Source organism: Streptomyces sp. NPDC052101, from assembly GCF_040680235.1.
Taxonomy (GTDB): domain Bacteria; phylum Actinomycetota; class Actinomycetes; order Streptomycetales; family Streptomycetaceae; genus Streptomyces.
Genome location: NZ_JBFAWH010000004.1, coordinates 112666 through 169558, shown reverse-complemented (window position 1 = coordinate 169558; position 56893 = coordinate 112666). Strand labels below are relative to the sequence as shown.

The window sequence follows — 56893 nt, the reverse complement described above, 5'->3', positions numbered from 1 at the left end:
CAACATCGACCTGGCGGTCGAACTGGGCGCGAGGACGTACGTCGCCTGGGGCGGCCGTGAAGGAGCCGAGTCCGGCGCCGCCAAGGACGTACGCGCCGCCCTCGACCGCATGAAGGAGGCCTTCGACCTGCTCGGCGAGTACGTCACCTCCCAGGGCTACGACCTCCGCTTCGCCATCGAGCCCAAGCCGAACGAGCCGCGCGGCGACATCCTGCTGCCCACCGTCGGCCACGCGCTGGCCTTCATCGAGCGCCTGGAACGCCCCGAGCTGTACGGGGTCAATCCGGAGGTGGGCCACGAGCAGATGGCCGGCCTGAACTTCCCGCACGGCATCGCGCAGGCCCTCTGGGCGGGCAAGCTCTTCCACATCGACCTCAACGGCCAGTCCGGCATCAAGTACGACCAGGACCTGCGGTTCGGCGCCGGGGACCTGCGGGCGGCGTTCTGGCTGGTCGACCTTCTGGAGAGCGCCGGCTACGAAGGGCCGCGCCACTTCGACTTCAAGCCGCCGCGGACCGAGGATCTCGACGGCGTCTGGGCTTCGGCGGCCGGCTGCATGCGCAACTACCTCATCCTCAAGGAGCGTTCGGCGGCCTTCCGTGCCGACCCGGAGGTGCAGGAGGCGCTGCGCGCCTCGCGGCTGGACCAGCTGGCGCAGCCGACCGCGGCCGACGGCCTGCAGGCCCTGCTCGACGACCACGCCTCCTTCGAGGACTTCGACGCCGACGCGGCGGCCGCGCGCGGCATGGCGTTCGAGCGTCTCGACCAGCTCGCGATGGACCACCTGCTGGGGGCGCGGGGCTGAACGCGCGGAGAGCCGGGGTGCGGCGCCCGCCGCCGGCCCGGCCCTCCTTCAGTCCGCTTTCCGGACTGAAGAGTTCAGGGGCGTCACAGTCCCTCGGACAGCCGGACGTACGTGACGGTCGTCTTGATGCCGCTGTCGACAAGTCGGCCCTGCGCGTCGAACGCGCCCGCGCCGTCCGTCATCCCGAAGTCGTTGTCGTTGATGAGGGCGAGCGTGTCGTGGTTCACGCGCGCGATGCCCTCGATCTTCTGCTGCACCCCGTCGACCTTGTTGAGGTCGACCACGAGCCGCTTGGCCAGGACGGGCACGCCGGCGGCTGCCGGATCGTCCAGCTGCTCCAGGGACGGCGAGGTCGCATCGTCGTCCCAGGGGCCGCCCAGAATGCTCGACTCGCGCCCCAGACGGACCAGTTGCAGCCGGGCCGCCTTGTCCGTCCGCTCCTCGACGAGCAGCCGGTCACCGCCAACGGCCGTCACGGAGGAGATCTTCAGCTCGGACGTGTCGTCCTCGCCGGGGTCGACCACGTTCACCGGGTCGAACCGGTAGGCGTACTCGTCGGTGACGGCCTTCTCGCGCGGCGAGAAGCGCAGCAGCCGCGTGGTGCGCGAGGCGTTCCCGGCGTCCGTGTCCGGCAGCGACAGCGGGCTCTGCAGGGCTAGCACCAGGTCCCCGTCGGGAAGCTGTGCCAGCCCCTCGAAGCCCCGGTTGATCTTGCAGTGCAGGAAGATCGACGGCAGTGCCTCCACCACCGGGTAGTCGGCACCCGTCAGGCCGAGCCCCTTGGGCACGTACCGGGTGAGCACCTGCCCGCGCGCGGAGACGTGCACGAGTGACGGGCCGTACTCGTCGACCAGCCAGAAGGTCCCGTCCGCGGCCCGAACGATGCCCTCGGTGTCCAGGCCGTTCGGGTTGTACGACAGCGGCGTCTTCGCGTCGTAGGTGTACGGCGCCTCGTCGCGGCCCTTCTGGTCGGGCAGCCCGGTGACGGCCTTTCCGGACGAGGTGGTCAACGGGATCGCGTCGAGGACGTCGACCGTGTCCCCGGAGACCCGGATCTTCACGATCACGGGGTCGAAGCCCGGCACCGGGAACGTACGGCGCTTCGTGCCGTCCACCTTGATCTGCCCGTTGGGGCCGCGGTCGGACACCGTCCAGAACTCGCCCTTGCGACCCGCCGGATAGATGTCACTGCCGATACCGCCGAGCTTCACCTCGTGGTCGTCGTCGACGCTGCCGGGCAGCAGAGCGTTGCTGAACGCGCCGAGCGGGATGTCGCCGAGCGTCGCCGTGCGGATCACACGGGCGCCCTGGGACGGTGCCGCCGCGGCCGTGCCCGCGGCTACGAGGGCGGCGGCCAGGGCCAGCGGCAGGCCCGTCGCGACGCAACGGCGGACGCGGCGCCGGCCGGCGGAGTGCGGGGACATCGGTGCCTCCTGGGGGACAATTTCGTTGACAGCGGCCACATTTGGGTTCTAGGAGGAACACCGCACGACCGCGGGATGAACGGCCGGCGTCGGCCGTTCATCGGATCGCGGAGATGTCATGATGGCGGCACGTCAGAACTCCTCTGCGGCCTCCGAATCGGCGCAGGGCCGTGCCGCGGCCAGCGCTGTCGCCGGATCATGGCCGGGCCCGCCCGCGGGGACCCAGCGGCCGGCCTCGTCGCGATACGGCCACCACCGGCCGTCCCGGCCGAGGCGCAGCTGGACACCTTCGCCGGGGACGGTCCACCGGTTGCCGCTGTTGTGGAACGGCGGCCGCTCGTCCGCCTCCCAGGCCGCTTCGAGTGCGGCACGCGCGCGTGCGAGCACCAAACCCTCCACCGGCCACTCCTCGTCGAGCACGGCCAGCGCCGCCGTCCCTCCGGCACACCAGGCGCGCACAGCCGTCGCCAACCCGGTGCGGCCGCGGCCCGACTCCTCGGCGAGCCGCCCGGTGACGGCGTCGGAGGGCGCTCCACACGCGAGTCGCACGGAGTCCTGGGCGGCCGTGAGAGCAGCGCCGTGCCAGGGATCCGGCCATACAGCCTCCCGACCGGGGCGGAGCATCTCCGGCTTCGATCCGAGGGCCTCCGGACCCGGGCGGAGGATCTCCACAAGGAGCCGGTACGCCTCTGCGGCGGTGCGGCCCGCCAGGTGCTCCAGTGCCCAGGGATCGATGCCGGGCGCCGGTGCCGTCCCGGCGAAGGACGGCGGCGTGCCCTGCGCCTGGGGGAGTCCGGGCAGCTCCGGCAGCGGAGGCAGGATGTCCCCGGCCGCCCACACCTCTGCCGCGTCCACGCCCACGGCCTCGGATGCGGAGGGCGCCGTGCGGGACGTCGTACTGCGCAGATGCAGTTCCGCCAGGAACGCGTCCTTCGTGCGCCCGCGCAGCAGCAGAAGCAGAAACGGATCTTCATCCAGCAGTCGCGCCACCTGGTGGCACAGCGCGGCGGTGTGCCCGCAGTGGTCCCATGCTCCGCAGTCGCACTCGGGCTCCAGATCTCCGGGGCCCGGCAGAAGCGCGATACCGCCGACCGCGGCGTCCTCGATCAGATGCGGCGGCAGCTCCCCGTCGAGCAGCGCGGCCAGGTGCCCGGCCTGCTCCACGGTCACGTCCAGCAACCGTCCCCACTCCTCCGCGGACAGCTCCGGCACGAGGACGTCGGCCCGGTGGGCCGCGCCGCCGGGGCCGCGTACGACGGCGGTGACCCGGCCCGGCCGCACCGTCACCGCTCCCACACCTCCCGCGCGGGCGAGCCGGCGGCCCGCCCTGACCGCGGCACCGTCCAGCGCGGCGTCCTCCAGGGCCTGCAGCCATGCGCGACCCCACCAGCTCTGCGCGAACGCGCGCCCGCGCGCGGGTGGTGACGCGGCGAACGTGCGCTCCGCCGCACGGCCCTGCTCGTCGTCGTAATGGCTCATCGTGCCTCCCCGCGCAGTTCCACCAGCGCGGCCAGTTCCGCGTCCGTCAGTTCCGTCAGCGCTGCCTCGCTCGTCCCGAGCACCGCTTCCGCCAACTCCCGTTTGCGGCCGAGCAGGTCCGCGATACGGTCCTCCAGGGTGCCCTCGGCGATCAGCCGGTGCACCTGCACCGGGCGGGTCTGCCCGATGCGGTACGCACGATCGGTGGCCTGGGCCTCGACCGCCGGATTCCACCAGCGGTCGTAGTGCACGACATGCTCGGCCCGGGTGAGGTTCAGGCCCGTCCCTGCGGCCTTCAAGGACAGCAGGAACACCGGTGCCTCGCCGTCCTGGAAGCGCTGTACCAGGTCCTCGCGCACGGTGACCGGGGTCCCGCCGTGCAGCAGCAGCGAAGGCACCCCGCGTGCTGCCAGATGCCGTTCCAGCAGGCGGGCCATGCGCACGTACTGGGTGAACACGAGCACGCCTGAACCCTCGGCGAGGATCGTGCCGAGGAGTTCGTCGAGCAGCTCCAGCTTGCCCGAGCGTCCGATGAGCCGCGGCTCGTCCTCCTTGAGGAACTGAGCCGGGTGATTGCAGATCTGCTTCAGCCCGGTCAGCAACTGCACGATCAGGCCCCGGCGGGCCATGGCATCGGCTGCCGCGACCCGGCCCAGCGTCTCGCGGACCAGCGCCTCGTACAGTCCCGCCTGTTCGGACGTCAGGGACACCGGGCGATCGCTCTCGGTCTTCGGTGGCAGCTCGGGAGCGATACCGGGGTCCGACTTGCGCCGTCGCAGCAGGAACGGCCGGACGAGCCGTGCGAGCCGCTGTGCCGCGGCGGGGTCGAGGCCGCCCTCGACCGGCTGCGCGTAGCGCGCGCGGAAGGTGCCGAGCCGGCCCAGCAGGCCCGGAGTCGTCCAGTCGAGGATGGCCCACAGTTCGGTGAGGTTGTTCTCGACCGGGGTGCCGGTGAGCGCCACGCGCGCGCGTGCGCCGATGGAACGCAGCGCCCGCGCGGTCGCCGAGTAGGGGTTCTTCACATGCTGCGCCTCATCGGCGACGACCATGCCCCAGGGCTGTGCGGCGAGCCGCTCGGAGTCCAGGCGCATCGTGCCGTACGTCGTCAGGACGAACTCCCGCTCCCCGACGGACTCCAGAGCGCGCCCGGGTCCGTGGAACCTGCGCACCGGCACACCGGGAGCGAACCGCTCGATCTCGCGCTGCCAGTTGCCGAGCAGGGAGGCAGGGCAGACGACGAGTGTGGGACCGGCGGCCGAGGCGTCCGTCTGCCGGTGCAGATGCAGTGCGATCAGCGTGACCGTCTTGCCGAGGCCCATGTCGTCGGCCAGACAGCCGCCGAGGCCGAGGGAGGTCATGCGGGCCAGCCAGTCGAGGCCCTGGAGTTGATACTCGCGCAGGGTGGCGGCCAGCCCGGGTGGCTGCCCGACGGTGCGTGCCGTCCCGGTGTCCGTGAGCCGATCCCGGAGCCGGTCCAGCCACCCCGACGAACGTACGTCCACCTGGTGACCGTCGACCTCCGCCGAGCCCGTCAGGGCGGCGGCCAGCGCCTCGACGGGGGCGAGTGCGCGATCTTCACGGGTCCGGGCGCGATCGGCCTGCCGCGGGTCGACCAGCACCCATCCGTCGCGCAGCCGCACGAGGGGACGCTTGGCCTCCGCGACCCGGTCCAGCTCCGTCCGCGACAACTCCCGCCCGCCCAGCGCGAACCACCAGCTGAGGGCGACCGTGGCGTCCGAAGCAGGCAGTGACGAGGGTGCCGCGGCAGTCGTCGGGGCGACCGTACCGTCGTCCGGCGGGCCGACGGTCGCGTGTGTCGTGAGGCCGTGCGACAGATCCTTCGGCCAGTGCACGTCCACCCCCGCCGTGGCCAGAGCCCGAGTGCCCTCGCCCAGCAGGTCGGCGATCTCGTCGTCGGCCAGATCCACCGAGTCGGGTACGGCGGCGGAGAGCAGCGGTGTCAAGGGTGGCCAGGCGCGCGCGGAGCCGCGCAGCGCCAGCAACGCGTCGGCACGCGCGCGTGGACCGACCGTTTCGGGTGCGGCTCCGGTACCGGACCACAGGGCGGCGGCGTCGAGTACGTCCGGCCCCCCGCTCACGCCGTGGACCTGCAGCACCGCACGGAACCGGACGGGAGCGTCATCCTGCTGCGCGGCGTCGTCGAGCCCGCAGACCTCCACACGGAGCGACAGTCGCACACCGGCGTCCTGGCCGGCGGCGATGGCGTCGGCCCACGTCCGCAGGGCGGGCAACCGCTGCGGCTCGGGCGCCGCGTACGCGGGACCACCGGTCACCGACGGGGCCGCGGGGGAGCGCGGGAGTGCGTCGGCGACCGCGTCCAGGAAAGCGCGCAGCAGCCGCTCCGGGTCCGGCAGCCGAGGCGGCCCTTCGGTCATTAGGGGTATCGCGTGGGCCTCCGGGGGCATGGCGGCGGCGAGTTCGCGGACCAGCTCCGTGTCCCGAGCGGACAGCGGGTCCACCCGCCAGGCGTCGTGATGGTCGGGGGAGAGCCCCGGCAGCAGCAGGCCACGCGCCAGGAAGTGCAGGGCCAGTTGGCAGGCGGCGGCCCAGAAGGCGGCCGACCGGTGCCCCTGCCGCAGCGCACGCGCGCGGGTGAGCAACGGCAGAGCGCGGTGCACGGGCAGCAGCAGCGCGGGCGTACGGACCGGCTCGACGCCGCCGTCCGCGGCGGGCATCACGATGTCCAATTCCGCCGGTGATCCGTCGGCGACGGCGGGAGGGACCTCGCCGTCCGGGCGCCAGAACGCGATCTGGCCCGTACGCGGAGGGTCGGACGGCAGGAACACCATGCGGCAGAGGGAAAGTTCGGAGGGCTCGTAGGGCTCGGAGGGTGGCGCCGTCGTCAGGGTCTGCACAGCTCTGCCCGCACTCCTCAAATTTGACTACTTGGGTCGGAGTCGCCGAGGCTACAGCACCTCGTGAGCAACCCCGGCATACTGACCTCGTGATCCGGGCCACTTCACAATCTGTTCGACGGGGCGAGGGGAGAGCGCGACGGTCGCGCGGCTCCCGGAACCATGGGGACCGAAGGGGCGTTCTCAGAGCAGAGAGCGGCAGTGGCCGTGGAGGAGGCGAGTTCATGTCCATGAACGCGAAGATCGCCGTCGGGGGTGTGGCGGTCGGGCTGATCCTGTTGATCTGGCTGCCCTGGTGGGTGGCGTTCCTGGTGGTGGTCGGAGTTCCGGTCGCCGCGTATCTGGCGCTGGACCCCTCGCAGCGGCGCAGGTTGCGCAGGGCCACCCGCAAGGAACTCGGCCGCTGAGGGGAGGCCGGACGGCCCCCGAGGGGGCGCCGGACGCCCCACAAGGGGGCTGCGGAGGCTGCTGAGGGGCGGACCGGTCTCGGGGGCTGGTCCGGCCCTCTGGAGGCGCGCTTGGCCTGGGTGCGGGCTTGGCCTCGGGGCGGCAGGGCCTCCATGGCCGCACCGGTGACATGCAGCCTCAGATGGGGCGTACGGCCATCTTGTCGAGTGCCTCCAGCAGGCCCGGCAGCGCGGGGCCCCGGCCGACCGGCAGGACCTCGCCCGGCTCCTCGTCGAGCAGGACGAAGGCGATGTCGTCGGTGCGGGCCACGATCGACCAGCCGGGTCCGTCGGCGCGCAGCGTACGGGCGTCCCCCGGCGCGAACGCCGAGCGCACCCGGCCGAGCGGCGGCGGCGAGTCGACGTAGGCGCGCGCCTCGGCGAGCACTCGCCTGACTCCGCGGTGGCCGCTCTGCGGCGCGCCCTGCTCGCCCTCCGGCGACGACTGCTCGGCCTTATCCGGCCCCTCGGGCTTCTCCTCCCCGTCCGGAGTGGAGAATGCCTCGTCGTTGATCTGCTCCCGCCACGCCGCCCATTGCAGCGCTATCTCGTCGGCGCCCAGGCGGCGCTGGGCCGGCCCCCAGGAGCTGGTGTCCGGCGGGCTCAGCGCGGGCCGGTCCGCCACGTCGGGACCGGGATCGTGCGGCGCGGGGACGCCGGGAGCCGCGACGGCGACCGCCAGCGGCCAGCCCGGGAGGGCGGCCACGACCGCGCGCTCGTCCGGCGACAGCTCGTACTCCATGCCGCAGTCCCAGGACGCGATCGCCACGGCGACCAGCGAGACGTCGTCGATGACGACCGTCCAGCGTGCGCCGTCGCCGTCCTGGCCCAGCACCAGTCCATAGCCGTCGGCGAGGGGTGCGAGTCCCAGCGCCGCACACGCCTCCGGATAGTCGTCGCCCAGAACGCTCGGAAACTGCGCCGGCGTCAGCAGCACCGCCGTCAGCACATACAGCGCATCGTCCGCGGCGGCGACGGCCTCAGCGTCGGTTCCGGCCATCCCTGCCTCCCAGTGGTTCGTCCAACGGCGCGCACCCTAGTGCGAGCGGAAGCCGCTTGTCACGACTCCTCACACCACGCGGACCTGCAGGTTTCCGCCTGGACGGGGGCGAAACGACCACAGGTGGCGGGGTCTTTCCTCACTCCGTGGGCAGCCCGAGGAGATCGCGGGCCACCGTCGCGGGCGACTCGTCGCGCTCCCGGGCCAACGCGACGACGGCACGGCAGGCCAGTTCGCTCACCCCGAACGACAGCGCCTCGGGCGACACCCAGGACGTCGCCTCCTCGATCTGGTCCTGATCGTCCTCCGCGCGCGCCACGACATAGGTGGCCGCCGCTTCGAACAAATTGTGTGCACGCCTTTCCCGGGTCTGCGTCGGCTGCGTGTGCGTGGAGTCGCGGAGTCTGGCGGTGTACTTGCGTATCTGGCCGAACATACGGATCACCTTCCGTCGGGCGGTTCATCGTCGATCGCTTGTCTTCCGTCATTCAACGTAGAGTTGGGCGTTCCGCGGCAGAAGAGGCGCGGCGCGCGCGGACTCGCCTGCGTCGCGCCGGGCACGTCAGTGGCCGACTCCGTCGAGTCCCGCGAGCGTATCGCGCAGCCAGGCCAGTTCGGCCCGGCTCGTGGCACGCGCGATGATGAGGACACCACGCCGGAACGGGTCGTCCAGCTCCTCGGCGCGCAGCGGCCGGTCGCCGTCGTAGAAGAAGCTCGCCGGTTCCTCCAGGAAGGCCAGCCGGCGTCGCAGTACGGCCGCCTGGGCGGCGGGGTCGTCCAGGTGCCGTAGGAACGCGAGCAGCGTGAACCAGCTGTTCTCATCGGTGATTTCGCGCTGCGCGGGCAGAGCCAGCCGGCGCTTCAGCTCGGCGCCGCCCTCGTCGGTCAGCCTCAGCATGTGGCGCGGCGCCGCCACCGCGCCCGGCTCGGTGTTCCGGACCAGCAGGCCCGCCTTCTCCAGCCGTTTGATCGCCGGGTACAGCGTGCTTTCGGCGACAGGGTGCACATGCCCGGTGAGGGCCGCGATGTGCCGGCGCAGGACGTACCCGTGCAGCGGGGAGTCGTAGAGGAAACCGAGGATGGCGAGTTCGAGCACGAGGGCATTCTCGCTCAGGGCGCTGCACCTCGGCACCTTCGTATATCCATCGCGTCATACATCGGTACCGATGTATGGTCCTGCAGTCGTCGTAGGACGCGAGGGAGGGGCAGCCGTGAAGCAGGCCGTGTTCGACAGCGAGGGAAGCCGGATCCGCTGGACCGAGGTGCCGGGGGCGGAGCCCGCGCGGGTGTATCTGCACGGACTCGGCTCGATGTCCGCGGTGTACCACGCGCACATCGCGTCCCAGCCCGAACTGGCGGGCTGGCGCAGCCTGTTCGTGGACCTGCCGGGGCACGGCATCAGCGACCGGCCCGGCGCGTTCGGATACACACTGGAGGAGCACGCCGACGCGGTGGCGGCCGCGCTGGACGAATCCGGCGTGCGCGGCGCCGAGTTGATCGCGCACAGCATGGGCGGCGCCGTGGCCATCGTGCTCGCCCACCGGCGACCCGACCTCGCCTCCCGGCTGGTCCTCACGGAGGCCAACCTCGATGCCTTCCCGCCGCTCACGGCCGCCAGCAGCGGAATCGCCGCATACGAAGAGGACGATTTCGTCGACGAGCAGCACGCGCGCGTGCTGGAAGCCGTCGGCCCGCTCTGGGCGGCCACCATGCGCCTGGCCGACCCCCGCGCCCTGCACCGCAGCGCCGTCGGGCTGCGTCGGGGCTCGGATCCGGTGATGCGTACGATCCTCGAAGAGTTGCCCGTCGAGCGGGTCTATCTGCAGGGCCGACTCAGTGGTGAGCTGAAGGGCCAGGAAGCCCTGGAAGCCGCCGGGGTACGCGTGGTGACAGTGCCCGGCGCCGGGCACAACGTCATGTTCGACAACCCCGACGCCTTCGCGGCGGCCGTGGCCGGAACGGACTGACCCGTCCGGCCCGACGCCGCACGACGCCTCAGTCCGCGCACACGGCAAGCGTGAGAAAACGGCTGTCCTCGTCGACGTACGACGTCATGCTCCATCCCGAACGCGCCAGCAACGGAGCGAGATTGGCCTCGGCGCGCAGATCGCCGGGTGTGATCTGCCGTCCCTGACGTGCCGCCAGGGCCGCGCGCCCGATGGGGTGGAACAGCGCGAGCGTGCCGCCGACGCGCACCACGCGGGCCAGCTCCCGCAAGTTCTTCTCCGGATGCGGCAGATGGGCGATCAGGCCGGCCGCGAACACGGCGTCCAGGGACCCGGACATGAGCGGCAGCGCGGCGACGTCCGCGAGCAGCAGCCGGCCGTCCCGGTCCCGGCCCGCCCGCGCGGCGGCCTCGAGCATCGCCGGGGTCAGGTCGGCGCCCACCACGACCCCGGACGGGCCCACGGCGGCCCGCAGCGGCGGCAGGGCGCGCCCGGTGCCGCAGCCCGCGTCCAGGACGCGGTCGCCCGGCCGCAGTTCGAGATCGGCGACGGCTGCCGCGTAGGAGGGACCGTCGTCCGGGAACCGGCTGTCCCAGTCAGCGGCACGGGCGGTGAAGAAATCCTGCACATGTGTGTGGTCATCGTTCATGCTCGGCATGATTCCTCACCGTCACGGGGGATGCGTAGGCGCACACGTTCGAGCCGGACCCGATCGTTCCGTCGCATCTGTGTGTCATATTCCAACAGCTTTCGAAATGGGCCCCCTCCGTGCGCCCATACCCCCCTAGCGTCCCTTGGCCATGGGACACCTGGACCACGCCGCCTTCGGCTGGCTGACCCCCGTACTGTCGTATCTGATGGCCTGTATAGGCGCCGCGCTCGGACTGCGCTGCACCGTCCGCGCGCTCGCCACCACGGGCCGCTCGCGCCGCAACTGGCTCGTCACCGCGGCCTCCGCGATCGGGACGGGCATCTGGACCATGCACTTCGTGGCCATGCTCGGCTTCCGCGTCAGCGGCACCGACATCCGCTACGACGTGCCGCTGACCATCCTCAGCCTTCTCGTCGCCATGGTCGTCGTCTGCGCCGGTGTCTTCGTCGTCGGCTACAGCCGGGACCGCAACCGTGCGCTCCTCCTCGGCGGCCTCACCACCGGACTGGGCGTCGCCAGCATGCACTACCTGGGCATGGCGGCGGTCCGGCTGCACGGCGACATCAGCTACGACCCCGTCCTCGTCGGAGTGTCGGTGCTGATCGCGGTCGTCGCGGCGACCGCGGCCCTCTGGGCGGGCCTCAACATCAAGTCGCCCCGCGCGGTCACCGTCGCCTCCCTCGTCATGGGAGCGGCCGTCAGCAGCATGCACTACACCGGGATGTTCGCGGTGAGCGTGCGTGTGGACCCTTCTGGCGACACCCTGCCCGGGGCTACGGCGATGCAGTTCATCTTCCCCCTCGCCGTCGGCCTCGGGTCCTATCTGTTCATCACCTCGGCCTTCGTCGCCCTCTCACCCACCGCCGACGAGCGCGAGGCCTCCGCCTCCGCCCAGCGGCCCGTCGAGAGCATCGCCCGCTAGCGGGAGCCCGGCCCGAGTGCCCCGACCCACGTCCCGAGCGAGGAGGCCATGCGCCCACCCCGTACCACCCCGAAAGCCGGCACCCCGCCGCGCGGCCGTCGTGCCCACGCCGGACCGCCCGCCGAGGAGGGCACCGACCGCCCGCTCGGCATGCCACCGGCCGCGCCACGCGCGCGTGGAAGACGCAGGCCCCTGCGCCCTCGCACCGTACGCGCCAAGGTGGTCAGCCTGTTGATGGTGCCGGTCGTCTCACTGCTCGCCCTGTGGGCGTACGCCACCGTCACCACCGCCCAGGACGTCGCGCGGCTGCGGCAGTCCCAGCGGATCGACGCCGAACTGCGCTCCCCGGTGGCCGCGGCCGTCGCCGCCCTGCAGGACGAGCGCACCGCAGCCGTGCGCTACGCCACCGCGCCGGGCGCGGGCGACGGCAGTGACGTCCAGGACCTGGCCGCCCGCACCGACCGGGCCGTGGCCAGGCTGCGGCTCGGCGGCGACAACACCGTCGCCGACACCGAGGAACTCCCCGCCGGGGTCTCCGGGCGCCTCGACGCCTTCGTCACCGGCGCCGAGCACCTGCGCGCGCTGCGTACGGCCGTACTCGACCACAAGGCCGGCTGGGACACGGTGTACGCGCAGTACACGAAGACCATCGGCGCGGCCTTCGCCGTGGACGGCGCCCTCACCGGCATCCAGCAGGCCGACGTCGGCTCCGACGCGCGCGTGCTGCTCGAATTCAGCCGGGCCGCCGAGGCACTGGCCCAGGAGGACACCGTCCTCGGCGGCGCGCCGACCGCCGGGCAGCTGCAGGGCGAGCGGCTACGGCTGTTCGGCGCCGCCGTCGCCGCCCGCCGTACCCTCACCGAGGCTGCCGTCGCCGATCTGCCCAACGCCCAGCGCTCCGCCTGGCGGCACCTGGCCGACAGCGACTCCTACACCGCCCTCGGCGCCTCCGAGGACAAGATCCTCGCCGCCGGGCCGGGCGCCAGGCCGGCCGGCACGGCACCACAGGCAGCTTGGAGTACCGCCCACGCGCGCGTGCAGGACGGCATGCGGGACATCGCGACGGACACCGGCCGCGCCGTCGCCGGCCGCGCCGACCCGGTCACGCGCGGCCTGCTCAGCCCCGCGGGCGCCGCTGTGCTCCTCGGCCTCGCCGCCGTCGCCGCCTCGCTCGTCATCTCCGTGCGCATCGGACGCGCTCTCGTCGTCGAGCTCGTGAGCCTGCGCAACGACGCCTTGGAGATCGCGCGCCGCAAACTCCCCGAAGCAATGCGCAGACTGCGGGCGGGCGAGGAGATCGACATCCAGGCGGAGGCGCCCGCCGGACCACCCGCCGAGGACGAGACCGGTCAGGTCTCGGAAGCCCTCGCCACAGTCCACCGCGCCGCCCTGCACGCCGCCGTGGAACGCGCCGAACTCGCCAGCGGCATCTCCGGCGTCTTCGTCAACCTGGCCCGTCGCAGCCAGGTACTGGTCCACCGTCAGCTCAGCCTGCTGGACAGCATGGAACGCCGCTCGGACGACCCCGATGAACTGAGCGACCTGTTCCGCCTGGACCACCTCACGACGCGCATGCGGCGGCACGCCGAGAGCCTGATCATCCTCTCCGGCGCCGCACCCGGCCGGGCCTGGAGCGTGCCGGTGTCCCTGACGAACGTCGTGCGGGCCGCTGTATCCGAAGTCGAGGACTACGCGCGCGTGGAGGTACGCCAGCTTCCCGAGGCCCATGTCATCGGCGCCGCCGTCGCCGACCTCACCCATCTGCTCGCCGAACTCGTCGAGAACGCCGCCCAGTTCTCACCGCCCCACACACGCGTGCGCGTCACCGGCGAACCCGTCGGCAACGGCTACGCCCTGGAGATCGAGGACCGGGGACTCGGCATGGGCGACGAGACCCTCGCGGAGGCCAATCGCCGCATCGAACAGTCCGAGGCCCTCGATCTGTTCGACAGCGACCGGCTCGGACTCTTCGTGGTCAGCCGGCTCGCCGCCCGGCACGACGTCAAGGTGCATCTGCGGACCTCCCCCTACGGAGGCACCACCGCCGTCGTCCTGCTGCCCACCGCCCTGCTCCACGGCGGTGCGGCGGAGCGCACCTCCCACCAAGGCGAGCAGGCGCGCCACGAGCAGCAACGCGCGTACGCGCGCGTGCCCGACACGAGTGCGCGCCAGGAGGCCGTCTCCGCCCGGTCGGACCGGCCCGCCCTCGCGGCCACCGCTCCTGCCCCGCACAGTGCCGCCGAGGACTCGGGCCGGCACGCGACCGTCGACGAAACCCCGCCCCCCGGAGTCACGGCCTTGAGGCTGCACCGAACGCCCCAGGACTCCGAGGCCTCGGACGACCTCCCACGCCGGGTGCGCCAGGCGAGCCTCGCTCCCCAGCTCCGGCAGCAGCGCCCCGAAACGCCCGCACCGGAGACCGCACGGCACGTCGACGAACGACGCACCCCCGAACTGGTACGGGACCGCATGGCGGCCTACCGCGACGGCTGGGCCCGCGGCGGCGGCAGACAACCCGGCCGCGGCGCCGCCCCGCAACCCGAAACGGGCAGTGACAGCATCGAAGGAGACCCGGCATGATCCAGGACCCGAACCCGAGGGACGGCCAGCGCTCCGGCGAACTGGACTGGTTGCTCGACGACCTGGTGATGCGCGTGAGCGAAGTGCGGCACGCCGTCGTGCTCTCCAACGACGGACTGGCCGTCGGCGCCTCCTCCGGCCTCGCCCGGGAGGACGCCGAACACCTCGCCGCCGTCGCTTCCGGCTTCAACAGCCTCGCCAAGGGCGCGGGACGGCACTTCGGTGCGGGCGGCGTGCGGCAGACCATGGTCGAGATGGACGACGCGTTCCTTTTCGTGGCCGCTGCCGGCGACGGCTCCTGTCTCGCCGTGCTCACCGCCGTCACCGCCGACATCGGACTGGTCGCCTACGAGATGGCGCGCCTGGTCAAGCGGGTCGGTGAGCACCTGTACGCCGCACCGCGTGTCGCCGCTCAGCCACCAGTGGCCGGATGACCCCGAAAAGGCGGTACCGATGACCCAGAACAGGACCGGGGGCCCGGGGGATCCGGGCAGCCAGTGGTACGACGGCGAGGCCGGACCACTGGTCCGCCCCTACGCGATGACGGGCGGGCGCACTCAGTCGGGGCCCACCGGGGTGCGTTTCGATCTGATCGCCCTCGTCACCCTCGACCCCGCGGCACCGGCGCTCGACGACGACACCGCGTTCGGCCCCGAACACCGGACCCTGATCGACCTGTGCCGAACGGAGACCCAGTCCGTCGCGGAACTCGCGGCGGACGCGGACCTCCCCGTCGGCGTGATCAGGGTGCTGCTCGGCGACCTCCTGGAACTGGGCTGTGTGGTCATCAGCCGTCCCGTGCCCCCGGCGCACCTGCCCGACGAACGGATTCTGCGCGAGGTCATCGCGGGATTGCGAGCGCTGTAGATGAACGTTCCAAACCCGGCGCGCACCGCGCTGCATCCCGAGTCGTACGCGTCGCATCCCGAGCCGTACGCGTTCCATCCCGATCCGCACATGTTGCGCCACCGGCCGGGCGCAGGACGGTCACATCAGGTGCGTTTCAGTCCAACTGCCCCAAGGTGCGGCCTCGTTGTCATGATGCTGACTTCACCTCCGCGCCAGGCGGACGCCGACCGCAGCCGATCCTCCCGAGAGAAGTGATCATGGGAACCGAGCACTCCGACGCCGTCGGCGACACCACCGCCCTCGCACTGAAGATACTGGTCGCCGGCGGGTTCGGCGTCGGCAAGACGACCCTGGTCGGGGCCGTCAGCGAGATCCGGCCGCTGCGCACCGAGGAACTCCTCAGTGAGGCAGGACAGCTGGTGGACGACACCGACGGCGTGGACCAGAAGGTCACCACCACCGTGGCCATGGACTTCGGGCGCATCACCATCCGCTCCGGCCTGTCCCTGTACCTCTTCGGTACTCCGGGACAGGACCGCTTCTGGTTCCTGTGGGACGAGTTGTCCCAGGGTGCCCTCGGAGCCGTCGTCCTCGCGGACACCCGCCGTCTGGAGGACTGCTTCCCCGCGGTCGACTACTTCGAGCACCGCCGCATCCCGTTCGTGGTGGCCGTCAACTGCTTCGCGGGCGCCCGCGCCCACGGCGCCCACGATGTCTCCCGCGCGCTCGACCTCGACCGTGGCACACCCGTGGTGCTGTGCGACGCGCGCGACCGGGACTCCGGCAAGGAAGTGCTGATCCGGCTCGTCGAGTACGCCGGGCGGATGCACACCGCCCGGCTCCTGGACTCCGTCGGCTGAGCCGTAGACTCAGGCCGCCAGATCCTTCACGGCCACCACGTGGTCGACCGTGACCCGGACCAGCAGCTCACCCGGAACGCCATTGCGGGCGCCGTACTCATCGGCGAGGTCCTCGCCCATGTACCGGGCGGCGATCCGGGTGGCCCAGTGACGCACCTGGTCCAGATCCTCCGACAGCCGTGCCTGACCGTTCAGCACCACGAAGTGGAACGGCGGCCGATCGTCGTCCACGCACAGGGCGATCCGTCCATCACGGGCGAGATTGCGCCCTTTCACGGTGTCCTTACCGGTATTGAAGACCAGTTCGTCCCCGTCCAGCAGAAACCAGATCGGGGCCACATGAGGGCTCCCATCGGCGCGAACGGTGGACAGTTTGCCGGTCCGGGTGCCGTTCGAGACGAACGCCCGCCATTCCTCGTCGGTCATCTTCTGTGCCATGTGCCCATCTTGCTTGCCCGGACGCCGGTCGTGGGGAAGGCTGGCGCAGGGTTCCTCCAGCCAGGGGGAGATCACACGGGGAGATGGAGATGGGGCAGAACCAGGGACTCGGCTGGCTCCTGGACGATCTGACCGAGCGTGTGGACCATGTGCGGCATGCGCTGGTCCTGTCCAACGACGGACTGGTGACGGGGGCGAGTACGGGCCTACGCCGAGAGGACGCCGAGCATCTGGCCGCCGTGGCGTCCGGGCTGTACAGCCTGGCCAAGGGGTCGGGACGCCACTTCGGCGCGGGCAGAGTACGCCAGACGATGATCGAGTACGACGACGCCGTGCTGTTCGTGACCGCGGCCGGCACCGGCAGCTGCCTGTGCGTGCTCAGCGGAGCGGAGGCCGACATCGGCCAGATCGCCTACGAGATGACCCTGCTCGTCAATCGCGTCGGCGAACACCTCGGCGTGGACCCGAGGCAGCCCGAGCGCACCCCCACCACAGAAGCCTGACCTGCGAGTTTTCCGATCTCCGTGGAGTTATCCACAGGCTCACCGCGGCCAACGCCGAATTGGCTACGGTGTGTGCACGGCGAACGCACAGGGCGTCAGCCAAGGACTCCACGGGGGAGTACGACCATGTCGGCAAGCACCGCCAGCCCACCCCGGCCCGCGACCTGCACTCCTAGCCATGCCGCTCGCGAACTGGGGCTCAAACGCGGCGAGTTCGACCTCGCCGTGCACCTCGGCCACATCCGGACCGTGCCCGACGAGGGAGGGGGAGGAGGCCGGAGGGTGGAGCGCGCGGAGATCGACCGCCTACGCGCGCAGGAGGACTACCCGGAAACCCTGCTCGATCGCGTCCGGGTGGTGGGTACGACGGAGGGCGCCGCGCTCATGGAGATCCCGGCCGGGCGCTTCACCCGCCTCGCCCGACTGGGCCTGCTCGTGCCGGTGAAGTGGTATCTGAACCGCTACAGGGCCATGGTCTGGCTCTATCTGGCGGAAGACCTGCGTGCTTTCGCCTCGGATGCCAAGAACACCCGCCTGCTCAAGGGGCGTACACCCGACAGCCTGCGCGGCCAACTGGACGCCGGGGTGGACCTGCGCGCCCGCAACTGGCGGGGACGCCACCTCGGGTTTCTGCTGCGCCAGGTCGACGAGCCGTGGGCCCGGGCCGGAGCCGTGGCCGCCTTCCTCCCGCCCGTCGAGATCGCCGATGTCGTCAACGATCCGTACGAGCGCGCCTATCTGAACCGGTTCCGGCCCGCGCCACCCGGTCAGGGCGCTCCCGGATCGCCCGCCGCGCACCTCGCCGAGCGGGCCACGACGGCGCAGGACGCGGACGAGATCGAGTGGCTGCGCAGCGAGCTGGCCCATCTGCTCGAGGAGGCTCGCGCCTTCTCACCGGCACCTTGCCCGGCCTTCCGCCGTGCCGCACCGATCCCGCGAGCGGCCGCACAGCCCATCCCGCCCATGGCCCGCACGGTCACACGAGTCACCGAGCCGACGGCACCGGCATGGTCAGCGCCCGGCGAAGAGCCGCCCGGAGCGCGGGCGCCCGAGCCGCCGCCGGGAGGGCCGGACCCGGAAACGGACCTGGAGACGGGGTCGGTGCCGGAGGTGTCCGGCCCGGACTGGGGGCCACGGCCGGGGCCGTCCGAGCCGAGGAACGAGCCCAAGACCCGGGCGTTCGAGTGGCATGGCCCGCCGGTGATGCCGTCGGCCGCGCCGCCCCCGGTGCGCCGAGGGCGGCGACGGGACGCGTCGGCCCCGCCTCAGCCCCGCCGCGGCCTGCGTGCCTGGCTGCGGCTGAGAAACCCTCGGCCCGCGCGGGTGTGACCAACCCGGCCGAGGCCCCGGCCGTCGGCTCTACAGGGACCTGAACAGGCCCTCCTGGACGACCGAGACGAGTAGACGCCCCTGCAGGTCGTAGATGCGCCCGCGGGCCAGGCCGCGCCCGCCGGTGGCGATCGGCGACTCCTGGTCGTACAGGAACCACTCGTCGGCGCGGAACGGCCGGTGGAACCACATCGCGTGGTCCAGCGAGGCCAGGTCGAAGTTCCGCGGCCCCCACAGGGGTTCGACCGGGATGCGGACCGCGTCCAGGAGGGTCATGTCGCTGGCGTAGGTCAGCGCGCACGTGTGGACGAGCGGGTCGTCACCGAGCGGTCCGACCGCGCGCATCCACACGGCGCTGCGCGGCTCGGCACCCACGATCTCCTCGGCGTTCCAGCGCAGCCGGTCGACGTAGCGGATGTCGAAGGGCTGGCGGCGCGCCATCCGCTCCAGCTGCTCCGGCAGGGCGCCCAGATGCTTGCGGATCTCCTCGGTGACCGTCGGCAGCGACTCCGGGTGCGGTACCTCACGGGCCGGCGGCAGCTGGTGCTCGAACGGTCCTTCCTCAGGCTTGTGAAAGGAGGCGGTCAGATTGAAGATCGTGCGGCCCTGCTGTACGGCCGTGACCCGGCGCGTGGTGAACGACCGGCCGTCGCGCACCCGCTCCACCTGGTACACGATCGGTACCCCGGGACGGCCTGGACGCAGGAAGTACGCGTGCAGCGAGTGCACCGGGCGGTCGCCTTCCGTGGTGCGGCCGGCGGCGACCAGCGCCTGGCCCGCCACCTGGCCGCCGAAGACGCGCTGCAGGGACTCCTGCGGGCTGCGGCCACGGAAGATGTTGACCTCGATCTGCTCCAGGTCGAGCAGGTCGACCAGTCTCTCGGCCGGGTTCGTCATCGGTGGCATTCTCCTTGGCTCACAACTGGCCGCTAACGGCTCACAACTGGCCGACATCGGTGACGCGGACGACCGCACGGCCCTCGGCGTCCGATGCCGCGAGGTCGATCTCCGCGCTGACGCCCCAGTCGTGGTCGCCGTTCGGGTCGTCGAAGATCTGGCGGACACGCCACAGGCCGTTCTCCGGCTCCTCCTTGATGACCAGCAGCTTGGGGCCGCGGGCATCGGGACCGGTGCCGAGATCCTCGTACTCGTCCCAGTACTTGTCCATCGCCTCGCCCCAGGCGTCGGCGTCCCAGCCGGACTCGCCGTCCATCTCCCCGAGTTCCTCGACCTGGTCGAGGGCGGCCAGCTCCACGCGCCGGAACATGGCGTTGCGGACCAGGACCCGGAAGGCGCGGGCGTTGGTGGTGACCGGCTTGACCTCGTCGGCCTTCTCCTGGGCCTCCTCGGCGGTCATCTCCTCAGGGTTCGCGAGTTGCTCCCACTCGTCCAGCAGGCTGGAGTCCACCTGACGCACCATCTCGCCCAGCCACTCGATCAGATCCTGCAGATCTTCGGACTTCAGGTCGTCCGGGATGGTGTGGTCGAGGGTCTTGTAGGCGCTGGCGAGGTAGCGCAGGACGATGCCCTCGGTGCGGGCCAGCTCGTAGAAGGACACCAACTCGGTGAAGGACATCGCCCGTTCGTACATGTCCCGGATGACGGACTTCGGCGACAGCGGATGGTCGCCGACCCACGGGTGGCTCTTGCGGTAGGTGTTGTACGCATGGAAGAGCAGCTCTTCCAGCGGCTTCGGGTACGTGACGTCCTGGAGGCGCTCCATGCGCTCCTCGTACTCGACACCGTCGGCCTTCATCGCGGCCACGGCCTCGCCGCGCGCCTTGTTCTGCTGGGCGACGAGGATCTGCCGCGGATCGTCCAGGGTGGATTCCACCACGGACACCATGTCGAGGGCGTAGGACGGCGACTCGGGGTCGAGAAGTTCGAAGGAGGCGAGCGCGAACGTGGACAGCGGCTGGTTGAGCGCGAAGTCCTGCTGCAGGTCGACCGTGAGCCGGACGATACGGCCCTCGGCGTCGGGCTTGTCGAGCTTCTCCACGATCCCGCCGTCGAGCAGCGAGCGGTAGATCGCGATGGCCCGGCGGATGTGCCTGAGCTGCTGCCTGCGCGGCTCGTGGTTGTCCTCCAGGAGGTGGCGCATCGCCTCGAACGCGTTGCCCGGGCGGGCGATCACCGACAGCAGCATCGTGTGTGTCACCCGGAAGCGCGAGGACAGCGGCTCCGGCTCCGACTCGATCAGCTTCTGGAAGGTGTTCTCCGTCCAGGCGACAAAGCCCTCCGGCGCCTTCTTGCGCACCACCTTGCGCCGCTTCTTCGGGTCGTCGCCGGCCTTGGCCAGCGCCTTCTCGTTCTCGATGACGTGTTCCGGCGCCTGCGCCACGACCAGCCCCGCCGTGTCGAAGCCGGCCCGACCGGCCCGGCCCGCGATCTGGTGGAACTCCCGGGCCCGCAGCGTGCGCACCCGGCTGCCGTCGTACTTCGTGAGGGCTGTGAACAGCACGGTGCGGATGGGCACGTTGACGCCCACGCCGAGGGTGTCCGTGCCGCAGATGACCTTCAGCAGACCCGCCTGGGCGAGCTTCTCCACCAGGCGCCGGTACTTGGGCAGCATGCCGGCGTGGTGGACGCCGATGCCGTGCCGGACGTAACGGGAGAGGTTGCGGCCGAACTTGGTGGTGAAGCGGAAGTTGCCGATCAGCTCGGCGATCTGGTCCTTCTCCTCGCGCGAGCACATGTTGATGCTCATCAGCGCCTGCGCCCGCTCCACGGCCTGCGCCTGCGTGAAGTGCACGATGTACACCGGCGCCTGCTTGCTCACCAGCAGGTCGGTGAGTGTCTCGGTGAGCGGGGTGAGCTGGTACTCGTAGGAGAGCGGCACCGGGCGGGTCGCCGAGCGGACCACCGACGTGGGCCGGCCGGTACGGCGGGTGAGGTCCTTCTCGAAGAACGACACATCGCCCAAAGTGGCAGACATCAGGATGAACTGCGCCTGGGGCAGTTCCAGCAACGGGATCTGCCAGGCCCAGCCGCGGTCGCCCTCCGCGTAGAAGTGGAACTCGTCCATGACGACCTGGCCGACGTCCGCATTCTTGCCGTCGCGCAGCGCGATCGACGCCAGCACCTCGGCGGTGCAGCAGATCACGGGGGCGTCGGCGTTCACGGACGCGTCGCCGGTGAGCATGCCGACGTTCTCGGTGCCGAACAGCTTGCACAGCTCGAAGAACTTCTCCGACACCAGCGCTTTGATCGGGGCCGTGTAGAAGGTGACCTCGTCCCGGGCCAGGGCGGCGAAGTGCGCGCCCGCGGCGATCATGCTCTTGCCGGAGCCGGTGGGCGTCGACACGATCACGTTCGCCCCGGAGACCGCCTCGATCAGCGCCTCCTCCTGGTGGGGGTAGAGCGTGAGACCGCGCTCCTGCGCCCACGACTCGAAGGCTTCGTAGAGGGCGTCGGGGTCGGCGGTCGGTGGCAGCTGATCGATGAGGGTCACGCACCCATCTTGCCTGGCCCGGCCCCCAAGAGGGGAATCGACTGCGGGCACGAAGATCACGGCCGCTACGCTGTGTCGCCGACGAAGCGTCAGCGCACCAGGTCAACTGGACAGCGGCACACAAGGAATGGGGCGGGAAGCGGCCATGATGGGACCAGCACACTCACTGTCGGGGGCCGCGGCCTGGCTCGGGGTCGGAGCCGCCGCGGCGGCGGCGGGGCACCCGATGCCCTGGCCGGTGCTCCTCGTCGGGGCTCTGATCTGTGCCGGTGCCGCGCTCGCCCCGGACCTCGACCACAAGGCGGCGACCATCTCGCGCTCCTTCGGGCCGATCTCCCACGGGATCTGCGAGATCGTGGACAAGCTGTCCCACGCCGTCTACAAGGCGACCCGGATGAAGGGCGACCCGCGCCGCAACGGCGGCCACCGCACGCTGACGCACACCTGGCTGTGGGCGGCCCTGCTCGGCGCCGGCTGCTCGGCGGCGGCGATCACGGGGGGCCGCTGGGCGGTGCTGGCGATCCTGTTCGTGCACATGGTGCTGGCGATCGAGGGTCTGCTGTGGCGGGCGACTCGCGGGTCCAGCGCCGATGTCCTGGTCTGGCTGCTGGCCGCGACCAGCGCGTGGATCCTCGCGGGGATCCTGGACAAGCCCGGCAACGGCTCCGACTGGCTGTTCACCGCGCCGGGGCAGCAGTACCTGTGGCTGGGGCTGCCGGTCGTGCTGGGCGCGCTGGTGCACGACATCGGGGACGCGCTGACGGTGTCGGGCTGCCCGATCCTGTGGCCGATCCCCGTGGGCCGCAAGCGCTGGTATCCCGTGGGGCCGCCGAAGGCGATGCGGTTCCGGGCCGGGAGCTGGGTGGAGCTGAAGGTGCTGATGCCGGCGTTCATGCTGCTCGGCGGAGTGGGCTGTGCGGCGGCCCTCAACGTGATCTGAGGCGCCCGTCAGCTGACCCGGGGCGCCCCTCGGGATCAGGGGTGGCTCTCCGCGGAGATCTCCACATCGATCACCAGGTGCCTCTGGCCGTCGTCCCACTCGATGGTCTGCTCGCCCTGTGCGGTCGAGCGGGTCAGGAACGCGTAGCCGGCGGCGCGGTCGGGCAGGGGGTGTGCGGGTCAGCCGGACAGCGAATCCTCGTCGACGATGTGCATCGCGGCCTCCTCGGCGGAGGCGGCGGCGCCGTCGATACCGACGTCGGTGGCGACGAGGGCGGCCTCTTCGTCCTCGTGCGCCCCCTCGTCCGGGGCCACCAGCCGGCCGGAGCGGAGGTAGCCGACCTCGTTGTCCAGCAGTTCCCCGTCGGTTCCGGCGCAGTCTCCGAGGCCGTCGCTGTCGGGCGCGGCCAGGTCGGGCTGCTCCTCTGCGAGGCGTTGGTCGAGGGTCTCGCCCGCCTGGCGTTCGGCCGCCGTCACACCGATGTGCTCCACCGCCCAGGGGCGCTCCGGAGGGGACCAGCCGCGGTCGAGCGGGTCCTCGACGCCGTCGAAGTCCAGTGTGTCCTCGACGTCGAGCACCCCCGAATCCTCCCGGATCTCCGAGGAATCGGGCTGGTAGACGTCGTCCCCCCAGCCGTCGGCGCTGTCCACGAGTACCTCCAGGTGGTGAGGACGGCCATGTGCCACCGCAGCGGGTGGCGGGCCGCCGGCACGTGCGGCACGGGTGTCACACGCCGTGAACCAGGTGGTTCCGACGCGTTCCCCGTACCGGTGCCGTTCTCCAGCCTTCCACCCCTGCTCGGGACCGCGCAACGGCACGGACGCCGCTCAGGGCCCGTATTCGTGCACTGGCATCCGGCGGCCCTCACGACGCACCCGCTCGCGGCGGTTCGCAAGCCCCAGGAGCCGACGGACGCCACCGCGCGCCGCCCCGTCGTGGCCGGGCGGTCCCAAGCGTCGACGGGACCCGCCGCGCGGGGGTTCGTCGCCGTCTGGCGGCCCCGAGCGACGGAAGGCTCCGCCGTAGAGGACTCCACTGTGCGCAGGCCCGCCTCGGTCCGGGTGGCTGAGGTCCTGGCCGCCAGGGGCACGGCATCCCGCGCTCCGGTCCCCGGCACCGGCTGCGGCACCGCAACGGTCATCGCGGAGACCGGCACCGTCGGCGCGCGCTGCGCCGCGGCACCGGTCACCCGTGGCCGGGCCGGATCCTCACCCGTGCCAGGAGCGCCACAGCGCCGCGTACGGGCCGTCCGCCGCGACGAGATCGTCATGGCTGCCCAGCTCGCTGATGCGGCCGTTCTCCACGACGGCGATCACGTCGGCGTCATGGGCGGTGTGCAGACGGTGGGCGATGGCGACCACGGTGCGGCCGTCCAGGACCCGGGCCAGGGAGCGTTCCAGATGCCGGGCCGCTCGCGGGTCGAGCAGCGAGGTTGCCTCGTCCAGGACCAGCGTGTGCGGATCGGCCAGCACCAGCCGGGCCAGCGCGATCTGCTGGGCCTGCGCCGGGGTCAGCGCCAGACCGCCGGAACCGACCTCGGTGTCCAGGCCGTCGTCCAGGGCCCGCGCCCAGTCGTCCGCGTCGACCGCGCCCAGTGCCGCCCACAGCTCGGCGTCCGTGGCACCGGCGCGGGCCAGCCGGAGGTTGTCCCGCAGGGAGCCGACGAAGACGTGGTGTTCCTGGTTGACGAGGGCGACGTGGGAGCGGACGCGTTCGGCGGGCATCCGGGACAGCTCCGCGCCGCCCAGGGTGATCCGGCCGTCGCGGGGCGCGTAGATCCCGGCGAGCAGCCTGCCCAGGGTGGACTTGCCCGCGCCGGAGGGTCCGACCAGGGCCAGCCGGGTGCCCGGGGCGACCTCCAGGGACACCTTGCGCAGCACGTCGACGCCCTCGCGGTAACCGAAGCGCACCCGGTCGGCGTGCACGTCCCGCCCGTCCGGCGCCAGCGAGGTGTCCCCGGCGTCCGGCTCGATGTCCCGCACACCGACCAGCCTGGCCAGCGACACTTGGGCGACCTGCACCTCGTCGTACCAGCGCAGGATCAGGTTCACCGGGTCGACGAGCATCTGGGCGAGGAGGGCACCCGTGGTCAGCTGTCCCACCCCGATCCAGCCGTTCAGGACGAACATCCCGCCGACCATGAGGACCGAGCCGAGGACGATGATGTGGACGGCGTTGATGACCGGGAAGAGCACGGACCGCAGCCAGAGCGTGTACCGCTCCCACGCCGTCCACTCCTTGATCCGCCGTTCCGACAGGGCGATGCGGCGGGCGCCCAGGCGGTGCGCCTCGATGGTGTGGCCCGCGTCCACCGTCTCGGCGAGCGCGGCGGCGACGGCTGCGTAACCGGCGGCCTCGGAGCGGTAGCCGGAGGGCGCCCGCTTGAAGTACCAGCGGCAGCCGATCACGAGCACCGGCACGGCGAGGAGCACGGCGGCCGCCAGCGGCGGAGCCGTCACGACGAGCCCGCCGAGCAGCAGCAGGGCCCACACGACACCGATCGCCAGCTGCGGCACGGCCTCGCGCATCGCGTTGGCCAGGCGGTCGATGTCGGTGGTGATGCGGGAGAGCAGGTCGCCGGTGCCCGCCCGCTCCAGCACGCCCGGCGGCAGCCCGACCGACCGGATGAGGAAGTCCTCGCGCAGGTCGGCCAGCATCTGCTCGCCGAGCATCGCACCGCGCAGCCGCACCTGCCGCACGAACACGGCCTGCACGGCCAGCGCGAGCACGAACACCGCTGCGATCGGGCCCATATGAAGTTCCCGCGACCTGTCCGACACCCGCTCGACCAGGCCGCCGAGCAGGTACGGGCCCACCATGGAGGCGATCACGGCCACCGTGTTCACGCCGATGAGCAGCAGGAACGCCCTGCGATGCCGGCGGAACAGCTCGGTGACGTAGGCACGCACGGTCGCCGCCGCGCCGACGGGCAGGGTGGTGGCGGTCGTCGGGGCCGCCGGGTCGTACGCCGGTGGCGCAACGCCGATCATGCGCTCTCCTCGATCTCTTTGCGTTCCTGGGGCGCGCCCACCAGGGCGCCCTCGTCGGCCGTGGCCAGTTCGTCGTCCGTCTCCCGCGTGACCACGGCCCGGTATCGCGGCTCGCTGTCGATCAGTTCGCGGTGCACACCGACCGCGACGACCTCACCCTCGTGGACCAGAGCGACCCGGTCCGCACGGTCGAGCAGCAGCGGTGAGGAGGTGAACACGACCGTCGTGCGTCCGGAGCGCAGTCGGTGCAGTCCGTCCGCGATCCGTGCCTCGGTGTGCGAGTCGACGGCGGAGGTCGGCTCGTCCAGCACCAGCACCTCGGGATCGGTGATCAGCGAACGGGCCAGCGCCAGCCGCTGGCGCTGGCCGCCGGACAGGGACCGGCCGCGCTCGGTGATGCGGGCGTCCATCGGGTCCGTGGCGTCCAGCGATCCCTGGACGAGGGCGTCCAGGACGTCGTCGCACTGCGCCGCGGCCAGAGCGTCCGCGGCCCGCACGACCCCGGACGCGGGCACGTCCAGCAGCTCGCGCAGCGTGCCGGACAACAGCACCGGGTCCTTGTCCTGGACGAGGACGGCGGTACGGGCGCTGTCCAGGGGGAGTTCGTCCAGGGCGACGCCGCCGAGCAGCGCCGAGCGGCCCGGCTCGGTCGAATGGCCGCCCAGCCGCTCCGCGAGCCTGCCCGCCGCGTCCGGATCGCCGCAGACCACGGCGGTGAGACGGCCGGCGGGAACCAGCAGACCGGTGCCGGGGTCGTACAGATCACCGCCTGGCACCTCCGCCTCGCGGGTGCCCTCGGTGGCATTGGACCGCTCCAGTGAAAGCACACGGGCCGCCCGTTTGGCCGACGGGCGCGAGAAGGAGTACGCCATGGCGATCTCCTCGAAGTGCCGCAGAGGGTAGTTGAGGACCATGATCGCGCTGTACACGGTGACGAGTTCGCCGACGGTGATCCGGCCCTGGCGGGCGAGGTGGATGCCGTGCCAGACGACGGCGATGAGCAGCAGTCCGGGCAGCAGCACCTGGAGGGCCGAGATCAGCGACCACATGCGGGCGCTGCGCACCGCGGCGTGCCGTACCTCCTGCGACGCGCGGCGGTAGCGGTCGAGGAACAGCTGCTCGCCGCCGATGCCGCGCAGCACGCGCAGCCCGGCGACCGTGTCCGAGGCCAGCTCGGTGGCCCGGCCCGCCTTCTCGCGCTGCACGTCGGCGCGGCGCGTCGCGCGGGGCAGCAGCGGCAGCACCGCGAGGGCCACCACCGGCAGTCCGACGGCGACGTCCACGCCCAGGGCGGGCTGGTAGACGACGAGGCCGACACAGACCACCACGACCGTCAGCGCGGCCGCGGTGAACCGGGAGACCGCCTCGACGAACCAGCCGATCTTCTCCACGTCGCCGGTGGAGACCGCCACCACCTCGCCGGCGGCGACCCGCCGGGTCAGGCCGGAACCCAGCTGGGCGGCCTTGCGTGCCAGCAGTTGCTGGACGCGGGCCGCGGCGGTGATCCAGTTGGTGACGGCGGTCCGGTGAAGGAAGGTGTCGCCGACGGCGATGCCCGTGCCGCACAGCAGCATCAGACCACCCGTCAGGGCTAGCCGGGTGCCGGAGCGGTCGACGACCGCCTGGACGGCGAGGCCGACACAGAAAGGCAGGGCCGAGACGGCGACGAAGTGCAGCAGGCCCCAGGCGAGCGACTTCAGCTGTCCGCCCAGCTGGTTCCGCCAGAGCCACCACAGGAATCGGGGGCCCGAACGCGCGTCCGGGACGCCCGGATCGGAGTACGGAAGGTCTTGAATCTGCATGACGTCCCAGTGGCTCGTGTCAGGAGGAAAGGAAAGGAAAGGAAAGGGAAGGGGTGGGGGAAGCAGGGCAGGGGTGGGGGAGGGGAGGCGGCGAAGAGCGGTGACGGGCCGTGAAAGGTTCGCGTCGCCGAGTGGTGAATTTCAAACGGTTTTCCTGACGGAGCGGTGAAATCCACCGGCTTCCGGCCACCCGGGGAGAGGCCCCGGGCCACGTGGCGCAGCGTCGCCGGGGGAGTCCGAGGTGGCTCTCGTCGACCGGGCGGACAGCCCGTCGAGAGCGCGCTTGAGGCCGTCACCCGAATGTCCTGAAGATCGCACAATCACCCGGTTTGTGATGCCACCATGGTCGTGTGCAGATGGACAGCGTGCGGCGAATGACGGTCGCGGTGACGGCTTTTGGAACGCTCCTGGCGACCCTGTCGGGGTGCGGCGCCGGCGCATCCCGCCCGGCGCGCGCCGGCGGGGCGGAGGCGCCCCGCGGCCAGGTCGCACGGAGCCCGACGGTCCCGACCGCCCCCGCGACCGACCCGACCCGTATCCCGGGCGTCGGCGACCGGCTGTACCGGCAGATCGCCCGGGGCTCCGGCCAGGTCCTTGCGGTGTACGGCGAGGGCGAGAACTCGCCCGACTCGACAGCCGTGCTGTTCATGCGGGAGGGCCCGGAGTGGCGGCCGGTGGCCCGTTGGCCGGCGCACAATGGCCGGAACGGCTGGACGGCGGACCACCATGAGGGTGACGAGCGCAGTCCCGTCGGCGTGTTCGGCCTCTCCGACGCCGGTGGCGTGCTCGACGATCCCGGCACCCGGCTGCCGTACGACCAGGACGCAAATGCCTTCGCGCCGCCGAACGACTGGGACGAGGCGCATCAGCACGACTTCGACTACGTCATCGCCATCGACTACAACCGCCTCCCGGGCAAACCACCGGACGACGGCGCACGCCCCGAGGGCAACGACAGGGGTGGCGGCATCTGGCTGCACCTCGACCACGGCGATGGCACATCCGCGTGCGTCAGCGTGCCCAAGGACGCCATGGAGTTCCTGCTGCGCACCCTCGATCCGGCCCGGCATCCGGTGATGGTGATGGGCGACAGAGGACAACTGCGCGCCTGACGCACCAGCACCTCCGTCGGTTTGAGCGGTCTTCCCGAGGCGGGCCAGGGCACCGCCATCCCCGGGCGATCCGCCCCGCCCCGTGCAGGCCCACCCGAGGTGCGCCCTGGCACGGATGCACCCGAGCGTGCCGATGTCGTGGTTTCGATCGCGCCGTTCTCCCCGAGGCGTCATTGCGGGCCGGACCCGAATGCCCGTAGAACACCGGCCATGAGAAGACGGATAGTCATGTCCATGCTGGCCGGAGTGACCCTCCTGGCGAGCGCGCTCTTCGGCTCCGGAGCTGTCGCCGCCCAAGCGGCCGACGTTCCGCCCGTGTTCGGTACCGACTGGCACGACCCGGTCACCGCGGCACCGTCCGTCGACCGGCCGCACACCAAGTCCTGCCAGGTCACTCTCGCCGACACCCAGTTCCGCGACTTCACGCCGTACCGAGGCGCCTACACCCCGCCCCAGGGCTGCGGCGACCACTGGAGCAAGGTCGTCCTGCGGCTCGACGGCAAGGTGAAGGGCCGTCAGTACGACCGCCTCGGCTATCTGCATGTCGGCGGTGTCGAGATCCTGCGCACCTCGACACCGGAGCCCTCGCCCGACGGCATCGCATGGCACGTCGAGAAGGACGTCACCCGCTACAGCGACACCTTCCGCAGCCCGAGGGACGTCGAGATGCTGATCGGCAACGTCGTGGACGACACGTACACCGGCGTGATCGACGTACATGTCACCCTGACCTTCTACGCGGGCCGCCCCGCCGAGCGGACCCCCGACCGTGTCCTCACGCTCGCCGACACGCCCGACGGTACGACCCTCACCACTCCGCGCAACAGCGAGCGGATCGTCGCCGAGGTCTACGCGACCGGTTCGGGCGGCGGCTGTGAGGAGTTCTGGTATCTCACCGTGGCCGACCCGGCGTCGTACTCCTGCAAGGCCGATCACGGTCCCTACCGCGAGGTGCAGATCAAGGTCGACGGCCAACTCGCCGGAATCGCCGCGCCGTTCCCCAATGTCTGGACCGGCGGCTGGTCCAACCCGTTCCTCTGGTACGTCCTCCCGGCGCCGCGTGCCTTCAATGTGCGGCCCGTCGAATACGACCTCACGCCGTTCGCGGGCCTGCTCGACGACGGCCGTCCGCACCGTGTCGAGGTGTCCGTCGTCGGCGTACCCGCGGGCCAGTCGGGCTGGAGCGCGCCGGTGAACGTCCTGGTCTGGCAGGACGCGCACCGCGCCCAGGTGACCGGCGCGCTCACCGTGCACCGGGCCACGGACATCGCCAATTCCTCCACCTACACGCCCGGTGCGGAGAACCGCGTGGACACCGACGCCGGACACCGGCTCACCGTGTCCGGATACCTCGACACCTCGCACGGCCGCGTGACCACCACCGTCACCCGGACGCTCGCCAACACCTCCGTCCACCGCTGGACCGACGGCGAGAACACGGACGGACTGGACGCGACGTGGTCCGACGACCAGACGGTCAGCGTCGGCGGACACGGTCCCGCGCGGACGACGCACACGCATCTGACGTACACCATGAACGGCGCCACCACCATCGGTACGGACAACCGGCTGCGCACCGTGCTGACGCTCGGCGACCGCGCGTCCGTCGTGGAGCTGCGGGACGGTCGGCGCACCGCGTGGTCGCGGCTCGACGACACCTACAACGGCGACGCGGCGTACACGATCAACGTCCCGCGCGACCAGCGGCACGCGGTCGGCACGTCGAGCGAGCGCTATCGGCTGTACGGCTCCGACGGCTGCTACGACCGGTCGCTGACCTCGGTTCAAGGGGTGTTGACGGAGGACCGCGAACGCTGCTGAACGCGGCTATGTGGAGTGCGCCACTCGCGGGGTGACGTACGCGGCTGTGACACGGGTGTCTCAGCGGGGATCAACAACGCCGCCAAAGCGATCGATGAGGAAGTCGCTTTCCTTGTCGCGGAAGTTCCGTCCGGCTTCTGCGAGTCGACGTCTCCCGGAGTGCCCGTGCCGCAGTCCGTACCGTCCCTGCCGCGACGCGTCGCACGCGTACCGCGTACCTCCCTCTTCGCGCAGGTCGCCTGTGCGCTCGTGCTCGGCATCGTCGTCGGGAAGCTGTGGCCGGCCGAGTGCGCCAAGAAGGTGCTGGACGGGGAGATCGCCTTCGTGGCCGACGACGTCCCGGAGGCGGAACCCGTCGTGGGGACACGGCCGACCAGCAAGGAGCCCGCGCCGGAAGCGGGCTGACCGCGGGCCGGCGGGCCGTGCACCGGGGTCGGCCGTCGGGCTCAGCAGCGCGTGCCGCTGTCCCCCTCGATCAGCGTGTCCAGCAGTACGCCGAGCACCTGGCGCTCCTTCTCCGTCAGCGGAGCGAGTATCTCCTCGGCCGCCGAGTGGCGTGCGCCGCGCAGCTCGCGCAGGGTCGTGCGCCCGTCGTCCGTCAGCTCGATCCGGGTCACGCGCCGATTCGCCGGATCCGGCACCCGCCGTACCTTCCCGTTGGTCTCCAGGCCGTCGACCAGCGTCGTCACCGCCCGCGGCACCACCTCCAGGCGCTCGGCGAGGTCGGCCATGCGTGGCGGCGAGGCGTAGTGCGCGAGGGTTCGGAGCAGCCGGGACTGGGCCGGGGTGATGCCGAGGTCGTGCCGTTCCAGATGGCGCTTCTGGATGCGGTGCACCCGGCGGGTCAGCCGGAGCAACTGCTCGGCGAGCAGGCCGTCGGGATCGGGGGTGGTCATGCGGGAACAATATCAGGATGCCGTTCATTGTGAGTATAGGTAACAATGAGCTACGATCCGTTTCGTCATCGTCGGCCGACCTCCGGCCGGCGCCCGTTCACCTCCGTAGGAGCCCATGCATCCCGACCGTGAAACGTCCTGGACGCCACCTGCCGACGCCAAGGAACAGCCCCGGCAGGTCCGCCGCATCCTGAAGCTCTTCCGTCCCTACCGCGGGCGGCTCGCGATCGTCGGCCTGCTGGTCGGCGCCTCCTCGCTGGTCTCGGTGGCCACACCGTTCCTGCTCAAGGAGACCCTGGACGTCGCGATCCCCCAGGGCCGCACCGGCCTGCTCAGCCTGCTCGCGCTCGGCATGATCCTGAGCGCGGTCCTCTCCAGCGTCTTCGGCGTGCTCCAGACGCTGATCTCGACCACCGTCGGCCAGCGTGTCATGCACGATCTGCGCACCGCGGTCTACGGCCGCCTGCAGCGCATGTCGCTCGCCTTCTTCACGCGGACCCGCACCGGCGAGGTCCAGTCCCGGATCGCCAACGACATCGGCGGCATGCAGGCCACCGTCACCTCGACCGCCACCTCCCTGGTCTCCAACGTCACCAGCGTCGTCGCCACGATCGTCGCGATGGTCGCCCTCGACTGGCGGCTCACGATCGTCTCGCTGCTCCTGCTCCCGGTGTTCGTCTGGATCAGCCGCCGCGTCGGCAACGAACGCAAGAAGATCACCACCCAGCGCCAGAAGCAGATGGCCGCGATGGCGGCCACCGTCACCGAGTCGCTCTCGGTCAGCGGTATCCTGCTCGGCCGCACGATGGGCCGCTCCGACTCGCTGACCGCGTCCTTCGCGGAGGAGTCCGAGCGTCTGGTCGACCTGGAAGTGAAGTCGAACATGGCCGGCCGCTGGCGCATGGCCGTGATCACGATCGTCATGGCCGCGATGCCCGCCGTCATCTACTGGACCGCCGGTCTCGCCCTCCAGTTCGGCGGCCCCAAGGTCTCGCTCGGCACCATCGTCGCCTTCGTCTCGCTCCAGCAGGGGCTGTTCCGCCCGGCCGTGAGCCTGCTCGCCACCGGCGTCCAGATCCAGACGTCCCTCGCGCTCTTCCAGCGCATCTTCGAGTATCTGGACCTGCCGATCGACATCACCGAGCGCGAGCGCCCCGTCCATCTCGACCAGGTCAAGGGTGAAGTCCGTTTCGAGGGCGTCGAGTTCCGCTACGACAACGACGACAGGACCCGTCCCGTCCTGGACGGCATCGAGGTCACCGTCCCCGCGGGCGGCAGCCTCGCCGTCGTCGGCCCGACCGGAGCCGGTAAGTCCACGCTCGGCTATCTGGTGCCCCGGCTCTACGACGTCACCGGCGGCCGGGTCACCGTGGACGGTGTCGACGTCCGGGACCTCGACTTCGACACCCTCGCCCGCGCGGTGGGCGTCGTCTCGCAGGAGACGTACCTCTTCCACGCCTCGGTCGCGGACAACCTCCGCTTCGCCAAGCCGGACGCCACCGACGAGGAGCTGCAGGCGGCGGCCAGGGCGGCGCAGATACACGACCACATAGCCGCCCTGCCCGACGGCTACGACACGGTCGTGGGCGAACGCGGCCACCGCTTCTCCGGCGGTGAGAAGCAGCGCCTCGCGATAGCCCGCACGATCCTGCGCGATCCGCCCGTGCTCATTCTCGACGAGGCGACCAGCGCGCTCGACACCCGTACGGAGGCCGCCGTGCAGCAGGCGATCGACGCCCTGTCGGCCGACCGGACGACGATCACCATCGCCCACCGCCTGTCCACGATCCGCGGCGCCGACCAGATCGTGGTCCTCGACTCCGGTCGGGTCGCCGAACGCGGCAGCCATGAGGAACTGCTGCAACAGGACGGCCGGTACGCCGCACTGGTGCGCCGGGACGCCCAGCTGGAACCGACGGGCTGAGAGCGGCCGGGACCGGCAAGCTGACGCTGCGACAGCCGCACGGAGGAGATGCCGGGTTTATGGTGATTTACGTATTATCGTTCCGTCATGCAGAGGAACATTCCGCCGCGGAGGACGATTCGACTGACACGCCTGGGCAGGCTGGTCCTGGTTGTGGCCGGCGCTGTCGTGGCCGGAACCGCGGTGGCGGTGCCGCTGCTGACGCCGGAGACCGGCTCCGAGGAGCCGGCGCCCGCCGCGCTGGTAGTCCCGGAGGGCTGGCGGGCGAGCCAGATCTACGAGGCGATCGACAAGGCCCTTGAGCTGCCTCCGGGCAGCACACGCAGGTCCATCGGGCAGGCCGGCCTGAAGCTGCCCACCGCCGCCCTCGGCAATCCGGAGGGCTACCTGTTTCCGGCGACATATCCCGTCCAGAAGGGAGCGACGCCCGAGTCCCTGCTGGGTTCCATGGTCGACACCGCCAACAGCGAGTTCAACGCGGCGCCGATGGCTGCCGGGGCGCAGCACAACGCGATGAACGTCTACCAGGCCGTGACCATTGCCAGCATCGTCCAGGCCGAGGCCGCGACACCGGCGGACATGGGCAAGGTCGCGCGGGTCGTCTTCAACCGGTTGGAGCGCGGAATGCCGCTGCAGATGGACTCGACGATCAACTACGCACTCAACCGCAGCACCGTCCACACCAGCCAGGACGACACCCGAGTCGAGAGCCCGTACAACTCCTACCAGCGCATGGGCCTCCCGCCCACGCCGATCGACAACCCCGGTGCGGAGGCGATGCACGCCGCGCTGAATCCGGTGCCGGGCGACTGGCTGTACTTCGTCACGGTCGGCCCGGGCGACACCCGCTTCACCTCCGACTACGCGACGCATATGCGCAACGTGGCCGACTTCAACGCCCTGCACCAGGGCGCGGGACAGGCGCATGCCCCGAGCCAGGCGGTGGCCGGTCCCGAGTCCTCGGTCCGCTGACCCGCAGGACGTCACGCGGCGGCCGGCTGCTCCTCGGCCAGCAGCCGCCGGATGTCCCGTACGGCCGCGCGGCCGGCCCGATTGGCGCCGATGGTGCTGGCCGAGGGGCCGTAGCCGACGAGGTGGACGCGTGGATCGGCCACCGCCCGGGTGCCCTCGACCCGGATCCCGCCGCCCGGCTCGCGCAGCCGCAGCGGACGCAGATGGTCCAGCGCGGCCCGGAACCCGGTCGCCCAGAGAATGACGTCGGCGGTGACGTGTCGGCCGTCGTTCCACGCCACGCCGTCCGGAGTGATCCTCTCGAACATCGGCTGCCGGTCCAGGACCCCGTCCGCGAGCCCCTGCCGGATCGCGTCGTTCAGGGGCAGCCCGGTGACCGAGACCACACTGCGCGGCGAAAGTCCCTGGCGCACCCGTTCCTCCACCAGGGCGACGGCCGCGCGGCCCGCCTCCTGGTCGAACGGACCCTCGCGGAACACCGGTGGCCGCCGGGTGACCCAGGTGGTCGCGGCCGCGTACGGGGCCAGCTCCAGCAGGTGCTGGGTGCCCGAGGCGCCGCCGCCCACGACCACGACCCGCTGCCCGGCGAACTCCTCGGGCCCGGCGTACTGAGCGGTGTGCAACTGCCGCCCGCGGAAGGTCTCCTGACCCGGATAGCGGGGCCAGAACGGCCGGTCCCAGGTACCGGTCGCGTTGATCAGAGCGCGGGTCGACCAGGTGCCGTCCGACGTCTCCACGAGCAACCGCCCGCCGTCTCCGTCCCGAACGGCCCGCACATCGACGGGCCGCCGCACTCGCAGGTCGAAGGTGCGCTCGTACCGGTCGAAGTACGCACCGATCACCTCCGCCGAGGGCCGCGCGGGATCGGCGTCCGTCAGCTCCATGCCGGGCAGCGCGTGCATCCCGTGCACCTTGCCGTACGTCAGCGAGGGCCACCGGAACTGCCAGGCGCCGCCCGGCGCGGGGGAGTGGTCGAGGACCACGACGTCGCGACCAGGCTCGAATCCGGCGCGCCGCAGATGGTAGGCGCTGGACAGCCCGGCCTGACCAGCGCCGATGACGACTACCTCGACCTCACGTGAATCGTTCACGCTTCTACCAACCAGTGGCCGGGCGGGTATCTTCCCGGGTCAGGAACCGTCCCGTCCGGCTCAGTGTCCGCCGGCCAGCGACACCGGCGCTCGGACCCCGCTCCCGCCCCCGGAGCGCCAGATGCGGATACCCCGAGAACACGAAGTGCTCCACACCGAGCGCGTGGTACTCCTCGATACGCATCGTTTCGATACGCACCGTTGAAGGCGTACGGCTCCCCGCGGTCGTGCCGCTCAGCTGCCTCCTCAGCCCTTGGCCGGAGTCGTCGACGGCGGCAGGCCGTCGTTGAACCGCGTGTCCACGAAGGAGCCGAAGCCCACCTTCCCCGGAATGAGTTTCAACTCGGTGAAGGTGTCGGCGATCTGCTGCTCGGAGGCGACGAGTGGCTTGTCGACGGCGACCGCGACACGGGTGGAGTTGCTCCGCTTCACCGAGGCCAGCGCCACGTCGTAGGGCAGGCCGGTGTCCTTGGCCCACACCTGGGCCCACTCCCGCTGATGGCTGTAGACCCAGGCCTGTGCCCGTCGCAGCCGGGCCAGGTAGTCCTTGATGACAGCGGCCTTCTTCGGGTCCTTCAGCGCGGAGGGCGCGGCCACCTGGAAGGTGAGCCCGTTGGTGATGCCCTCCCCCGTGGTCAGCACGCGGCCCTGCTCGGCCTGAAGGATCTGGGAGGTGTACGGGTCCCAGACCGCCCATGCGTCGACCTTGCCGGAGGTGAACGCGGCGAGGGCGTCGGCCGGCTGGAGGTACTTGACGTGGACGTCGGACAGGCTCAGCCCGGCCGCCTTGAGCGAGGCGACCAGCTGGTAGTGCGCCGACGAACCCTGCGCCACGGCGATGGACCTGCCCTTGAGCTGATTCGGCCCGGTCAGCTTGGAGCCGTTCGGCACGAGGATGGCGTCGCCCTTCGAGGCACCGTGCCAGGCGGCCACGACGGAGATCTTCGAGCCGGCGCCGGCCGCGAAGACGGGCGGGGTGTTGCCGACGCCGCCGATGTCGACGGCCCTCGCGTTGACAGCCTCCAGCAACGGCGGGCCGGAGGTGAACGTCGACCACTTGATCTTGTAGTTCAGGTCCTTCAGCTCACCGGCGGCACGCAGGATGGCCTGCGAACCACCCTTCTGATCACCGACGTTGAGAGTGACGGAGCCCTTGCCGTCGGTGTCGCTGCCGATGCCGGCGGACGAGTTCCCACCGCACGCGGTGAGCAGGAGGGCGAAGGGGAGAAGCAGCGCGGCGGGGACGAGTCGTCGGCGCATGGAGGTTCCGTTCGTATGCAGGAGTGAGCGAGTGGGGGTGGGGGCGGGAGGGGGCCTGGGGTTCAGGCGGCCTCGGCGGCCGTGTCGACACCGAGCCGTGTCAGCAGACCGGCACGCAGGGCGGCGAAGCGGGAATCGGTGAGCGCGCGCGGCCGGTCGAGGTCGATGCGCTGCTCGTGGGCGATCCGGCCGCCGTCCATCACCAGGACGCGGTCGGCGAGCAGTACGGCCTCCTCGACATCGTGCGTGACCAGCAGCACGGCGCAGCCCCGGCGCTGCCACACCTCCCCGACCAGTCGCTGGGCCTTGATCCGGGTGAGCGCGTCGAGGGCGCCGAACGGCTCGTCGAGCAGCAGCAGATCGGGCTCACGCACCAGAGCACGGGCGAGGGAGGCGCGTTGTGCCTCGCCGCCGGAGAGGGTCCTCGGCCAGGCGTCGATCCGGTGGCCGAGGCCCACCTCGTCCAACGCCCGCTCGGCGACGGCGCGTTCGGGCCTGCCGGGCAGACCGAGCAGGACGTTGCGCCACACCTTCTTCCACGGCATGAGCCGGGGAGCCTGGAAGGCGACGGCTCTGCGGCGCGGGACCAGCGCGGTGCCCTGGATGTCGCGGTCCAGCCCGGCGAGGATGCGCAGCAACGTCGACTTTCCGCAGCCGCTGAGGCCGAGCAGGGCGACGAACTCGCCCGGCGCGATGTCCAGTCGTAGGTCGTCGATGACGGCACGGCCGTCGAAGGAGCGGGTCAGCCCCTCGACATGGACCGCCTGTCCGGTCACCGGCCGGTGAACGTCGGTCGCCATTGCAGCAGCAGCCTTTCGAGGGAGCGGACGACGAAGTCGGCGAACAGGCCGAGGAAGGCGTAGACGATCAGGCAGACCACGATCACGTCGGTCCGCAGGAAGTCCCGCGCCTGCACCATCAGGAAGCCGATGCCCGCGTCGGCGTTGACCTGCTCGGCGAAGACAAGCGCGAGCCAGGCGATGCCGAGTGAGTAGCGCAGCCCGGTGAGCGCGCCGGGCAGCGCCCCCGGCAGCACGACATGCCGCACCAGACCCCACCGGGAGAGCCCCAAAGACTCCCCGGCCTCGATGAGTTGGGAGTCCACGCCGCGGATCCCGGCGTACACGTTGAGATAGAGCGGGAAAGTCACGCCGAGCGTGATGATGGCGATCTTCGGGGTCTCGCCGATGCCGAACCAGATGATGAACAGCGGGATGAGACCGACGAACGGCACCGTCCGCAGCATCTGCACCGGCGCGTCGACCAGGTCCTCGCCGATCCGGAACAGGCCTGAGAGCAGGGCGAGTCCGGTGCCGGTCAGAGTCCCGAACAGCAACCCGAAGGCGACGCGCCGGAGCGAGGTGCCCATGGCCGACGGCAGCGAACCGTCACGCACCAGGTCCCAGCCGACCTGGGCGATCCGGCCCGGCGAGGCGAGCACGTCGGCCGTCAACGCACCCGTGGCGCTGAGGACTTGCCACAGGGCGAGCAGCAGGATCGGGCCCGCGGTGCGGCGCAGCCAGCGGGGGATGCGGAGCCGGCGGGAAGAGGCCGGGACGACGGGCCGGAGGTCGAGGGGGGTGCGGTCGGTGTGCTCCGTTCCGGGATCCTCGGACTTGCGCATACCAGAAATATCGGGTTCTGGAGAGCTGGGTGGGGCATGGCTGATGCTCATGAACGCTCCACGCGGAAGAGAGAGTGGGGCAGGCGGAAGGGAGAGCGGGGCGGAGGGGAGCCGGTTCGCGCCGACCAGCCGTGCCCGCCTCACCAGCCGTGCTTCAGAGGCAGGTCACGGAGACGGCAGAGGAGGCCGGAAGAATGGGCCGGAAGGAGAGGCGGAAAGGCGTCAGCGGCCGCGGTGACACGCGGCGGAGGCCACCCGCAGCAGGTCGATATGACCGCGCGTGGTGAGCAGGGCTGAACGCAACATGCGGCAGAACGTAGCCAGCCGACTGCTGCAAGGTCAACGGCGTCTCGATCTGTGGACCCCATGTATCAGGAGACGGTCGCGCCGCCGAGTGCGAAACCCGGCGTATGGGCCAGGATGGGGGCATGCCAGATGCCTTCACCACCCGAATGCTGCACGTCTCCACCGGCTCCCGGGAACGCGTCGTCGACCTCACCGCCGACTGCGAGGACTTCCTGCGGGAGGCGGCGGGCGGCCGCGACGGCCTGCTCAACATCTTCGTCCCGCACGCCACCGCCGGAATCGCCGTCATCGAGACGGGCGCCGGCAGCGACGAGGACCTCCTCGCCGCCCTGCACACCCTGCTCCCCGCCGACGACCGCTGGCAGCACCGCCACGGCAGCCCGGGTCACGGCCGCGACCACGTCCTGCCGGCCGTCGTTCCGCCGCACGCGACCCTCCCGGTCATCGCCGGCCGCCTGGAACTGGGCACCTGGCAGTCGGTCTGCCTGGTCGACACCAACCGCGACAACCCCGAACGCAAGGTGCGGCTGAGCTTCCTCGGCTGACTCCGGCGGTGCAGACCCGGAATCCGGCCGGGACGACGTAAGGGGGATTGGTAGTAAGGGAGTTGGGGACGCTCGCCGGGTGGGGGTGCCCGGGCTCAGGGCGGACCGGGCGGTGGTACCAGGCCGAGTCGCTGGGCTCGTAGCACGGTGCCCACGCGGTCGCGGGTGCCCAGCTTGCGGTAGATGTTCTCGACGTGCTTGTGCACCGTGCGTACCGAGATGCCGAGGCGGCGGCCGATGGCGTCGGCGGTGAGCGCTTCGGTGAGCAGCAGCAGGACGGTCGTCTCACGCGGCGTCAGCGCACACTCCGCCGCCCGCTCCTCCGGCTCCGCGGCCGGACCGAGCGCGCGCTGCCACTCCTCCAGCAGCTGCCGCTGCCGCTCGACGGCCGCCAGCAGTGGCTGTGCACGCTCCGCCATCGCGAGATGGTCGTCGGTGAAGTCCGTACCCGAGCGGTAGACGAGGCACCCGGTGACGGGGGTGGTGTGCTCGGGAAGCGGCACGCCCATCACATGGTCGACGTCCCACACGTCGCTCAGCAGACGCGCCGTCGGACTGTCCGGCCAGTCACGGCCCGCCGCCCGGTGCGCGGTGACCGGCCTACGGTCGGTCCTGTCGGCGTAGTGCTGGGCGAGGGGATAGCACGCCCGCAGCAGCGCCAGGTCCGTGTCCCCGAGCCGCTTCAGCTCGGCGGCGGCAGCGTCCGGCGCCGCGCCTATCGTGCCCGCGCGCTCGCTCCAGTCGTCCCGCTTGTGGATGACCGCCTCACCGCCGCACAGGTCCGCCAGGGCACCGGCGAGCATCGGCCACAGCCGCGCGGGATCCCGTTCGTGCAGTGCCGCCACGGCGAGCGCCGTCAGACGTTCGTAGGCTCGGTCCAGCCCCACCTGTTCCTCTCCGGTCGCCTCGCGGCCCGTCCTCCGCGTCCGCGTACGTACTTGTACGCGCGCGTACGTAGATGTACGCATACCCTCGCGGCCCTCGGCTGTCGCAGACTGCAACCCGGCGACACCGGTCTGGACGGACATATTGTCCGGCGGGCCGCCGGCACGGGGGAACGGCGGCCCGCCCGGTGTCGTATCCCTTTGCCCCTCACCACGACCGGGTCTCTGCCGTCAGCCCGACCAGGCCGCGACGCAGAGGGCGCGGTCCACCTCCTCGGTGTAGCGGGCCGCCGCGAGCCAGGCGCGGGCGAAACGGTCCGCGTCCGCCGGCAGGAGGCGGCCGAACACATCGCGGGAGCGCTCCGCTGCCGCCGCGTGCAGTTCCGTCAGCAGATCGCCCGCCGTGGCCAGCCCGTACCGGCGCAGCCGCCGCGCGTCGGCGGCCGTGTCGCCCGGGAAGGACAGCACGCGCCGACCGCCCGACACCGCCTGCTGGACACGACGGCGTAGCAGATGGACGGGTGCCTCCTCGGCGCTCGGCGCCGCAGGCGCCGGGGACGCGGGTGCGGTCGGCAGATCGGCGCGCTGGAGCCGGTCCAGGCCCACGTCGACCCGCGTGCCGGAGAGGGCGGGATGCTCGATCGCGAGGAGCTGGGCACGAGGATGCGGGGCCGGGGTGAGCCGGGCGACCACCCGGAGCCGGGCGCCCCGGGCGGCGGCCAGCAGACGCAGGTTGTCCCGGTGGGGAAGCGCGGGATGGTCGTGCGCGGTGGTCAGCCGCAGTACGACGCCGTCGCTTCCGGCCAGTAGGCAGTCACCGGCCGCCTCCACCGCCGTACCGAGCAGGGTGACCTCCAGGAACAGCAGGTCGTGACCGCCGTTCAGGGCGCGGGCGAGCTGCTCGGCCACGGGGGCCGTCCAGAGCCGGTCCAGTGGCTCCTCGCGCCAGCCGGCACCGGACGCCCCGACCGCCCGCACTCCGGCGCCCGCCCCGAGCCGCCCGGAGGGGGAGACGGTGGCCCCCGACACCGCGAGGCCCGCACGGGACAACTCCCGGTGCGTCAGGGCCGTGTCCCCGAGCCGGACCGCCCGGTCGGCCGCGCCCACCGCACGCCCGGCACCGCCCGGAGCGACATCGGACACCTGGTAGAGCCGGCCCTCGGCGTCGGCGGTCCAGGTCACCGCGCCCGCATAGCCGCTCGCGGTGAGCACCGGCTCGGAGAACAGGCCGTACAGCCGCAGTGAGCCGTCCGGACGGTACGGCTGGCGTGCGGTGCCGCGCAGCGCGGCCAGTTCCGCGCCGGTGGCGTGCGGCAGGCGGTGGGCCACGGACAGGACGTCAGACAGTCCGGCCGCGAGTCCTGCCAGCCGGTACGCGGGGTCGGCGGCGCGGGCCGCGCGGAGCGCGGTGACCACGGAGACGGCCGCGGCGGCGGCCCGGTGCAGCCCGGCGAGCCGGGCCGTGTGCGCGGCCCGCAGCAGCTCGGCCTGGAGCACCGCGCCCGCGCCGTCCGTACCGGCTTCGAGTACGGCAGCCGTGGCGGCGCGGAGCGCGAGAGCGGCCGCGCGCTGCTCTGGGCCGGCTGTCTCCGGTTCGACCGCTTCGGGGGCAGAGCCGGCCGCCTCGTGCGGTACGGCCGCGCGGCCCTCCGAACTCGCCTCACGGACAAGGGAGTTGGTGTCGTCGGCGATCGGGGCCGCCGAGGCGGCCGCGGCGCGGTGGAGGCAGTCCGGGGCCAGCAGGCATCCGCAGCGGATGGCGTCCTCGCTCGTCACCGAGCCGTCCGGGGCGTGCAGTTCGAGGTCGGTGTCGTCGTCGACGGCGATGCGCACGGTGTCGCCGTCGCGCACGGTCGGCCGGTCCGCCAGCTTGGCGATGCCCGCGTCGAGCCGCTTGCGCAGTCGGGGCGAGAGAGCCGCGACGAGGTGGGCGGTCACGGACGGGGCGACCGGAGGCAGATCCCGGTTCATGCGATCTTCTCCCCTACCCAGCGGGCCAGTTCGAGCGGACTGAGCGCGGCCACCGGCATGCCCGCGGACACCAACTGCCCCGCCACACCCGTGGAGTAGCGGGGACGGCCCGTGTCGTCGAGGCTCGCGCAGCCCAGGACATGGCAACCGGCACCCACCAGGGCGCGCACCTCGGCGAGCAGTCCGCCGACCGGGTAGCCCTCCTCGAAATCGCTGACGACCACGACGAGGGTGCGCGAGGGCACGGTGACCAGCTCGCGCGCGTGCCGCAGCCCGGCCGCGATGTGGGTGCCGCCGCCGACCCTGACCTCCAGGAGGAGGGAGAGCGGGTCCGCCACCTGGTCGGTCAGGTCGATCACTTCGGTGGAGAACGCCAGGAAGTGCGTGGACAGAGTGGGTACTCCGGCCAGTACCGAGGCCGTGAGCGCCGCCCAGATCGTGGACGCCTCCATGGACCCCGAGACGTCGGTGACCAGGATCAGCCGCCAGTCGGCCGACCGCCGGGCGCGACTGCGGAAGACCGGCCGCTCGGGTATGACGCGCACCGTGCCGTCCGGCATGCGGCGGGCCGTGGCCAGGTTCGCCCGCAGGGTGCGGGGCAGATCGAGGCCGCCGCCGGGGCGCCGGCTGGGGCGCGGCAGTGCGGTGCCGTGCAGTGCGGGGCGCAGCCGGGTCGCCAACTGCCGGGTCAGGGCGTCCACCAGACGCCGGACCAGCGGGCGCAGCGCCGCCAGCCGGGCCTCCGGCAGTCCGCCGGCATGCCGCAGCACCGAGCGCAGCAGGTCGACGGAGGGCCGTACGCTGTCCGGGTCCAGCTCCTGGAACACGTCCTGGCGGCCGGCAGCGGCAGCCGCCGCCAGCACCTCCTCCCGGATGCCCGGGCCGAACAGGGCCGCCAGCTCCTCGGACCACTCCCGCACCCCGGGATACGGCGCCGTACGTCCGCCGCCCGGGCCGCCGTGGCCCGAGAGATCCCCACGGCTGCCCTCACCGCGTCCGCTGCCGTACAGCTCGTCCAGCGCCGTCGCCACGGGCCGCGCGGCGGCGCCCAGTCGGTCGCTTCTACGGCCCAGCAGCAGACGCCATCGGTCGGCCGGGTCGAGCTGGTGAGGCTCGTCGGATGCGGACGTGGTGGTGGGGGTGAGGGTGGGTGCGAGGTTGGCCTCGGCGTTCCTCGTGGCGGTTGCCCCGGTGGGCTGGAGTGGTGGGAGGAGTCCGTGGGCGGCCAGGGTCTTGCGGGCCGTCAGGTCGGCGCGGGTCCACAGGGCGAGGGCCGCGGGATCGACGCCCCCGGTGTCGTCCGGACGCGCTCCGTCCAGGCGCCGCTCGACGCTGGCCAGCAGCCGGTCGCGGGCGGCCGGGCTGAGCGTGTCGAAGCCGCCGCGCAGCGCCGGAAGCCGGTCGAGGAAGTCCCGGTCGGACAGCTCCGCGACCCGGTTCAGCAGCGGTTCCAGCGCGGGCGCCGCCGACTCCAGCAGCGGACCGGCCGCACTCAGCAGACCCGTCAGCCGCCCGGTGAGCGCCGACCGGGACCCGGCATCGCAGGCACCGTCCACCCAGGAGGCCACCCGGTCGCCGAACGCCCGGGCCTCCTCCTGCCCCAGCAGGACGCGTACGGCTCCGGCGGCGCCGCGCATCAGTGGGGAGCCGTCGGTCGCCAGCCGGGCGAGCGCGTCGGTGAGCCGTATCCCGCCCAGCGCGTCGGCTCGGTGGGCGAGTTCCAGCAGCGCGTACGCGTCGGCCGGGTCCTCGGAGCCGGTCAGCCCGTCGATCTGGCGCACCGCGGCGGCAGTCAGCAGCTCGGCCACGGCCGCCACCTGCCCCGTACGCTCCCCGTCGCCGCCGAGTCCGGCGATGTGCCCGGCCCGCAGCCGGTCCAACAGGGCCAGTCCCGCGAGGAGTTCGGGCAGCGTGCCGGAGGCGGGCAACGTCTCGGCGGTGTCGGTCAGCCGCTCGTCCGCGAGCCCGGGCAGGCCGCACTCCGCCGCCTGTTCCAGCCCGCGCAGGGTCTGCGCCGCCGTGGGACCGCCCGCGTCCCGCTCCACGCGCCTGCGTTCCCGCAGCACGCCCTCGGCGGCCTGCGCCGACGTGACCCCGCGCACTCCGGCCGCGGTCAGCATGGCCGCGGTGGCCGGAGTCCAGCGCACCTCCCAGCGAGCGGTCAGCGCGTCGGCGCCACCGGTACCGACCACCGCCTTGGGCTCGCCGTACGGCACCCCGCACACGACCAGGCGCCGCAGCAGGAGTTCACGGCGGCGGTCCAGTTCCGAGCGGAGCGGGTCCAGCCGCAGATCCCGCGCCGCACCCCGGCCCGAGTCCGCCGGGCCGGGCAGCCCCAGCTCGGCGAGTTCCGCCTCGACGGCCGGGGCCAGTCCGCTGCGCGGTGCCTCCGGGGCCGGGCGACCGGTGCGCGTCCCGACGAGCACCGTCTCCATCGCGCGGGCCACGGCCCGGCCCCGCCCGTACGGCTCCCCCTGCGCAAGCACCGTCTGCACGGCCTCGACCAGCTCGCCCCGGCCCGCCGCGGGCAGCCCCCGCAGCCGGGCCAGATCACCAGCCAGCCGTGCGATCTCCCGAGCGTCGGCGGGCCCCGACGGATGGCCCGAGGCCCGCAACTCGGCACACACCCGCACGGCGGCCCGCGTCAAGGCGTCCTCCAGCGCGACCGGATCACCGGCCGCTTCCAGCACCATGTGCTGCCATTCCGGGTCACGGATGCCGGCCGGGTAGCCGGAGCGCTCGTCGAGCAGGGCGTAGTTGTAGGGGATGAGGGAGGTCGTCCAGGCCGAGGCGGCGGCCTGAGCCTTCCCGGAAGGAGCCGCCTGCGCTCTGCCGCCGCTGTCATCGGTGCCGCCGTCGGCCGGGGCCAGGAACGCCGGGGCGTGGAAGGCGCCGACGAGCAGGGCGGCACGCTCGCCGTCGGCCGTGGCCGCGGCGAGGCAGGACCGCATCCACCGCTCCCGCCGCAGATCCAGCCCCGGCACCCCACCCGAGGCCACCGCCTCCGCCCGTAGCGCCCAGCCCGTCAGCAGCGCGGCCCGTCGCAGCGCCTCGGGTGAGGAGCCGGGAGCGGCTGCCTCGACCAACCGGTCCCACAGATCGTCACCGGGGCGGCCGGTGAGGCGCGCCCGCAGCACGGAGCTGAGCCCGGCCGCGCCAGAACCACCGATGTGCCCGCCGGCCTCCGGTGCCGGCGATCCAGCCGACCCTGCCTCCGCCTCCACACCCGCACGGTTCCCCAGCGGCAGGTCGCAGGCGATCACCGGCACCCCGTTCCGCGCGGCCCAGCGCACGGCCGCCAGCTCGGGTGAGAAGTCGGCGAAGGGATAGAACGCCGGGCCCTCGGCTCCGGCCCCTCCCTCGGGCGCTGCGGCGAGGGCGACCGGTGCCTCGGTCTCCCCGTGCGCGAGCCAGGGCAGCCAGTCCTGCATCTCGGCGGGGAGTTCGACCAGCAGCACGTCCGGCCCGGCCGCGTCCAGCAGTGCGGGCACGGCCGCGGCGAGGGACGGCGCGTGGTGCCGTACCCCGATGAGGTACGGCACCGCCGGGCCGGTCAGGGCCGCTACGGCAGCCTCGGGATCGGTGAAAAGGGCAGAGTCCGCGCCGGGATCGGCGAGAACAGCGGAACCCGCGCCGGTAGAGGGGGGAGCGGCGGTGCCCGCACGAGCCACCGCATCCGCGTCGAGCCGAGAGACAGGGGACACGATCCTCAGCCCTCCAGGACCGTGCGCAGGTCCCACAGCGTGCGCCAGGTGGCCGAGCCCTGTTCGGCGCGGCGTCGGACCGGGCCGTCCCAGTAGCCGCGCAGCCGCACGGCGTCCGCCGGGTCGTCCTTGCGTACGACGCCGAGGAGATGGCCGGGCAGCAGCCCGAGGACGTCCCTGTCCCCCGGGAAGTACGCCGCGGCCAGGCCCAGGGCGCCCGCCACGGACACCGCCTCCGCCGTGCTCATCACCGTGGACGGCCGCTCCACCTCCCAGCCCTCCGCCGAGCGGCCCTCCCGCAGATCACGGAAGACGGTGACCAGGGCCTCCAGGACCGCGTCGTCCACCTGGAAGGGCGCGCCCGCCCGTTCCACCGCCGCCCGGGCCTGGCCGCGTACCAGTGCCGTCTCCGCGTCGAGATCCGAAATGGGGCCCACCGTCTCGAAGTTGAAGCGCCGCTTGAGTGCGGCCGACATCTCCGAGACGCCCTTGTCCCGCAGGTTGGCGGTGGCGATGAGGTTGAAGCCGGGTGCCGCGTGCGCCAGCGCTTCGTCCCCGCCCGCCAGCTCGGGTATGGCGATGCGCCGCTCCGACAGCAACGACACCAGCGAGTCCTGCACTTCGGGCAGACAGCGGGTGACCTCCTCGGCCCGGGCGATCGCACCGCGGGTCATCGCGGTCAGTACCGGCGAGGGTACGAGCGCCTGCCGGCTGGGCCCCTGTGCGAGCAACAGGGCGTAGTTCCAGCCGTACTTGAGCTGGTCCTCGGTCGTACCGGCCGTGCCCTGCACGACCAGCCCGCTCGTGCCGCACACGGCGGCCGACAGCAGCTCGGACAGCATGGACTTGGCGGTGCCGGGCTCGCCCACGAGCAGCAGACCGCGCTCACCGGCGAGCGTGACGACGCACCGCTCGACCAGCGCGCGGTCGCCGACGAACTTGCCGGCGATCTCCAGCCGGCGCGGTACGCCCTCCGGCACCTCGGCGTCGTCCGGCAGCCGCAGCGCCCGGCCGTCGCTGCCCATGACGAACGTGACGACGGCTCTGGGGGTGAGCCGCCAGGCGGGCGGTCGCGGACCGGAGTCGTGGGCGGCGAGGAAGGCCAGTTCGACGGCGTACCGGTCCTCGGGCGGGACGATCTGACGGGTCGCGTCGGGCGCGAGGGCGGTGGTCATCGGCGGGATTCCTTCGGCGTGGTACGGACGGACGGCACGGTGGGGGTGCGGCCGGAGGCCGGAAGAGGAGCGGAGAAACGGACGTACGCCGACGCGGCAGTGGATGTCATCGGCGTCGCCCCCGTCGGTCGGCGCGGGTGGTCAGCTGCTCGTACGCGGGGGCGTCGCCCGCGCGGACGCGGTCCCAGGCACGCGTGAACAGCTCCGGCACCGGCACCAGCGGTATCGCACGCCGGTGGTCCGGAATCGGGTACAGCCCCTCTTTCCAGGTCTCCACCGGCAGTGCGGGCGACTTCAGGTCGCGCCAGCCGCACGGCAGGAAGAGTGTCCGTCCGGCGCGTGGCCGCTTGGCCTCCACCACCAGGTCCGTCGCGGCCAGCTCGGCGCGCGCCTTCTTCAGACGCGCGGGCTTCCAGCCGGTCCAGCGGGCGCAGTTGCGGTCCGTCGGATCCGGCAGGGCCAGCAGCTGGAGGTAGAGCGCGGCCGCGTCCTCGCCCAGCCCGTGCGCGGCGGCCACCTCGGTCACGAGCGCCGGCACGCTGACGGCCGCGTCCTGGGCGTACCCCGTGACGCCCTCGCCGTCGGCCACGACCGCACGGCCCAGCTCCTCCCCGAGCAGGGTGCGCAGCATGCGCAGGCCGTGGCCGCGCTGGGCACCCACCAGGCCTTCCAGCAGCCCGAACACCGCGTCGTCCGGCCCGGTGAGGCCGGCCGGCCGGACCAGGACCGTCTCGGTGTCGCGGTACGAGGGGCGCAGTACGAGTGCCTCGCCGACCCGGGTGCTGCCGTACGCGTCGGCGCCGCCGGTCGCGGGCAGCCCGTACAGCTTCCGCAGCTCCACCGCCGTGGTGCCGCCCTTCTCCGTGAACTCCACGTCCAGGCCGAGGATCAGCTCCGGGTCGGACATCCGGCGGCGCACCGCGGCGAGACCCTCCGGCAGAAGGGCACGCAACGGGTGGCCGTACGGCAGGACGTAGGCCAGTGCGGAGAGTGCGCCGACGGCGCCCGCCAGGGCGTAGCCGCTCGGTATCGCCTGCGGGTCCTCCGGGACGAGGTTGCCGTCCTTGTCCGGGCGCAGGACCGTGGTGCGGCTCAGCCACGGTGTGCGGGACGGGTTGAGCACGTCCTGGGCGCCTGCGGCCCCCATACCGGCGAGTTCGGCGCAGAGGTCCTCCGGCAGGCGGACCAGGGAGCCGAACCGCTCGGCCCACTCCCGTCCCGCCGCCTGCGTGTCCGGTCCCGTCGTCCACAGCGCGGCCGGGTCCTCCGGCAGCAGCGCGCCCATGAGCGCCGCCACCGGCGCCATGGTCAGCCCCTGGAGCAGCGCGGCGCCGAACTCCCGCTGCCGGGGCTTCAGTCCGAGGAGACCGAGGGCCTCGGCGCCGGGCTCCTGGGGCAGCCCGGCGAGCAGCACGGTGGACTGCAGCGGGCCCAGCGCGCCACCGGTCGCCGCCATCAGCGCCTCGGGTGCCGAGAGCTGCCAGGGCGCCGCGCCCTTGTCCCGGACGAGGCGGGTGACGGTGGTCAGGTCCTCGGCGGAGATCGTAGGGGCGTACCGGGTCCCCCGCTCCAGCGTGAAGTGCGCGACCGCGCCGAACGCACCGGACGGATCGTGGTCCAGCGCCAGCCACTTGACCCGCTCGCGCTGGACGTCGGCCGCCTGGGAGCCGAGGATCACCACCGTGCGCCCGGCCCGGCGCAGCACCTGCCCGGTGCGCTGCTGCTGTTCCTTCTGCGGCTCGCTCAGCACGACCTCGCGCAGCGTGTCCCCGGCCGAGACGAGCGGTCCCTCGGCCAGGGCCTCCGCCAGCAACAGCAGCGGCTCCCGCTGGGCGTCGGTCAGCGCGGGCGAGGCGGACCGGTACAGCAGGGCTCGCAGGGTGCCCAGGACAGGCGGCCACACCATGCCGATCGCCGGGACCGTGTGCTCCTCGCTGGTCCAGCCGTCGGTGAGGGCGCCGACGCGGGCCAGGCCGGGCAGCGGCATGCCGTCGGCGGGCTTCCCGGACAGCACGTGGTTCACCGCGCGGATCTGGCGGAGCACGCTCCACTGCGTGCCGTACCACCAGCCGTGCAGACCGGCGACCCCGGCCAGGGCGTCGTACACGGCGCGGTCGTCGCCGTGCTCGGGGCTGTAGTCGGCGAACATGCCCTCGGTCCGGCTGCGCGGCTGTCGCGGCTTTTCCTTCGGGGGAGTCGCGAACGTGGTGGCGGACTCGGTGATGCGCAACGCCGACCGGACCAGACAGGCGACGCCGATACGCAGCCGCTCGTCGGTCAGGTCCGCGAGGGCGTGCTCCACGGCCTTCACGGCGACGGCGTCGGCGGTCGGCAGGGCGGCCCTGGCCGCTTCGTCCGATCCGGCCGCCTTCAGCGCTTCCTGACGGACCGCCAGTGCCTCGGCCGTGACCCGCAACAGCTCCGCGGCCTGCTCGTCGGACAGGGCGCGCAGCACCGCCGAGCCCCGCTCGTCGCGCGGACGCAGCGCGTGCCAGAAGGGCAGCGGGGGCACGAGCCGGGTGCCGGCGGCGTACTCACCGCCACGGTCGTCGTTCGGTGTCAGCCGGCCCAGCAGACCGGTGGGCGAGGTGTCGTCGCCCGCGTACAGCCCGATCGTGCCACCCAACTGCGCACGGTGGCTGCCCAGTTGGGCGACGGCCGGCTCGGCGCCGCCGGGCAGTCGCAGCGCGCCGAGGGGAACGGCCATCCCCTCGCCGTCGCCCACCGCGAACGACACGGTCCGCCCGTCCGGTGTTCCGGCCGTTCGGCGCTCCTCGGCACCCTCGCCCTCCTTGCGCACCCAGCGCCCCAGCACCGTGCCGTCGGTGCCGAACGGGCTGTGCTCCAGGCCCGGTTGCATCGGCAGGACCTCGCACACGGCGGGCAGCAGCTCGGTGTCCTCGCGGACGGCCGAGCCCAGCAGCGCGGGCAGGGACGCGCGGCCGTGCGTCCCGGTGACCGGGTCGTACTCCAGCCACACCGTCTGCCGGCCCTGCCGCCCCTGGCGCCACAGGGTGGTGCCGTCGCCGATGACCGCACGGCACGTCGGCAGGTCCGTGTCACCGGCGTGCAGGGTCCGGCCGCCCGTGGCGCGTCCGCCGCCGGCCAGCGGGATCGACGGGACGACCGTCTCCTGACCGGACCACCAGGAGGGCAGCTGCTCGCCGCCCAGCTCGAACACCTCGGCGGGCCGGGCCGACCAGTAGCCGAACTGCTTGCTGCCGTGCCGCCACATCACGAGCAGTTCGCCGTCCACGTACCGAAAGCGGGGGCGCTGCCAGCGGTCCAGGTCATGGGGCAGCCGCAGGTCGTGGTCGAGCAGGATCCGGTCCGGGCCGACGACGACCGCCTTCCGCCCACGGCACAGGACCAGCGCGGGCCAGGCCTCGTGGACGGCCAGCGAGTTGTCCGCGTCCTTGCGGTTCTGGCCGTCGAGCAGGGTCAGCGCCTCGTCGAGGGCGGGCCAGCCCAGCTCGTCGAAGATGCCGGACCGAATCGTACGGCCGAGCAGCGGTGCCACCTCGCGGGCGGTCACCCGGGCCACCGCGTCCGGCGCGACCTCGGCGGCGATCACCCGGAAGGGACGCAACCGGTCCAGCGCGGTGCGGGCGCCGGGCAGGCCCGCCGCGCGCACATAGTCGCCGGCCGCCTCGTCCAGCCACTCCCGCAGCACCCCGGAGAGCACCGGATGAGCGGCAACCGACTTCAGCAGCTCGCTGCCGCGCTGATGGCCGCCGACCTTGTCCACGGCCTGGTGCAGCAGACGCCGCAGCCGCGGGTCGGCCGCGACGGCCGCCAGGTCACGGCCGCCCGCGCGGGTGTCCAGCAGCCACTCGGGCAGCGGCAGATACACACGGACGTCGGCGTCCGGCAGCGACAGCGGGACGTGCTCGGCCGCGCACAGGTCCAGCAGGTCGAGGTCGGCTCCGGCGTGCCAGCGGCCGGTGCACAGGTCCACCGGACGGCCGGCGGAACGCAGCAGCGGAGCCATGCGCTCGACCAGCGCGAGCGTGGCCGGGCAGCGGCGGGAGTACGAGCCGCCGTGCTTGCGGAAGGAGGCCCAGCGGGTCAGCCAGTCCGCCGGATCGGCGCCGTACTCGGCCGCCGCCCGCTCGTCCGTCAGCAGACGGTCGGCCCCGGTCTCGGCGAGCAGGGCCAGCCAGAACTCCTCGTCCTCGCTCTCCCGGCCGAGCCCGACGGGCATGATCTCCAGCAGCCGGAGCCGGATCTGCGGCCGCTGCTCGGCGAGGACCGCGAGGACGGCGCGGTAGGCGGTCCAGAAGGAGCGCGGCGCGCGGACCGCGGCGGGGGAGGCGATCAGGTCGGCGACCAGCGCGCACTCCTCGGTGACCCGGTCCAGGCCGGCCGCCTTGATCTGGCCGCGCGCGTCCTGCGGCAGCGAGGCGTACGGCGGCATACCGGCCGCACAGCGCTCCACGATCAGCTGCCGGAACTGCGCCCAGGCCGCGGCCGGTTCGAGCCGCCCGGCCAGGTCCCGCACATGCTCCCTGAGCGCCTTCACGGTCAGCGCCCCGGCGAAGGCGAACTCCAGGAAGACCGCGCGCTGGCGTTCCTCGTCCACCGTGAGCGCGTGCACCCGCTCGGCCTCGCGGGCCTTGCCGAAGAACGCGGCGGCGTATGTGGTGTTCTCGTGCTCCAGGAAGACCCGCGCGGCCTGTTCGTGGAACGTCGGCAGGAAGTGCGGGACGGCCCGGCCCAGCCGCTCGCCGAGCGCCTCGAAGCCCTCCTTGGCGGTACCCGGGCGGGACTTGGCCTGCCGGGCCAGCCGCTCGACGTCCTTCACCAGGGCGAGCGCGTGATGCCCGTTGGCCGGGTCGTTGACCAGCGCCCAGGCCGGGAAGCCGAGCGTCTCGCGGCGCACCTGGCCGACCTCCGGCGCCTCGGGCGCACGGGCGAGACCCAGGAACTCCAGCGCCAGGTCCTCCGCCTCGCCCAGCGTGCCCGGAACCAGCCGGACCACCTGCCGGCCGTCGAGGGCGGGGTGCGTGTACGTGCGGACGGTGAGGCTGTCGGCGTCCTCGCGCGCGGTGCTGCCCACCGGCAGGACGGCGCCGGAGTCCAGCAGTGCGGCCACCGTGGTCTCGTCGTACGTCATGCCGCCCGCTCCTCGTCCTCGATGTCCCGCCCCGCGTACAGCGCGGCCGCCATGCGCATGCCCTCCGACCAGGCCACCGGCCCGACCTGACCCAGCCTCAGGACCCGCCCGGCCGGGTCGGACCAGGCCAGCGGGCCCGTCTCGGTCTCCGACCAGCCGTCGTAGTCCCCGATCCACACGCGGGCCTCGACACTGCGGCCGTCCTCCAGGACCGGGCACACGGCATAGCCGCCGCGCACCCGGTAGCCGAGCTGGGTGGCCCGGCCGTGCAGGAAGCGCAGCTCCTTGAACGAGCCGCCGGCGTACTCCTCGACCTGGGTCGCCTCGGTGTCGAGCGCGGCCGGGCGGCTCCAGACCTCGCGGAAGAGCTGCTGCGCGCCCTGCTCGACGCCCAGCTCGACGGCGAACTCCCGCAACTCCTCCAGGTCTTCGAGGAGCACCGGGTGCGGGATCCGGACGAGGTCCGGGGCGATGCGGACGGTGTCGCCGTCGAGGTCGACCAGGCCCAGGCCGCGCTCGGGGTCGGCGTCCCGCAGGAAGCCGGCGACCTGCCCGTCGGCGCCGGTGACGACGAGGTCGCGCAGCGCGGCCTGCCACGCGGGGTCGGGCCACACGCGCGTGACGACGGAGAGCGGCACCGGCAGCGAACGCACCATCCACCGCTCGGCATCAGCCAGACACTGCCGCTCGTGCCGCTCCAGCCACTCGACGAGCTGCCTGAGGCCCACCACCGCCGGATCGTCGGCGATCTTCGGCGGCACCGACTTCAGCTGCCGCCCGGACCCGTTGCGGCACACCACCTTCCCGCCGTCGAGGGCGACCTCGTAGTCACCGGCCGACACCCACCCCATACGTGCCTCCCGCACCCCAATGATCAAGTGACGGGAACTCTAGGGCAGCCCACTGACAACGCCCCCCGGAGGCCGGAGGGCGTTGTGGACGAACGGAGGAGAGTGCCGGAGCGGGGATCGGACGGGGTGGATCAGTCGCGCTCGGCGGCGCGCTGCTCCTTCTCCTTCTTCACCTGCTTGACCCGCGCGGCCTCCTTGCGGACCTCGACCTGGGTCGCGCGCTCCTTCTCCAGCCACTCCGGCTGCTCCTGCTTGAGCGCCTCGATCTGCTCGGTGGTCAGCGGTTCGGTGACTCCGCCGCGTGCGAGGCCCGCGATGGACACGCCGAGCTTCGCGGCGACCACCGGACGCGGGTGCGGGCCGTTGCGCCGCAGCTCGCTCAGCCACTCCGGCGGGTTCGCCTGCAGCTCGTTCAGCTCGGCGCGCGTGACGACGCCCTCCTGGAACGAGGCGGGGGTGGCGGGGAGGTACACACCCAGCTTCTTCGCCGCGGTCGCGGGCTTCATCGACTGGGTGCTCTGCTGCGAACTCATGAGGCCAAGGGTATCGGCCGTGTGCCGGACCGCCGACCACGGCCGGTAACCTGGCCTGGTGACAGGCTCGGAGGAATCACCGTCGTTCCGGCTCGCGTACGTACCCGGAGTGACCCCCGCCAAATGGGTGAGGATCTGGAACGAGCGCCTGCCGGACGTCCCGCTCACCCTCGTCCAGGTCCCGGCCGCTCAGGTGCCCGAAGCGCTGCGGGCGGGCGAGGCCGACGCGGCGTTCGTACGGCTCCCCGTGGACCGTACGTACTTCAGCGCCATCCCCCTCTACACCGAGACCACGGTGGTCGTGGTCCCCAAGGACCACCTGATCACGGCCGCGGAGGAGGTGACCCTCGCCGACCTCTCGGAGGAGGTGCTCTTCCACCCCCTGGACGACGTCTTCGAGTGGGACAGCCCGCCCGGCGAGCCCGCCTTCGAGCGCCCCGCGACGACACCGGACGCGATCGAGCTGGTGGCGGCGAACGTCGGCCTCCTGGTCGTCCCGCAGTCCCTGGCCCGCCTCTACCACCGCAAGGACCTCGCCTACCGCCCGGTCACCGACGCCCCCCAGTCCAGCGTCGCCCTGTCCTGGCCGGAGGCGGCCACCACCGACCTGGTGGAGGACTTCATCGGCATCGTCCGCGGCCGCACCGTCAACAGCACCCGGGGCCGCGCCAAGGCTCCGGCCGAGCAGGATCAGGGACGTCCTGAACCGAAGGGCACCAAGCAGAAGCCGGCAGCGAAGTCCACGGGTCGCAATCCCCGCGCCCGGGCAGCGGGGGCCAAGCAGGCTCCCAAGCAGGCCCCGAAGCGGGGCAAGCCACGCCGGAGGTCGTGAGCACCGGGCCACCGGCCCCGGCCCCGGCCGCACCGGCTCCGGCTCCGACGCTTCTACGCCTCCTGCCGTGCTGCCTCCCGTTTCCGCTCCGATTGTGGATGGGACCGGCGTTCGCGCAGGTCGGCGAAGGCCAGGCAGAGGGCCAGCAGGATGATGGCGATGGAGGTGAGGAGGCCGTACTGCAACGCGGTGGCGGGGCTCGCGTGATTGGCCAGGTGGGCGAAGTACACCGAGCCCACCGCGGCGACACCGGCCGCCGAACCGATGCGCTGCGCGGTCTGCAGCACCCCGCCCGCCGCTCCGCCCCGCCGCACGGGCACGAGGGACAGCGTGAGGGTGGTGTTCGGGGAGATGGTCAGGCCGGAGCCGACGCCCGCGACGAGCAGCGGAAGCGCGGCCGCCCAGGCCACACTCCGCCCCGGTACCCAGTGCACGGCCGCGACGACGCCGAGCATCCCCACCGCCACCGTGCACAGCCCGGCGATGACCAGCTTGCGTCCGAAACGCACCACCAGACGGCCGCCGGCCGCGGCACCCATCGCCGACCCCGCGGCGAAGGGCATGGACGACAGGCCGGCGGCGAGCGCGCCGTAGCCCAGGCCGTTCTGCAGGAACAGCGTGTAGACGAAGAACAGCGTCGTGAAGCCGCCGAAGTACACCAGGCTCAGCAGCGCGCCGAGCGAGAAGGAGCGCAGCGCGAAGAGCCGCAGGTCGACCAGTGGAGCCCGGTCGCGCCGCCCCTGGTGCCGCTCCCACGCCCAGAACGCGGCCAGCAGTCCGGCGCCGGCCGGGAGCAGGGCCCACTTCAGCCGCCCGTGCCACTGCTGTTCCTGCACCAGGGGCAGCAGCAGGGCGAGCACACCGGAGCCGAGGAGCAGGACGCCCGGCACGTCGAAGCACTCGCGCCTGCCCGGTGAGCCGGGGGAGCGGGGCAGCAGCCGCAGGCCCGCGCAGAAGACGGCCACCCCGATGGGCAGGTTGACGTAGAACACCCAGCGCCAGCCGTCGGGGCCGCCGGCCGCCTCGATCAGCAGACCGCCGGCCAGTGGGCCGACCGCCGTGGAGATGCCGATGGTGCTGCCCATCATGCCGAACGCGCGAGCCCGCTCCGCTCCCTGGAACATCTGCTGGATCAGCGCCGAGGTCTGCGGCGCGATCAGGCCCGCCGAGGCCCCCTGGACCAGTCGGAACAGCACCAGCCAGGTCGCCCCGGTGGACAGCCCGCAGGCCGCCGAGGCGAGCGTGAACAGGGCGAGTCCGGTCAGGAAGGCCTGGCGCCGTCCGCGCAGGTCACCGAGCCGTCCCGCCGGGACCAGGGTCAGGCCGAGGGCGAGGGCGTATCCGGACATCACCCATGACAGGTCGGCCGTGGTGGCGCTCAGTCCGCGCTCCATCGAGGGCAGGGCCACGTTCACGATCGACGTGTCGAGCAAGGTCATGAAGGCCGCGGTCAGACAGACGGCGAGCGCTTTCCACCGTCGGTCGAGCTGGGCCGGCCCGGCCCGGTCTGTGGTCATGTGATCACGCTAGGCAGCCACCGTGCCCCGCGCACGGCGGGGACGCCCCCTGGCCGAACAGGACGCCCGCACGTCACGTACGACCTCTTCGGCGCTGTCGCCGGCACCTCCGCGCCGCCCGCCCGTTCCAGCGGCCCACTGGGCGACCCGCACGTCCACGAGGTCCCCGCCGTGCGCGCGAAGCGGCCCCTTGCTCCGGAAGAGTGCCCGGCCCGCACCGCGTCGAGACCGGTCGAGAGGACCGCCCGCGGCCGGAACGGTATGCTCTCCCGGCCGCCGCGCGCGACGGCACCGCCGGTCGTGGGTGCGGCCGGAGGAGCGTCAACGGGACTGGTGACGGCGGGTGTTGCTCAGGCGGATGCCCTGCGCAGCCACATGTACTCCGACTGTGCCGTGAAGCCGGTCCGGCCGCCGCGTAGCAGCAGGCTTGCGGTGGCGAACTCGGGTGCGCCGGCCTGTGCGGTCACGTACGGGATCGCGATGCACCCCATGTCGGCCGCGTGGGCGGCGGCCGCGCCCGGTGCCGCGTCCTCCAGGACGAACAGTGTCCGGGGTCGGCGCCGAGTCGCCGGGGCGCTTCCATGAAGACGTCCGGGGCGGGCTTGCCGTGCGGGACCTCCTCGGCCGCGACCACCGTGCGCAGGAACGCGTCCAGGCCGGTGCCCGCCAGGATCGCTTCGACGGCCTCCGGCGAGGAGCCCGAGGCGACCGCCATCGGCACGCCCTCGGCGGCCAGCAGCTCGACGAACCTGCGCATCTCCGGGTACGCGCGCGTGGCCGTGCGGGCCAGTGCCCCATAGCGACGGTTCGTCGCGGCCGGCAGTTCGTCCACCGAGGCGCGCAGGCCGTAGTGTTCCCGCCGGCGGGTCACCGTCTCCAGGGTGCTGACACCGACGTGGCCCTCATGGTCCGCCCAGGTGAGGTCTGTCCAGCATGCCGAGGCCGGGAAGTCAGGCGCGGACCGCCCGGCCCACCGACTCCACCAGGGGCAGCAGCCGGTGCGGGACGCGCTCGCGCAGCGCCACCTCGGTGCGGGTGCGCACCACGCCCGGCAGGCTGATCAGCTTCTGGATGACATCCTCCAGATGGGCGTTGTCCCGGCCCACCACGCGGGCGAGCAGGTCGCCGCCGCCCGTGATCGAGAACGCCTCCACGATCTCCGGTACGGCGGCCAGCGCGTCCCCCACGTCGTCCAGATGACCTTGGGTGACCTCGATGTGCACGAACGCCAACACCGGATGGCCGAGGGCGGCGGGGGAGAGGGAGGGGCCGGTGCCGGTGATCACACCGTCCCGCTCCATGCGCTCCAGCCGGGCCTGGAGCGTGCCACGGGCCACGCCGAGAATGCGGGCGTACTCGCGCACGCTGGTGCGCGGCTGCTCCAGGAGCAGTCGCAGGATGCGGGTGTCGAGTTCGTCCACGGCCATGATGCACGACTGTACCAATGGCTCAGCGAGCGCGCGCCCG

Annotated in this window: 45 protein-coding genes and 4 pseudogenes (1 of these 49 cut by a window edge); 18 read left to right on the top strand and 31 right to left on the bottom strand. The window is 72.4% G+C overall.

Annotation, left to right across the window (positions count from 1 at the left end):
- On the top strand, nt 1-805 hold the 3' portion of the coding sequence (xylA, locus tag AB0L75_RS10915; protein ID WP_365178477.1) for a xylose isomerase. Its footprint begins 362 nt before the window's first position; the window shows 805 of its 1167 coding nt (coding positions 363-1167); the start codon falls outside the window, past its left edge; the stop codon is at nt 803-805.
- An 83-nt stretch (nt 806-888) separates the two neighbouring features.
- Here xylA and AB0L75_RS10910 read toward each other — a convergent pair whose 3' ends face one another.
- The 3 genes from AB0L75_RS10910 to AB0L75_RS10900 form a co-directional block, all read right to left on the bottom strand.
- Entirely contained in the window at nt 889-2229 is a 1341-nt protein-coding gene (locus AB0L75_RS10910; protein ID WP_365178474.1) for an esterase-like activity of phytase family protein, read from the bottom strand.
- Nucleotides 2230-2361: 132 nt separating this feature from the next.
- Nucleotides 2362-3708 carry an SWF or SNF family helicase gene (locus AB0L75_RS10905; protein ID WP_365178471.1) on the bottom strand — a complete coding sequence of 449 codons (1347 nt, stop codon included), beginning with the start codon at nt 3706-3708 and terminating at the stop codon, nt 2362-2364.
- Nucleotides 3705-6518 (bottom strand): DEAD/DEAH box helicase, encoded by a 2814-nt coding sequence (locus tag AB0L75_RS10900; RefSeq protein ID WP_365178469.1) that lies wholly within the window; start codon nt 6516-6518, stop codon nt 3705-3707. Before AB0L75_RS10900 ends, AB0L75_RS10905 begins: the two co-directional genes overlap by 4 nt.
- A gap of 290 nt (nt 6519-6808) precedes the next feature.
- Here AB0L75_RS10900 and AB0L75_RS10895 point away from each other — a divergent pair, with 290 nt between their 5' ends.
- The gene (locus tag AB0L75_RS10895; protein ID WP_365178466.1) at nt 6809-6991 is read left to right on the top strand and encodes a hypothetical protein; all 183 of its coding nucleotides are present in this window, start codon (nt 6809-6811) and stop codon (nt 6989-6991) included.
- A gap of 178 nt (nt 6992-7169) precedes the next feature.
- Here the strand turns inward: AB0L75_RS10895 and AB0L75_RS10890 are convergent, their stop codons facing one another.
- The 3 genes from AB0L75_RS10890 to AB0L75_RS10880 form a co-directional block, all read right to left on the bottom strand.
- Nucleotides 7170-8030: a hypothetical protein gene (locus tag AB0L75_RS10890; RefSeq protein WP_365178463.1), complete on the bottom strand. Its 861-nt coding sequence runs from the start codon at nt 8028-8030 to the stop codon at nt 7170-7172.
- 139 nt (nt 8031-8169) lie between these two features.
- Nucleotides 8170-8466: a hypothetical protein gene (locus tag AB0L75_RS10885; RefSeq protein ID WP_365178461.1), complete on the bottom strand. Its 297-nt coding sequence runs from the start codon at nt 8464-8466 to the stop codon at nt 8170-8172.
- 126 nt (nt 8467-8592) lie between these two features.
- The gene (locus AB0L75_RS10880) at nt 8593-9126 is read right to left on the bottom strand and encodes a PadR family transcriptional regulator (protein WP_365178458.1); all 534 of its coding nucleotides are present in this window, start codon (nt 9124-9126) and stop codon (nt 8593-8595) included.
- 115 nt (nt 9127-9241) lie between these two features.
- Between AB0L75_RS10880 and AB0L75_RS10875 the strand changes: the two genes are divergently transcribed.
- Nucleotides 9242-9997: an alpha/beta hydrolase gene (locus tag AB0L75_RS10875; RefSeq protein ID WP_365178455.1), complete on the top strand. Its 756-nt coding sequence runs from the start codon at nt 9242-9244 to the stop codon at nt 9995-9997.
- A 28-nt stretch (nt 9998-10025) separates the two neighbouring features.
- Here AB0L75_RS10875 and AB0L75_RS10870 read toward each other — a convergent pair whose 3' ends face one another.
- Nucleotides 10026-10625, bottom strand: a complete 600-nt coding sequence (locus AB0L75_RS10870; RefSeq protein ID WP_365178452.1) for a methyltransferase domain-containing protein — start codon at nt 10623-10625, stop codon at nt 10026-10028.
- Nucleotides 10626-10776: 151 nt separating this feature from the next.
- Between AB0L75_RS10870 and AB0L75_RS10865 the strand changes: the two genes are divergently transcribed.
- The 5 genes from AB0L75_RS10865 to AB0L75_RS10845 all read left to right on the top strand — a co-directional run bounded on the left by AB0L75_RS10865 (nt 10777) and on the right by AB0L75_RS10845 (nt 15839).
- Entirely contained in the window at nt 10777-11550 is a 774-nt protein-coding gene (locus AB0L75_RS10865) for an MHYT domain-containing protein (protein ID WP_365178449.1), read from the top strand.
- A 48-nt stretch (nt 11551-11598) separates the two neighbouring features.
- Entirely contained in the window at nt 11599-14130 is a 2532-nt protein-coding gene (locus AB0L75_RS10860; RefSeq protein WP_365178447.1) for a nitrate- and nitrite sensing domain-containing protein, read from the top strand.
- Nucleotides 14127-14564 (top strand): roadblock/LC7 domain-containing protein, encoded by a 438-nt coding sequence (locus AB0L75_RS10855; RefSeq protein ID WP_365178444.1) that lies wholly within the window; start codon nt 14127-14129, stop codon nt 14562-14564. The genes AB0L75_RS10860 and AB0L75_RS10855 overlap by 4 nt, the downstream gene beginning before the upstream one ends.
- 19 nt (nt 14565-14583) lie before the next feature.
- Complete coding sequence (locus AB0L75_RS10850; RefSeq protein ID WP_365178441.1) at nt 14584-14997, top strand: DUF742 domain-containing protein; 414 nt, start codon at nt 14584-14586, stop codon at nt 14995-14997.
- A 239-nt stretch (nt 14998-15236) separates the two neighbouring features.
- The gene (locus tag AB0L75_RS10845) at nt 15237-15839 is read left to right on the top strand and encodes an ATP/GTP-binding protein (RefSeq protein WP_365178438.1); all 603 of its coding nucleotides are present in this window, start codon (nt 15237-15239) and stop codon (nt 15837-15839) included.
- A gap of 9 nt (nt 15840-15848) precedes the next feature.
- On the opposite strand, the gene AB0L75_RS10840 is transcribed toward AB0L75_RS10845, so the two are convergent.
- A complete protein-coding gene (locus AB0L75_RS10840; RefSeq protein ID WP_365178435.1) occupies nt 15849-16277 on the bottom strand; it encodes a PPOX class F420-dependent oxidoreductase in 429 nt (142 codons plus the stop codon).
- Nucleotides 16278-16366: 89 nt separating this feature from the next.
- On the opposite strand from AB0L75_RS10840, the gene AB0L75_RS10835 reads away from it, so the two are divergent.
- Nucleotides 16367-16780, top strand: a complete 414-nt coding sequence (locus AB0L75_RS10835) for a roadblock/LC7 domain-containing protein (protein ID WP_365178433.1) — start codon at nt 16367-16369, stop codon at nt 16778-16780.
- Nucleotides 16781-16906: 126 nt separating this feature from the next.
- A pseudogene (locus AB0L75_RS10830) lies at nt 16907-17692 on the top strand (DUF6397 family protein); the annotation flags it as partial.
- A 447-nt stretch (nt 17693-18139) separates the two neighbouring features.
- On the opposite strand, the gene AB0L75_RS10825 reads toward AB0L75_RS10830, so the two are convergent.
- Both AB0L75_RS10825 and AB0L75_RS10820 read right to left on the bottom strand, forming a co-directional pair.
- On the bottom strand, nt 18140-19006 hold the full coding sequence (locus AB0L75_RS10825) for an acyl-CoA thioesterase II (RefSeq protein WP_365178430.1): 867 nt from the start codon (nt 19004-19006) through the stop codon (nt 18140-18142).
- Between the two features lie 40 nt (nt 19007-19046).
- The gene (locus AB0L75_RS10820; protein WP_365178427.1) at nt 19047-21560 is read right to left on the bottom strand and encodes a DUF3516 domain-containing protein; all 2514 of its coding nucleotides are present in this window, start codon (nt 21558-21560) and stop codon (nt 19047-19049) included.
- A 145-nt stretch (nt 21561-21705) separates the two neighbouring features.
- Between AB0L75_RS10820 and AB0L75_RS10815 the strand changes: the two genes are divergently transcribed.
- Entirely contained in the window at nt 21706-22500 is a 795-nt protein-coding gene (locus AB0L75_RS10815; RefSeq protein ID WP_365178424.1) for a metal-dependent hydrolase, read from the top strand.
- A 38-nt stretch (nt 22501-22538) separates the two neighbouring features.
- Here AB0L75_RS10815 and AB0L75_RS10810 read toward each other — a convergent pair.
- The 4 genes and pseudogenes from AB0L75_RS10810 to AB0L75_RS10795 all read right to left on the bottom strand — a co-directional run.
- Nucleotides 22539-22667: pseudogene (locus tag AB0L75_RS10810) on the bottom strand (50S ribosomal protein L31); the annotation flags it as partial.
- Between the two features lie 12 nt (nt 22668-22679).
- Nucleotides 22680-23150, bottom strand: coding sequence for a DUF5709 domain-containing protein (locus AB0L75_RS10805; protein ID WP_365178421.1), 471 nt, complete (start codon nt 23148-23150; stop codon nt 22680-22682).
- A gap of 558 nt (nt 23151-23708) precedes the next feature.
- Nucleotides 23709-25490 carry an ABC transporter ATP-binding protein gene (locus AB0L75_RS10800; protein ID WP_365178418.1) on the bottom strand — a complete coding sequence of 594 codons (1782 nt, stop codon included), beginning with the start codon at nt 25488-25490 and terminating at the stop codon, nt 23709-23711.
- The gene (locus AB0L75_RS10795; protein ID WP_365178415.1) at nt 25487-27292 is read right to left on the bottom strand and encodes an ABC transporter ATP-binding protein; all 1806 of its coding nucleotides are present in this window, start codon (nt 27290-27292) and stop codon (nt 25487-25489) included. The genes AB0L75_RS10800 and AB0L75_RS10795 overlap by 4 nt, the downstream gene beginning before the upstream one ends.
- Before the next feature lie 356 nt (nt 27293-27648).
- Between AB0L75_RS10795 and AB0L75_RS10790 the strand changes: the two genes are divergently transcribed.
- The 3 genes from AB0L75_RS10790 (at nt 27649) to AB0L75_RS10780 (ending at nt 30630) form a co-directional block, all read left to right on the top strand.
- The gene (locus AB0L75_RS10790) at nt 27649-28404 is read left to right on the top strand and encodes a L,D-transpeptidase family protein (protein WP_365178909.1); all 756 of its coding nucleotides are present in this window, start codon (nt 27649-27651) and stop codon (nt 28402-28404) included.
- Between the two features lie 210 nt (nt 28405-28614).
- On the top strand, nt 28615-30225 hold the full coding sequence (locus AB0L75_RS10785; RefSeq protein WP_365178412.1) for a peptide-N4-asparagine amidase: 1611 nt from the start codon (nt 28615-28617) through the stop codon (nt 30223-30225).
- Between the two features lie 165 nt (nt 30226-30390).
- The gene (locus tag AB0L75_RS10780; RefSeq protein ID WP_365178936.1) at nt 30391-30630 is read left to right on the top strand and encodes a hypothetical protein; all 240 of its coding nucleotides are present in this window, start codon (nt 30391-30393) and stop codon (nt 30628-30630) included.
- Nucleotides 30631-30671: 41 nt separating this feature from the next.
- Here the strand turns inward: AB0L75_RS10780 and AB0L75_RS10775 are convergent, their stop codons facing one another.
- Nucleotides 30672-31121, bottom strand: a complete 450-nt coding sequence (locus tag AB0L75_RS10775) for a MarR family transcriptional regulator (RefSeq protein ID WP_365178409.1) — start codon at nt 31119-31121, stop codon at nt 30672-30674.
- Nucleotides 31122-31236: 115 nt separating this feature from the next.
- On the opposite strand from AB0L75_RS10775, the gene AB0L75_RS10770 reads away from it, so the two are divergent.
- Together AB0L75_RS10770 and mltG are read left to right on the top strand one after the other, a co-directional pair.
- Nucleotides 31237-33045: an ABC transporter ATP-binding protein gene (locus AB0L75_RS10770; RefSeq protein ID WP_365178406.1), complete on the top strand. Its 1809-nt coding sequence runs from the start codon at nt 31237-31239 to the stop codon at nt 33043-33045.
- 87 nt (nt 33046-33132) lie between these two features.
- Nucleotides 33133-34017 carry an endolytic transglycosylase MltG gene (mltG, locus tag AB0L75_RS10765; protein ID WP_365178403.1) on the top strand — a complete coding sequence of 295 codons (885 nt, stop codon included), beginning with the start codon at nt 33133-33135 and terminating at the stop codon, nt 34015-34017.
- An 11-nt stretch (nt 34018-34028) separates the two neighbouring features.
- On the opposite strand, the gene AB0L75_RS10760 is transcribed toward mltG, so the two are convergent.
- The 6 genes and pseudogenes from AB0L75_RS10760 to AB0L75_RS10735 all read right to left on the bottom strand — a co-directional run bounded on the left by AB0L75_RS10760 (nt 34029) and on the right by AB0L75_RS10735 (nt 38298).
- Nucleotides 34029-35108 (bottom strand): FAD-dependent oxidoreductase, encoded by a 1080-nt coding sequence (locus tag AB0L75_RS10760; RefSeq protein WP_365178400.1) that lies wholly within the window; start codon nt 35106-35108, stop codon nt 34029-34031.
- Nucleotides 35109-35226: 118 nt separating this feature from the next.
- Nucleotides 35227-35289: pseudogene (locus AB0L75_RS10755) on the bottom strand (alkanesulfonate monooxygenase); the annotation flags it as partial.
- 65 nt (nt 35290-35354) lie between these two features.
- Nucleotides 35355-36368 carry an ABC transporter substrate-binding protein gene (locus tag AB0L75_RS10750; protein WP_365178397.1) on the bottom strand — a complete coding sequence of 338 codons (1014 nt, stop codon included), beginning with the start codon at nt 36366-36368 and terminating at the stop codon, nt 35355-35357.
- 62 nt (nt 36369-36430) lie between these two features.
- The gene (locus AB0L75_RS10745) at nt 36431-37168 is read right to left on the bottom strand and encodes an ABC transporter ATP-binding protein (protein WP_365178394.1); all 738 of its coding nucleotides are present in this window, start codon (nt 37166-37168) and stop codon (nt 36431-36433) included.
- Nucleotides 37141-38043, bottom strand: coding sequence for an ABC transporter permease (locus AB0L75_RS10740; RefSeq protein ID WP_365178391.1), 903 nt, complete (start codon nt 38041-38043; stop codon nt 37141-37143). The genes AB0L75_RS10745 and AB0L75_RS10740 overlap by 28 nt, the downstream gene beginning before the upstream one ends.
- A 171-nt stretch (nt 38044-38214) precedes the next feature.
- Nucleotides 38215-38298, bottom strand: coding sequence for a putative leader peptide (locus AB0L75_RS10735; protein WP_365178906.1), 84 nt, complete (start codon nt 38296-38298; stop codon nt 38215-38217).
- Nucleotides 38299-38420: 122 nt separating this feature from the next.
- On the opposite strand from AB0L75_RS10735, the gene AB0L75_RS10730 reads away from it, so the two are divergent.
- A complete protein-coding gene (locus tag AB0L75_RS10730; protein WP_365178388.1) occupies nt 38421-38843 on the top strand; it encodes a secondary thiamine-phosphate synthase enzyme YjbQ in 423 nt (140 codons plus the stop codon).
- A 95-nt stretch (nt 38844-38938) separates the two neighbouring features.
- Here the strand turns inward: AB0L75_RS10730 and AB0L75_RS10725 are convergent, their stop codons facing one another.
- The 7 genes from AB0L75_RS10725 to AB0L75_RS10695 all read right to left on the bottom strand — a co-directional run bounded on the left by AB0L75_RS10725 (nt 38939) and on the right by AB0L75_RS10695 (nt 53077).
- A complete protein-coding gene (locus AB0L75_RS10725; RefSeq protein ID WP_365178385.1) occupies nt 38939-39730 on the bottom strand; it encodes a LuxR C-terminal-related transcriptional regulator in 792 nt (263 codons plus the stop codon).
- Nucleotides 39731-39958: 228 nt separating this feature from the next.
- Entirely contained in the window at nt 39959-41698 is a 1740-nt protein-coding gene (locus tag AB0L75_RS10720) for a hypothetical protein (RefSeq protein ID WP_365178382.1), read from the bottom strand.
- A complete protein-coding gene (locus AB0L75_RS10715; RefSeq protein WP_365178903.1) occupies nt 41695-45240 on the bottom strand; it encodes a DUF5682 family protein in 3546 nt (1181 codons plus the stop codon). The genes AB0L75_RS10720 and AB0L75_RS10715 overlap by 4 nt, the downstream gene beginning before the upstream one ends.
- A gap of 167 nt (nt 45241-45407) precedes the next feature.
- Nucleotides 45408-46577 (bottom strand): AAA family ATPase, encoded by a 1170-nt coding sequence (locus AB0L75_RS10710; protein WP_365178379.1) that lies wholly within the window; start codon nt 46575-46577, stop codon nt 45408-45410.
- Between the two features lie 106 nt (nt 46578-46683).
- A complete protein-coding gene (locus AB0L75_RS10705; RefSeq protein ID WP_365178376.1) occupies nt 46684-51693 on the bottom strand; it encodes a hypothetical protein in 5010 nt (1669 codons plus the stop codon).
- Entirely contained in the window at nt 51690-52544 is an 855-nt protein-coding gene (locus AB0L75_RS10700) for a DUF4132 domain-containing protein (protein WP_365178373.1), read from the bottom strand. Before AB0L75_RS10700 ends, AB0L75_RS10705 begins: the two co-directional genes overlap by 4 nt.
- Before the next feature lie 131 nt (nt 52545-52675).
- Nucleotides 52676-53077 (bottom strand): DUF5997 family protein, encoded by a 402-nt coding sequence (locus AB0L75_RS10695; protein ID WP_365178371.1) that lies wholly within the window; start codon nt 53075-53077, stop codon nt 52676-52678.
- Nucleotides 53078-53135: 58 nt separating this feature from the next.
- Between AB0L75_RS10695 and AB0L75_RS10690 the strand changes: the two genes are divergently transcribed.
- The gene (locus tag AB0L75_RS10690; RefSeq protein WP_365178368.1) at nt 53136-53909 is read left to right on the top strand and encodes a LysR family transcriptional regulator substrate-binding protein; all 774 of its coding nucleotides are present in this window, start codon (nt 53136-53138) and stop codon (nt 53907-53909) included.
- A 53-nt stretch (nt 53910-53962) separates the two neighbouring features.
- Here the strand turns inward: AB0L75_RS10690 and AB0L75_RS10685 are convergent, their stop codons facing one another.
- The 3 genes and pseudogenes from AB0L75_RS10685 to AB0L75_RS10675 all read right to left on the bottom strand — a co-directional run bounded on the left by AB0L75_RS10685 (nt 53963) and on the right by AB0L75_RS10675 (nt 56853).
- Nucleotides 53963-55426: an MFS transporter gene (locus AB0L75_RS10685; protein ID WP_365178366.1), complete on the bottom strand. Its 1464-nt coding sequence runs from the start codon at nt 55424-55426 to the stop codon at nt 53963-53965.
- A 350-nt stretch (nt 55427-55776) separates the two neighbouring features.
- Nucleotides 55777-56345: pseudogene (locus AB0L75_RS10680) on the bottom strand (HAD family hydrolase); the annotation flags it as partial.
- A 31-nt stretch (nt 56346-56376) separates the two neighbouring features.
- Entirely contained in the window at nt 56377-56853 is a 477-nt protein-coding gene (locus AB0L75_RS10675; protein ID WP_365178363.1) for an Lrp/AsnC family transcriptional regulator, read from the bottom strand.
- Between the last annotated feature and the right edge of the window lie 40 nt (nt 56854-56893).

Excerpts from the sequence above, each read along its gene's own strand:
- AB0L75_RS10750 (WP_365178397.1), bottom strand. The coding sequence starts at position 36,368 with ATGCGCCGACGACTCGTCCCCGCCGCGCTGCTTCTCCCCTTCGCCCTC.
- AB0L75_RS10740 (WP_365178391.1), bottom strand. The coding sequence starts at position 38,043 with ATGAGCATCAGCCATGCCCCACCCAGCTCTCCAGAACCCGATATTTCT.
- AB0L75_RS10825 (WP_365178430.1), bottom strand. The coding sequence starts at position 19,006 with ATGACGAACCCGGCCGAGAGACTGGTCGACCTGCTCGACCTGGAGCAG.
- AB0L75_RS10745 (WP_365178394.1), bottom strand. The coding sequence starts at position 37,168 with ATGGCGACCGACGTTCACCGGCCGGTGACCGGACAGGCGGTCCATGTC.
- AB0L75_RS10845 (WP_365178438.1), top strand. The coding sequence starts at position 15,237 with ATGGGAACCGAGCACTCCGACGCCGTCGGCGACACCACCGCCCTCGCA.
- AB0L75_RS10885 (WP_365178461.1), bottom strand. The coding sequence starts at position 8,466 with ATGTTCGGCCAGATACGCAAGTACACCGCCAGACTCCGCGACTCCACG.
- AB0L75_RS10775 (WP_365178409.1), bottom strand. The coding sequence starts at position 31,121 with ATGACCACCCCCGATCCCGACGGCCTGCTCGCCGAGCAGTTGCTCCGG.
- AB0L75_RS10790 (WP_365178909.1), top strand. The coding sequence starts at position 27,649 with ATGGACAGCGTGCGGCGAATGACGGTCGCGGTGACGGCTTTTGGAACG.
- AB0L75_RS10735 (WP_365178906.1), bottom strand. The coding sequence starts at position 38,298 with ATGTTGCGTTCAGCCCTGCTCACCACGCGCGGTCATATCGACCTGCTG.
- AB0L75_RS10770 (WP_365178406.1), top strand. The coding sequence starts at position 31,237 with ATGCATCCCGACCGTGAAACGTCCTGGACGCCACCTGCCGACGCCAAG.
- AB0L75_RS10895 (WP_365178466.1), top strand. The coding sequence starts at position 6,809 with ATGTCCATGAACGCGAAGATCGCCGTCGGGGGTGTGGCGGTCGGGCTG.
- AB0L75_RS10695 (WP_365178371.1), bottom strand. The coding sequence starts at position 53,077 with ATGAGTTCGCAGCAGAGCACCCAGTCGATGAAGCCCGCGACCGCGGCG.
- AB0L75_RS10860 (WP_365178447.1), top strand. The coding sequence starts at position 11,599 with ATGCGCCCACCCCGTACCACCCCGAAAGCCGGCACCCCGCCGCGCGGC.
- AB0L75_RS10840 (WP_365178435.1), bottom strand. The coding sequence starts at position 16,277 with ATGGCACAGAAGATGACCGACGAGGAATGGCGGGCGTTCGTCTCGAAC.
- AB0L75_RS10855 (WP_365178444.1), top strand. The coding sequence starts at position 14,127 with ATGATCCAGGACCCGAACCCGAGGGACGGCCAGCGCTCCGGCGAACTG.
- AB0L75_RS10865 (WP_365178449.1), top strand. The coding sequence starts at position 10,777 with ATGGGACACCTGGACCACGCCGCCTTCGGCTGGCTGACCCCCGTACTG.
- AB0L75_RS10710 (WP_365178379.1), bottom strand. The coding sequence starts at position 46,577 with ATGACCACCGCCCTCGCGCCCGACGCGACCCGTCAGATCGTCCCGCCC.
- AB0L75_RS10870 (WP_365178452.1), bottom strand. The coding sequence starts at position 10,625 with ATGAACGATGACCACACACATGTGCAGGATTTCTTCACCGCCCGTGCC.
- AB0L75_RS10705 (WP_365178376.1), bottom strand. The coding sequence starts at position 51,693 with ATGACGTACGACGAGACCACGGTGGCCGCACTGCTGGACTCCGGCGCC.
- AB0L75_RS10905 (WP_365178471.1), bottom strand. The coding sequence starts at position 3,708 with ATGAGCCATTACGACGACGAGCAGGGCCGTGCGGCGGAGCGCACGTTC.
- mltG (WP_365178403.1), top strand. The coding sequence starts at position 33,133 with ATGCAGAGGAACATTCCGCCGCGGAGGACGATTCGACTGACACGCCTG.
- AB0L75_RS10800 (WP_365178418.1), bottom strand. The coding sequence starts at position 25,490 with ATGATCGGCGTTGCGCCACCGGCGTACGACCCGGCGGCCCCGACGACC.
- AB0L75_RS10685 (WP_365178366.1), bottom strand. The coding sequence starts at position 55,426 with ATGACCACAGACCGGGCCGGGCCGGCCCAGCTCGACCGACGGTGGAAA.
- AB0L75_RS10910 (WP_365178474.1), bottom strand. The coding sequence starts at position 2,229 with ATGTCCCCGCACTCCGCCGGCCGGCGCCGCGTCCGCCGTTGCGTCGCG.
- AB0L75_RS10675 (WP_365178363.1), bottom strand. The coding sequence starts at position 56,853 with ATGGCCGTGGACGAACTCGACACCCGCATCCTGCGACTGCTCCTGGAG.
- AB0L75_RS10730 (WP_365178388.1), top strand. The coding sequence starts at position 38,421 with ATGCCAGATGCCTTCACCACCCGAATGCTGCACGTCTCCACCGGCTCC.
- AB0L75_RS10900 (WP_365178469.1), bottom strand. The coding sequence starts at position 6,518 with ATGGTGTTCCTGCCGTCCGACCCTCCGCGTACGGGCCAGATCGCGTTC.
- AB0L75_RS10835 (WP_365178433.1), top strand. The coding sequence starts at position 16,367 with ATGGGGCAGAACCAGGGACTCGGCTGGCTCCTGGACGATCTGACCGAG.
- AB0L75_RS10785 (WP_365178412.1), top strand. The coding sequence starts at position 28,615 with ATGAGAAGACGGATAGTCATGTCCATGCTGGCCGGAGTGACCCTCCTG.
- AB0L75_RS10700 (WP_365178373.1), bottom strand. The coding sequence starts at position 52,544 with ATGGGGTGGGTGTCGGCCGGTGACTACGAGGTCGCCCTCGACGGCGGG.
- AB0L75_RS10850 (WP_365178441.1), top strand. The coding sequence starts at position 14,584 with ATGACCCAGAACAGGACCGGGGGCCCGGGGGATCCGGGCAGCCAGTGG.
- AB0L75_RS10720 (WP_365178382.1), bottom strand. The coding sequence starts at position 41,698 with ATGAACCGGGATCTGCCTCCGGTCGCCCCGTCCGTGACCGCCCACCTC.
- AB0L75_RS10890 (WP_365178463.1), bottom strand. The coding sequence starts at position 8,030 with ATGGCCGGAACCGACGCTGAGGCCGTCGCCGCCGCGGACGATGCGCTG.
- AB0L75_RS10815 (WP_365178424.1), top strand. The coding sequence starts at position 21,706 with ATGATGGGACCAGCACACTCACTGTCGGGGGCCGCGGCCTGGCTCGGG.
- AB0L75_RS10795 (WP_365178415.1), bottom strand. The coding sequence starts at position 27,292 with ATGCAGATTCAAGACCTTCCGTACTCCGATCCGGGCGTCCCGGACGCG.